The sequence below is a fragment of the Companilactobacillus versmoldensis DSM 14857 = KCTC 3814 genome (assembly GCF_001434295.1).
Classification (GTDB): Bacteria; Bacillota; Bacilli; order Lactobacillales; family Lactobacillaceae; genus Companilactobacillus; species Companilactobacillus versmoldensis.
Genome location: NZ_AZFA01000008.1, coordinates 57,672 through 106,879, shown reverse-complemented (window position 1 = coordinate 106,879; position 49,208 = coordinate 57,672). Strand labels below are relative to the sequence as shown.

Sequence of the window (49,208 nt, the reverse complement as noted above, 5' to 3'; positions counted from 1 at the left end):
CGATTTGACTTAGAGCCTAAATTTTTAGTGTAAACGTCTGTGGCCAGTTGTTATTATTTTGCCGGATCGACTTTTTCTGATTCTTCTAATTCTTGTTCACGGATGTTCGAAGGTTCGAATGAGTCCGGTTCGTGATTATCGACGATTTCAGCGTAATGGTTAACTTTGAAAGTAATAGTGCTGAGATGACGCTTTAATTCAGCAATTTCATCGATAGTTTTTTGTTGTTGCTGACGCATAATCTGATATCTTTCAGGGATGGTCTGTTCGCCACTTCTGACCAGGTCAAAATAGTGCTTGATCTCATCAAGCGACATGCCCGTGCCACGCAAGCAAAGAATCAATTCCAACCATTCAATATCGACGTCGTCAAAGACCCGATTATTATTTTTATCGCGTTTAACATAAGGAAGAAGACCATGGTCATGATAGTAGCGCACAGTGTAGCTAGTCATACCCATCTTCTTTGCAACCTGTTGAACAGAATATTTCGCCATGCCAAATCCTTCTTTCTTGTTAGCTTAAAGTAGCTCGAATGTGGAGACAATTATACTACAAATTTATAAGAAAACACGATTATTATAATTATATTCAATTGATGTCAAAATTTTTTTGCTCAATACTATCAAAATGGTTATTATGCCATGTCTGTAATTTCCAGCTGAAGGCAAAAGTACCAGCAATTCTGTTTGAGAATTACTGGTACTTTTTTAATGAGTATTATCAGTGTAATAAGTTGTATCTAAGTCCTTGGTATCATAATCGGTGTTATCAGGATCAGAGAAGAACTTTTTATTTTGTTTATTCAATTCAGTTTCAGTATTGTCGACTTTAGATGTTTTTCGATCCATTGATTTGTTGAGAGTATCGGAAACTTTTTGCAGCTCCTTGGTCGAGGCGACTTGATAAGAACTACCGTTGATCCAAGCAGTTTGTTCCTTCAATTGTTTAGAAGCGAACTTGTTATCGATTGAGTAATACTTTACCGGTAGGGCATTGATCTGAGAATCAGTCAGGTCAGTAATGACGTTGCCACCGGTCTTTTTGATCAGTTTTGGTAATTGGACGATATATTTTGGTTTTTTCAACTTATGGACCACTTGCTCCAAGACTTGTTGTTGACGCAATTGACGACCATAGTCGCCGCGAGGATCTTGATAACGCATCCGAGCATAAGTCAAAGCTTGCTTGCCGTTTAAATGATGGTGTCCTTTAGGGATGGTGATGCCGTTGTAACTGACTTTTAAGTTTGAATCAACATCAATACCACCAACAAAATCGACCGTTTGCTCAAGGGCCTTTATGTTGATGGTGACTGTATAGTCGATGGGAACATTCAATAATTTACTGACAGATTTTTTGGCTGTTTTATTAGCGCCAATAGCATATGCCGAATTGATCTTTTGAACGTTCTTTGGTTTTTGACCGACCATTTCAGCCAAGGTGTCGCGTGGACTGAGTACATCAAAACTTTATTGGTTTTAGGATTAACGGTGATCATCATGATCGTATCCGAATTTCCTCGATCGACTCGGCCGTCAGTCCCAGTATCAGCCCCTAACAGTAAAATCGAGAATGGCTTTCCTTGTTCGATTCGCTTTGAAACAGTGGTTTTACTAGAGTGAACTGACTTGAGAGCATTTTGATTGGCTTTATAGAAAGAAAAGCCTAAGCCGGCTATGATCACGAGCAGAACCACTATGGTTATTACAATACGTTTAAAAATTTTCATAACTAATTTCTCCGCAACTACTATAATTTTATCTATTATAGAGAGTTACTTAATCTAATACAAATTAAAGATATTTTCATAAATTGCTTGAAAGCAGTTAATTTAAATGAAAATATTTTCACATCTAATCAAAAAATGACCGACGGCTAATTTTCTCACTCGTCGGCCATTTTACTATTCTGTTTTATAAAACTGATTTAAGTTAGCAATTCCCAGCAAGAATTGTTGCTTTCTAGTTAATTATGGGCGTTTTATTCCAAGTTTTACTTGGCACTCTGGGCATAATCCGTAAACTTCCATGTGGTTTCCGGAAATCATATAGCCAGATAATTCCGCTGTCCTTTTTTCGAATTCTTTTTCGTCCTTGCCAAATCCCTCATATGAGACATCAACGATTTTCCCACAATTAGTACAAATTGCGTGGTAGTGCGGAGTGCCAAAATAATCATAATGGGTACTGCCGTCGCCATTTTGGAGCTCGATCACGAGTCCGCGTTCGACAAAAGTATTTAATGTGTTGTAAATAGTTGATGCACCTAAATTGGGAAGTTCCTTACTTAAAGCAGCATGAATCGTGTCGACTGATGGGTGGTTATGATGACTTGCCAAGTAAGACAAGATAACGTGACGTTGAGGTGTTACACGTAGCTTGTTATCTTTCAAGACTCGCAATGTTTGATCTGCAACATTCTTCGTAGCCATAAGCGTCCTTCCTTTCAAATGATCTGTATCATCACCTATCTTCATGATAATGATTACAAGGTAATTATACGTCTTAATTAGTAATGAGTACAATTAAATGTTTATAAATTAAAATAACTCGGCACAAATGCGGTCTTTTGGGTTTACTTTTCAGAAAGTAAAGGTTAATATAGAGTCGTTCACAGATGAGAACCATTTCAATCTAGCAAAAAAGTGACATGTTGTAGTCCCAATCAAAGGAGCGAAGATTATGCAAGTAGCTAAGAAGAAAAGAAGCTTGGCTGAAAAGATCAACATTATGCGTGCCAGTGTCATGGGTGCTAATGATGGGATTGTTTCAGTTGCTGGTATCGTTATTGGTGTTGCCGGAGCCACTAATAATAATTATGCCATCTTTCTTTCTGGTATCGCCGGTATGTTAGCCGGAACTATTTCCATGGCCATGGGTGAGTGGGTATCAGTCAGCACCCAAAGAGATTCTGAAAGAAGGGCCATCGAAAAAGTATCGACATCCCTCGACGAAAATTATGATGATGAGATTGACTTCATTAAAAATAAGTATTCGAAGACCGGGATTTCTGATGCGTTGGCGGAAAAAGCCACCCATGAAATGATGTCAGGAGATCCAATCGATACTGCCGTCAGAGAAAGATACGGGTTCAATCCGAAAGAAAAAACGAGTGCGATTGCTGCGGCATTGTCATCAATGCTTTCCTTTCCAACAGGATCATTGTTGCCATTACTATCGATCACCTTGTTCCCCGAAAATATTAAAATGATTTCCACAATTATCGCGGTTGTGATTGCCTTAGTTATTACAGGGTACACCGCTGCTGCTTTAGGTAACGCCAATAGATTCAAAGCTGTTGTCAGAAATGTTGTTTCCGGTCTTTTAACAATGGCCGTAACTTATGGCATTGGTCTGTTGTTCGCACACTAGTGCAGAAAGGATAAATTTTGATGAAAACAATGAGTATTCAAAAGCCCAAGAAGCAAAAGCAAACGATGGCTGAACGGTCAAATACTCTCCGGGCAGGAGTTTTAGGTTCCAATGATGGTATCTTGACTGTTGTAGGTGTTTTGTTCTCAGTCGCCGTTGCTACTACTAATCAATTCACGATTTTCATTGCGGGACTTTCTGATTTGATTGCTTGTGCCTTTTCAATGGCATCAGGTGAATATGCATCAGTTAGTTCTCAAAAAGATACCGAAAAAGCGGTCGTCGAAAAAGAACGCCAATTGATCAAAACAGATTTTCAAGGCGAATTAGACGCCGTAGCACAATTTTATGTCGATCGTGGTGTAACTAAAGAAACATCATATGACATCGCCAAAGAATTAATGGCCAAAGATGATTTAAAGACAGTAGTAAGAGTTAAATACGATTTGGACCTAGGACACTATATGAGTCCTTGGAACGCAGCCTTTTCTTCACTAGTATCAGCAGCATCAGGTGGTATCTTCCCACTAGCAGCCATGACATTTTTGCCGATCTCAATGCAATGGCCAGGAACAATCCTAGCCGTAATCGCTTCAGTAGCCTTAACAGGTTACTTAAGTGCCAAACTAGGAGACGGCCTAGTAAAAACAGCCATCGTCAGAAATATCATCGTCGGAATCATAACCATGATCATCCACTATTCAGTCGGAATTTTATTGAAGTAGAGTGGTACCAAAGGCGCCAGTTCGCGAGCATTAACAGGAAACCGGAACTTATTCCCGTTTTTGGAATAAGAGCCGGTTTCCTGTTAAGCGGAACAAACTGCCTGTTATTGCACGTTTCCACTATAAACATAGACCGCGCGAACTAATGCAAATTTGCAAACGAGCACAAATTCCAGGTTAAGCGGAACAAACTGCCTGTTATTGCACGTTTCCACTATAAACATAGACCGCGCGAACTAATGCAAATTTGCAAACGAGCACAAATTCCAGGTTAAGCGGAACAAACTGCCTGTTATTGCACGTTTCCACTATAAACATAGACCGCGCGAACTAATGCAAATTTGCAAACGAGCACAAATTCCAGGTTAAGCGGAACAAACTGCCTGTTATTGCACGTTTCCACTATAAACATAGACCGCGCGAACTAATGCAAATTTGCAAACGAGCACAAATTTCAGGTTAAGCGGAACAAACTGCCTGTTATTGCGCGTTTCCGCTATAAGAGTAGAACGCGTAACTTCAAAAAATCCAATCCAAGTTCCAAATAAATACAATAAATTCCCCAAAAAAACAACAGGTATTCCAGCCCTAGGAATACCTGTTTTATTTTCCACAAATTCATCTTATAGCCATTTACAAATATACTTATAGAATCTATACTTAAAGTTCATACTTAGGATTTGGAAGTGGATAAATGTGATTTTTGAGCAAAATAATAATCGGGGAGTCGTCAGCTTTAGTTGCTTTTTAGCTTTTATATTGTTATTGACGGCAGTCAAGTTACAAGCGGGTTGGCTTTTTAATCTCGATCGATTGATTCAAAGTGTTGCTAAGATCACTCCGGGTTCACATGCTGCTGATATTTTTCAAGTACTGACTTTCTTTGGCAGTCCAGAGGTCGTCTTGATAGTCAGTTTGATCCTTGTTATTACCTTTATTGTAATCAAGGAAAAAGTTACGGCTTTGTGGATAACCTTCACGGTTTTAGGCGGCTATGCCTTGGCCTATGGCATTAAATTGTTTGTTCAACGTCCACGTCCAGCTGCGGATTTTGTTAAATCGACTGGTTTTAGTTTTCCGAGTGGTCACACATTTGGAACTGCAATTTTGACAATGATTTTAATTGTGATTATCGCTCCACGTTTAAAACAAGCTGGGAATAGATTTTTGATGAAGTCATTACTGATCATTTGGCTGATCCTGGTGGTGATCTCGAGAGTCTTTTTACGTTCGCATTATCCAACCGATGTCTTGGGGAGCTTGCTATTGGCAGCTGGCTGGTGGAATTTTGCTGAAATGTTATATTTCCGTTTTTATGGACGAGCTAATAAAGTTTTAAAGGAACAACCAGAAGAATCAAATTAAGATAATATCTATCGACTATCACTTTTGAAAGTCGATGGATATTTTTTTTGACAAAAATATTTATTATTTTATGGATAGAATATAAATTTTACCGGGGTACACTTGAAGTGTTGGATAGCGCTTTCAGGGAACGCTTAGGGATTAATGATTTCCCAAGCTTATTTGGCGTGAAATTCTTAATTTACACCTGGAGATAGGAGGAGAAACAATGAAGTTCAAACGAATTTTAGCTTTAATAGCAATGTTTGTCGCCTTTATTTGTGGTTACCAAATCTCAAACAGTGCAACAAACGTTCAAGCCGACATGGTCAATAGCAATTATCAAATGATTGCTCATGGCTACGACTGGGGGCCGGCAATCGATAAGGTCGTCATCAATACTTCGATGCCGATCAAGAAGACTGACCTGAATCAACAAACATTTAAGGTCAGCAGCAGCGATACTTATATCCCAAGTACTGCGCGACAAGTCAATAAAGCATACTTGTCAAACGTAAATGGAAAGGCAGTCGATTCTAATAGCAGTCGCTACATTGCTTTAGATTTAGCAGTCGATCCTGATTTAACTGTGGCGGATCCATTCTCATTTAATCAAGCAACGCAACTGAATACGCAGGTGGCGGTCCAATTCCAGATCAGCCAGCAAAACCCGCTATATTCAGTGCGCAACAAGGAAATAACTGGCATAACTCCAACTCAAAGGAGCAGCCAAGTTTCTTATCCAGAACTAAAAAGCTTTTCTAAAAATTATTCATTCACCTATCAAGACAAGCACTTTGGTACGCAGTCGATGCAATACACTTCTTATCAAGCTCCAGCTAATGGCAAGCGAGCTTTGATCATCTGGTTGCACGGTGCGGGTGAAGGCTATAAGGATCCTAATCCGGTCTCTCTTTTAGGTAGTCGGGCCGTAGGTTTAGCTCAAAAGAAGATTCAGAGTCATTTTGCTGGTGGTGCTGATGTTTTGGTACCGCAAGCTAAGACTTATTGGCTCGATACGCGGACGACTGATGCTTCTAACCGAAACGACTATGGTGCATTAGGTAGTGGCGGAACTACTTTGGTTTATCCGAATACGCCTGATGGTCTGGAACAACGTTCTCGTTATGAAGACGGTTTGACTTCGATGATCCAAATGTATCTTACATCTCATCCAAAAGTTGACCGTAATAGAGTTTACATTGGCGGTTGCTCGAACGGTGGTTACATGGCCTTGAGAATGATGGTCAAAGAACCGGGTAAATTCTCGGCAGCTTTCCCAATCAGTGAAGCTTATCTCGATAAAAATATTTCTGATGCTCAGATCGACAATATCAAGTCATCAAATATTTGGTTCACGCAATCCCAAAATGATCCAATCGTTAATCCCCAAACAAGTACTGTCCCAACTTATCAACGCCTGATCAAAGCTGGCGCTCAAAATGTCCACTTTACCTTCATGAAAGACGTTCATGACGAAACTGGACAATTCAAAGGTACCGATGGCCAACCTTATCAATATCTCGGCCACTTCTCATGGATCAACGTGCTCGACGATTATCCCGCACCTGATTATGACGGCGTTCAAGCCAAAAACTCTGACGGTTCCGATGTAACTGTCATGAGTTGGCTCAGTCGGCAAAACAAAGCTACCGATTGGCGTTAAAAAAACGCATTCCAAATGATTTGTTCATTTAGGATGCGTTTTTCTGTTTAACAACAATTCATAAGCCAGAATGGTGTAAAATAAAATTATATTTCCTATATAATTTTGTATATATTGGGGGCTTATCATGAATTTTAAACTTTGGTGGACGTTGAATGCCTTTTGGGCAATCGTTTTCGTCACAGTATTTATTTATATCATGGTTAGAAAAATGACCATCACCGGGCCAGTGCAAGTATATCAAATGCGCATGGTAGCACTAGCCATCGAAGGTTATTTCTTGGGGATCATTGGTGTTGCACAGGTTCTGCTGTATCATTACATCAAAAGCAAAAGTAAGCATGATAAAAAGAACGACTAATTTTAGAAAAAAGGGGACATCTCAAATTTGGGATGTCCTCTTTGAATTATTTAGATAGTAGTAAATCAATTAATGGTTGGGCGTCGATGTCACCTAAATTAGCTTTTAAGTCGACTTTTTCAAAAGCTTTTTTCAGTCCAGCTTGGTCAAATTCAACATTGATCAAGGCTTTTTCGATCAGATGAATATCACCACCAGTGATAAAGTCACCATAAATTTTAACATCAGAGATCTTGTTTTCCTTGAGTGAGAAATTGAAAGCGACAGTTCCGATATCAAAGTGCTTGGAAACATAATTAGTGAAGCCAGGATTTTCGCCGTAATTCCATGCGTCTGTATCATATTTGTCTTTCAAACGTGAGTCGATAACTTCCCAGTCATGATCATTAAGGTGGTAAGTTTCGATATCTTCTAACGAATCAGCATGGAAGATCTTTTTCAATAATTCTTCCTTGAATTCATCAGCAGACATGCTCTTATATGGCTCATCCAAATAATCTTTGATATTAGTGATCCGTTTGTTGACGGATTTGACACCTTTCGATTCCAATTTATCTTTTTCAGGTGTCAAAACAGAACTAGCGGTATCCATGCTCAAGTCAAACATTAATGTACCGCCGGCAGCATAAGAATGACCGACTTTAAACATTGTCATACCAGAAAACTTTTTATCATCGACAACGATATCATTCCGTCCACGCATCTCGACCCCAGTAGCTCCCATTTCGTGTAGAGCATCCACGATTGGTTTAGCAAAATATTCGTAATCGCCGAAATGGTCATCGTTATCAATGACGATATTTTCGAAAATCAAGTTGCCGAAATCGTGATAGACAGCACCGCCACCAGAAGTTCTCCGAACTAATTGGATCTTATGATCCTTTAAGTATGGGAAGTTGACCTCAGCATAGGCGTTTTGATGGACACCAACAATCGCCGAAGGATTGTTGATATACATGATCAATCCGTGACCAGGCAACTTTAGATCGTTGACTAAATAATTATCTAGCGATTGGTTAACGATTGCATTGTAAACCGGCTTACCGTTTCTTGAAGTATCAATAAGGAACATTTACACACACCCCTTTGTTTTTACATCATATATTGTAAGCCTTTACAGAAAGAAATAAAAAAATTATTCGGTGGGGGACAATCCTTTAACGATAAAGTCGATCAAATGCTGGAGTTCTATATCTTCATCGTAACGAAGCTCATCGAACAATAAGTAGTGCTCAGCTATGTAGCCAAAGAAACTGGTAAAAATAAAACGAAAAATCTCGGTATTGTCCCAATCGACCATCAGTTTTTTAGCTTTTAAGTCATTAGAAACATCGTTAAAACTTTTCATGTAACCATAAGGAATGGTTTGAATCATCTTGTCACGAATCTTCAAGTCGTAAATAAATTCGTTAGCAAAGATCTTGATCACATCGACGTTTTCTTTAAAGAAGTCATTACGATTTTTGATGATAGTTGCAACAAAATCATAGAGACTATCGTAGTGAGTTTGCAAAGTTGCCTCAGAAAATTCGTTGACGACCTTAGGTAAAATATTTCTTAACAAAGGATTGAGGATCGAAAAAAGTAGGTCCTCTTTATTTTTAAATTTTTTAAAAATGCTGCCTTCAGATACGCCGGCGTTTTCAGCAATTTCTTTAGTGCTAGTATTGGCGTAGCCCTTTTTTGAAAAGAGCTCGATTGCCGAACGGAAGATCTTGTTTTGTTTGTCAGTCAAGCCTGAGGTTTCGGGAGAGTCAGTATAAATATTGATGATTTTGGTCATTTTTATACACCTCATTTCAGATATTAATAATAGTTTAGCCTAAATTGGTCCCTAAGAACGTATCAAATGAAAAAGACCGACAATTTTATCAATTGTCGGTCTTGTCGTGAATAATCGAAAGATGACTGATTGTCATACTTTCTAAAACGTGGTTGATTGCCTTCAACCACACACATGGGAGAAGTTTTTACACTTCATTGACGTTTGGGAGTAGTAAACGTCGATTGCAGGAAAAATAGAAAAGGTAAATTATGCTTGATGAGTAGTGTGACTTGAGTGATTTACACCATGATAGCCAATGTAAAATTGTACGATGGCAAGCACGATGTTGACATAGTTGAGTGCATTGAACCATGCATCAATTCCGCCGACTTTGGCAGCACCAAAGTATACCCAGAAGCCAATAACGATGGCAACCACGTTGATCCAAGCAAAAGTTTTCTCTGTATTTGGCTTGTCCATAACGAACCACATCCAAATAACGTTCACAATGAACCAAACTGCGAGAATCCAAAACATTGTAGTAAACATAATAACCAACCTCGATCCCTATAATAATTTCTTAATTACCGCGGGTGAGTACTCACTATCTCATCTGCAACTTCAGTATAGTTCAATCGAAACTAAAGTCAACCATTAATATAAAATTGTTTATATTTATTATTTGAAAATAAATCATAATACTAAAACCCTTTAGTATCAGTTATCCATTGATAAATAATTTTTAAATCAGTTCAAAAAATAGCTAATTATCATTGACGACGGTGGCAAATAATTGAGGATACTGAACCAATATGTTTCAATTGCCGTGTAAAAATATAACCCTCACGAAGGAGTGATTTATCATGGCAAAAAAAGTAGCATTCATCACTGGAGCTGCTCAAGGGATCGGCAAAGCTATCGCCGAAAGATTGACTAAAGATGGTTTTGCTATTGCAGTCGCTGACTTCAATATCGAAGGAGCTCAAAAGACTGCAGACGAATTGAACAAGACTGGGCAAGCTATTGCCGTTCAACTCGATGTTTCAAAACGTGATGAAGTCTTTGCCGCTGTTGAAAAAACGGTCGCTGAATTGGGAGATTTGAATGTCGTCGTCAATAATGCAGGACTTGGTCCAACAACGCCAATCGAAACTATCACCGAAGAACAATTTGAAAAAGTTTACGCCGTCAATGTCGGCAGCATTTACTGGGGCATCCAAGCCGCAATCAAAGCTTTCCGTGACAAAGGTCATGGTGGAAAGATCATCAATGCGTCTTCACAAGCTGGTCAAGTTGGAAATCCTAACTTGGCACTGTATAGTGGAACAAAATTTGCCATTCGAGGAATTACTCAAACAGCTGCTCGCGACCTCGCCAAAGATGGCATTACCGTCAATGCATACTGTCCTGGGATCGTTAAAACACCAATGATGATGGATATTGCTCATCAAGTCGGTCAAGAAAATGGCAAGGATGATGAATGGGGTATGAAACAATTCTCCAAGGATATCGCTCTTGGTCGTCTATCAGAACCATCAGACGTGGCAGCTTGTGTTTCCTATCTAGCTGGGCCTGATTCAGATTATATGACAGGCCAAGCACTTTTGATCGATGGTGGTATGGTCTTCAATTAGAATAATTTTTCCCTATAATCCGATTTTGGATTGTAGGGATTTTTTTTGGTCTGATACAATATGGACAAGAAGGTGAAGAGATGGCAAAAATGGCACAAGTTTTGGTCGTCATGGATATGCAAAAAGGGTTCTCTGATGCGTATCAATTTGATGACTTAATAGAAAGAATCAATCAACGGATCACAGAGTATAAAGAAGCAGGTCTTCCGGTGATCTTTATTCAACACAATGAGAAAGGGATGCTTCAGGGTAGTAAGGAATGGCAGTTTGCTGATGATTTAGCGGTCAAAGATGACGATTTAGTGGTTCAAAAGACACATTTGAATGCTTTTTATAAGACAGAATTAAATGACTTATTGACCGAGAATGATTTGGACCAAATAGAGATCTGTGGTCTGCAAACGGAATATTGTTGTAACGCTACTATCACGATGGCGCATGGCTTAGGATATCAGATACTTATGCAATCTGGAATGACCACGACTTACGATAATCAATTTATGACGGCACAAGAGACGATTGAATTCTGCGAAGATATTTGGGACAGCAATTTTTTGACATTCATATAACTATATTTTTGTAAATATATATCATATGAGCATATTTTGGCCCATTACCCTAGGAACCGACTATAATAGAATATGTGGGAGTCTGGTTTGGTGTCTTTCAATTTTTATGAAAGGTAGCGAAAATATGCAGGGATATAAAAATTCAGCAGATTTAATCGAACATTTGAAAACGAGTTATCATCAATTTATCGACGAGTATCAAGGGATTTCTGACAACATCGCCGACGATAAGATTTCACAAGTGGATAAAACACCACGAGAAATGCTGTCATACCAAGTTGGTTGGATTCATATGATTTTATCATGGGAACAAACCGAGGAAAGCGGCAAAGAAATTACGACACCAACTCCCGGATACAAGTGGGATCAAATGAGACAATTGTATGATGACTTTAATGTCAAATATGGTTCGGAAGGTCTTCAAGCGGAGGAACAAGAATTAGGTAAGGTAGTTAAAGAACTTATGGAATGGGTCGACAAGATGCCAGAGGATGAGTTGTTTAAGCCTGGTCAGAGAAAGTGGGCTACAACTAAAGCTATGTGGCCAGTTTCTAAGTGGATCAGGATCAATGCTATTTCTCCGTTCACCAATTACAGTCGCCAAGTTAGAAAGTGGAAGAACTTCACTGTTCGAAAAAGCGAAAGACAAAATGCACAATAAATAGGTGTTGTGTAAATGAGCCCAATAAAAAAGCACTTCTAAGATGAATACACTGATTCGAGTGTATTTTTGTTGTCTTAGGAGTGCTTTTTGTTTGTCTGATTATTTATTGATGCGGTGGTAGTTCTCGTCGAAGTACTTGCCGTTTCTGATGTCATCAGGTAATTCTGGGTAAGGTGCTTCAGAGATAACGTCTTCGTTATTTTGACCTGCATCGCCGATGTATGTGATATGGGCGAATTCAGGCACAACCATCTTTGGATATGTTTCGTATTTTTCACGTGATTCTTCCATTAATGGGATGAAGTCGTTTTGATACTTAACAGTGATTTCTGGATGATCTTGGACCCACTTAGGGAAGAAGATAGTACCATTCAATTTCTTTTCGTTAGGGACGAAGTCTAATGCTACGTCAGTACCAGTTGGTTCTGTCCAAGCTACTTTGTAGATTCCTTCAGTTAGCAAGTTGATGTTAGCTTCTTGGTCTTTGACCCAACGTCCAGCAACCATGCCTCCGTGGATCCGGTAGTCAACAGTGTGATCGTTTTTAGCATACCATTCGTATTCCCAACCATTATCGTAAGTGTAGATAAAGTGTGTTCCTAAAAAGTCGTCTAATGTTTTAAAAGTTTTTTCAGTCATTATATGTCTCCTCTGACGTAATTTGTTACATGTAATTAATTACATGTTTTTGAGTACATAGATAATGTATACTCATTGTGACATTAAGTCAAGGGAGAAATTTTTATAATGGCGCAAAAAAATCGGCTCCAGTATATTATTTTGGGGTTATTGAATATTGGATCAAAGACTGGCTATGACTTAGCTAAGGCCTTCGATTCTGACATTGGGGAGTTTTGGTCGGCTAATCATAGCCAGATCTATCCCTTGTTAAAAAAGATGGAACAAGATGAGATGATCACTCACCATGAAATTCAGGTCGGCCAAAAATTGGTCAAGAAAAGTTATGATATCACTGATCAAGGCAAGAAGAACTTTCATGAATGGTTAGAAGAGCCTTCTGAAGCCGACAACAGTCATGATGAATTTATATTGAAACTGTATTTCATTAAAGATGCTAACTCGGAATTACTAGAAGAGATGGTCGTCAGTCAATTGGAACTGCGGACTGACAAGTTGTCTCATCTTCAAGATCAACTAGCGGACAAATTCCCCGACCAGGCAAGCCAACAGGCAAACTACGGTCACTATTGCGTATTAAAACATGCTATTCAACGAGAAAGTGGCTATGTTGATTGGTTAAAAGGTATCTAAAAAGAGCTCAACGAATCCCAGAAGGGAATTCATTGAGCTCTATTTTTTACGTTGGAATGATATCGATCAATAAGAAGCCGATGATACCGATAATTATTAATAGTGAAAAGTTGATGACTGAAAAAGCAGCTAAGTATTTACCGGGACTGCCCTTAAAGTAATAGCGGTATTGCTTGAAAGCCAATAAGTTAGCTAGTGAAGCGACCACAGTACCCATACCACCAATATTTGTCCCTAAGAAAATTGCATGGACATAAGTCGAGAACTTCGAGATCAGGATAGTCGTGGGAACATTACTGATGAATTGACTAGTAATGATCGAAGCTAAGTAAGTCCCTGTCTTATTCTGGATCAAGCCCGTCAAATGGCTGACGATAGCAGGATCTCGATTGATGTTACCAACTGCGATGAAGAAACACATAAAAATCAACACGATCGAATAATCGACCGACTGTAAAATTTTCGGATTGATGAAAACGACAAGTAACAATGCTGCCACTAGTGAAGACCACATTGGGATGACTGAAAAAATACCTAAGAAGATGATAACTGTGACCATGGCGGTAAGAGTCAAATGTGGAATATTTAGCGTAACAGCTGGAAGTTTTCGCAACTCAATCTTGTTTTTCTTGAAGAATCGCGTCACCGTGAAGACCATGATGAAGTCGATAATGGTGATTGGTGTCGACATAACAAAGAATTGACCAATGTTCAAATTGAAATGAGTCAACATAAACAAGTTATGGGTATTACCAAACGGTGTGAAGATACTTCCTAAGTTAGCTGCTAAAGTGATCAGGATAACTGGATAAATCGGATTTATCTTCAGATTGCGGGTGATTTTATAGAACAGTGGAACTAGTGTCAAAATCGTGACATCGTTCGTTAAAAACATGGCACCGAAAAATGCAAGACTGGCCAGCATAAAAACTAATTGTTGCGTCGTTTTAGCCCGTCGAGTCAAATAAGCAGCGTAATACTTCAACACATCAAGGTAATCGTAGATCTGAATGATGATCATCATTGAAATCAACGAGGTAATGGTCTTCCAGTTGATGTCTGAAAGCTGCGGCGGACTAATAAATGATGTGATGATCGCGGCCGCACCCGCTATCCACAGCACCTTGTCCGAGAAAACTCGTTTTAAGACGTTCATAAATGTTCTTCCCCTAGGAAATTAACCTTAAAAAAATATTTGTTCTTTTAAAAAATAACCAACATACATTATACATAAGAATAGTCGTATTTGATTATAAAAATTTGTCGAATTCAGTTACTAATATATTGTGAACTTCACATGTATTAGGGTCAACCACTGATAAAAAATAATCAAAAATAGTCATTTGCTGGTAGTTTAATGATGAAAATATGCTTTAAGTCGCCCCTAAACAAAAAGCCACCAAAATTGGTGACTTTGAGATCAATTATTTTTCGTCTTTGGTGATCAATTCTTGACCACGTAAATTCCAAGTGAGTGCAAATAGGGCGGTCGCAATCAAGCAGGAAATAAAAATCGTGATGAATCCAGCTGACCAACCTAGGTGATCAACGATTACCCCCATAATGGCGTTAGCAGCAACGGAACCGAAGAGATAACCGAATAGTCCGGTCAATCCGGCGGCTGTACCTGCGGCTTTCTTAGGCACGGAATCGAGCGCTTGCAAGCCAATCAACATAACTGGTCCATAAATTAGGAAGCCAATCATAAACAGAGCGATATTGATCATGGCCAAATCAGTAGCTTTCCAGTACATGATGATGAAGATACTTACGACTAACATCAGGCAAACTCCGGCAGGGCCACGGCGACCTTTGAATAATTTATCTGAGACCCAACCGGCAAAAATGGTTCCGGGGATGCCGGCTAATTCATAGATCATATACGAAGTTGAGGAACTACCTAAAGAGATATTCCGCATTTCCGTCAAATAAGCTGGTGCCCAATTTTCGATTCCATAGCGGACGAAGTAAACGAAAATATTGGCGAAGGCGATGATCCAGACCCATTTGTTGTTCAATACGTGTTGGAACAAGATCTCACGCGGTGTCAATTCAGTTTCGTACATGGTGTGTTCTTCGTTAGGAAAGTCATCTTTATAGGTTTCGATTGGTGGCAATCCTTGAGATTCAGGTGTATCGCGAATCAAAAGATAAGCGATGACGGCAACGATGATACCGACGATAGCGGGAATGATGAAGGCACCAGTGTATGATTTCATGCCGGTGACGTGGGCAGCAAAGAAGGCGATACCTCCAGCAGCCAATGGTGCCATCAATCCGGCACCGACGTTATGGGCAACATTCCAAACGGAAGTCCAGCCACCACGTTCAGAAACTGAATACCAGTGTGTCAAGACACGTCCAGAAGGTGGCCAGCCCATTCCTTCAAACCAACCGATCAAGAACAGCAAAATGAACATGGCAGTGATCGATTGTGTTAAAACAGGAATAAAACCAAACATCAAATTAATAATAGCGGTTAGGATCAAACCTAAAGGTAAGAAGATACGTGCATTACTACGGTCAGAAATTATCCCACTAAAGAATTTACTGAAACCGTAAGCGATAGAAACGGCTGAAAAAGCTAGACCTAATTGGGTCTTAGAAAAGCCCTCGTCAACTAGTTTCGGTATAACTAATGAAAAATTATTGCGCAATAAATAATACCCAGCATATCCGATGAAGATCCCCAAGAAGACCTGCCAGCGCAAACGCTTATACGTCTCGTCGACTTTGCCTTTGGGAACAACTTTATCGGTAGTTGGTGGTGTTAAAAAGCTCATATTTTGGACCCCCTAAAATATTGGTGTTGCTAGAATAAGTAACCGTTTTCATAATGAGTAAGTTTCAAGCAGTTGTCAATAAAATTTATAATATTTTGGTATAAATTTTACATAAACTCAATAACTTCATGATAAACGATTTATATATGATATTTTTACCATAAAAATACAGTTGCAAGCTTGTGATTGATTAATTTTAATTCTTCTGGCAAAATTGGTACAATGTAGGCGTCAACTAAGGAGGATATGAAGATGAATGACAAGAAAATAACCTTGTTTGTCTTAGTTTCGATGTTTCTCTCTGTCGTTGAGTTGACTGTTGATCCGACATTTTATTTAGGTAGGATTTTCTTAGGACTTTCAGTCTGTTCATTGATAGTTTATTCAGTGAGCTTTGTGATGCAAAATTGGCGTTACAAATCACCGAAGTAGTTGTTAATTGAATTTTTAGAGAAAGTATTAGCTTTAATTTAATTTTGAAATTATTTTGCGACTAGTTTCTTTTTCTAACGCAAAGGACGTAAACTCACATTAGTGAATTTACGTCCTTTGCGTTTTTCATTAGTAATTATTACTGATATACTCGTACAACAAGCGGGGGATATGTTAATGAATGATACGAAAAAATTATCGGTCGACATCAAAAAAATCTGGCGTTTAAAAGCTTTGTTGGAGTTTATCTTTTTCATGATTGCAACTGCTGGCTTATTGTGGTGGCATCGTTTAGCACCAGAAAAACTGCAGTCTTGGATTTTATCAGTAGCTTTGATAGTTTTGTTCCTAGGCTTAGCTGGGCTGATCTTCGAACTAGTCTTGGTCGAATATCGCTGGAATTTTTGGACTTACTTTAATGATGATCGCCAAGTTGAACTACACCGAGGCTTCTTTTTTAGAAAACAAGTCGTCATTCCCATTGCCCGAGTACAAAATGTTACCTTGAAGCAAGGACCCATCTTGCGTTGGAAGAATTTACAAAAGGTTGTCATCGAGACTGCTGCTGGTTCTAGTGAGATCAGCGGCCTGAAAAAGCCTGAAGCTGACCAATTGAAAGAACTAATCATGGAATTAGCTCGGGAGGCGAAGAATGACATCTAAGCCAAAGCACTTAAATATTGCTGCCTTGATTTTTTTCCTATATGACACAGCCAAACAGTTGGTCTTTCCCGGAGTGATCTTTCTGATTGGCTTCAATGGTATCGTCAGTCGCTTACTGATCGATACGTTTATTGCCGTATTTGTGGTTTTTATGATTATTTTTACTGTTTGGCCATACACCAAATTTACTTATCAATTGTTGGACGATGAAATAGTCATCCATTCAGGTATTTTCGTTAAAAAGGTCAATCATGTCCCATATGACCGGATACAAAATGTAATCGCTAATCAATGGTTCTTTTTGAAGCCATTTCACTTGGAAGAACTTCAGATCGAAACGGCTGGCCATTCTAATGGTGCCGAAGTCAGCCTGAAAGCAGTACCGACTTCTTTGAGAGATCAATTGAATCACTTGCGGGAAGCAAATCCCATCCATAAACAGCCCGTTGATGAATCGGAAACGGAAGTAACCGATGATCAGACACCTATCTTGAATAAGTATGTTATCAGTTGGCGAGATCTTTGGAAATTTGCGACGACATCACCGGCTTTTTTGTCAGGATTTTTGGTAGTTTTGTCGCTTTATGGAAAAGTTCAAGGGTCGATCAGTCAAAAATTTTATCAAAGCTTGTCAAAGCAAATGATTCATCTGGGGATACTGATTGCCGTAGGAGTGGCAATTTTGATCATCTTACTTTTCTACCTCGCCTCAGTCATGTTTTTGATAGCTCAGTATTACCATTTCACTTTGCAAGAATCGTCCGGGAAATTTTATACGCAACGGGGATTCTTCAAGAATCGCAAATCTAGCATCAACTTTGACCGCATCCAGGCAGTGATGATCAAGCAGCCGCTATTGAGAAGTTTCCTGAAAATCTCAACTGTTCAACTGATTGTAGTGTCTAATTATGCCAAAGGGGATACTGAAAATGACAATATTGTGATGCCAGTGATTACTGACGCCAAATTAGCAGCTTTCTTGGGAAAATTTTTCCCAGATATTCCCACTGAATTGGTTCCACATTTCCAACCTTTGCGAAGGACTTTTTTTTACTATTTGCGCAATGCCTTGATATATGCGGTGATAACGATTGGCTTATTGTCGTTTATGACTTTTTTCTCGTGGAAAATTTGGATTGGTATGGCAATCGTGGTCTTGATTTTTTGGCTGATACCAGCTTATTTATCAGCTAAACGCACCAATGTCAGTCTTTTGAATGATGAATTTTTAGTGATTAGACGCAATCATTTTATGACTAGGCAAAGTTTTTTCGTTCCTAAAAGTAGTATTCAACTTTTGGAGAAGCGACAAAGTCTTTGGTTGGAAAAACGGCATATGGCTAGTCTGACGGTCAATATTCGTGCAGGCAACGATAAGCGAGCAATAAAGATCAATTATCAGGCTGAAGCACCGATCGACGAGATCGTTGCCTGGTACAAATCTAATGAGAAATAAAAAAGCTGACAAAAATGTCAGCTTTTTTGGTATCTATATTTTTAAAGTTCGCCTTCAGCAATCTGATCAAGCACTGTCTTTGAAGGGATGTAGAACATTCCACCAGTTACTGGTGTTGAGAAGTCGAGCAAAAGGTCACTCTTGGTGAACATGTTTTTCAACATCGTATTGGTGATGTGGAAGCTCTTCGAATAGCCAATGAAGTAAGTACCGGTTTTATCTTTTGATGGATTTGAAAATGGTACATTCATCCGCACAATCTTGTGTTCAACTCCGCCTTCTTCATCTTTGGAAACGATGTTGTGAGCATTTGGTGATTTTTCGTCATCGTCTAGTTCACGATCAGAGAATTTGCGACGGCCGATAGTCTTTTCTTGCTCGTTTGTTGGAAGTGATTTCCAAGCATCCATGTTGTGCATGTATTTTTGAGCAAAGGCGTATGAACCGTTAGCAAATTCTGGATCATCATCGCTGTCGATCAAAGTGTAATCCATTGATTCTACGCCAGCTGGGTTTTCTGTACCGTCAATAAAACCAACGATTGAACGTCCTTCGAGATATCTGAAACCATGTGTTTCATCTTCGACAGTTGTGATTGGACGTAAGATATCCATGAATTGATCCATGATTTCGTAGCAAACAGCTTCAACTTTGGCACGTACGTGGAAGAACAAATCTCCGGGTGTTGATGGAGCAGTGTACTTAGGTCCTTTGACCTCTTTGAATGGTGCTAATTCTTTGGGCTTGTCAGCATTTGGGAATAAATAGTCCCAAGCATCAGAACTGAACCCCCATGCTACAGCCAATTCGTCGTCTTTGTTTCTAATTCTCATACTATTAATAATTGAATTGGACATATCAGCGAATTCTGCGATGACATCGCGATCCTTATCAAGATCATCTTTCTTCAGATTGAGAGTTGCGAAAATTACGCTCTCACCTGCATCTTTATAAACATCTTGAGCATCTTTGATATTAATTGCCATAAATTGACCTCCGCATACTTTATTTCTACTACTAATAGTACTATACAACTTATATGCTATAAATTAAATTTCACAAATTAATTTATTGATTTTGAAATTAATTTGTAGAATAATTAATGTTTAGGTAAAACAGAAAGTTTTTACATCGAAAGGGAGAAAGAATATGTGTACGAGTCTCAGTTACCAAGCTTTAGACGGTTCGAAATTTTTAGCTAGAACCATGGATTTTGCCTTTGAATTAAATGGTCGTCCAACCTTTTTACCAAGGGAGTATCAATGGGTCTCGTCCTTCGATGAGAAAACTTACGCCACTGATTACGCCATCATAGGTACTGGTGCCAAATTTGGCAAGAATTATATGATCGCCGATGGTTTCAATGAGTACGGCCTATCTGGTGCAGAATTGTATTTCTCACATGCTGCTGAATATGATGCAGAGCCAACTGATGGTGCCATCAATTTAGTTGCTGAAGAATTCTTGCTTTGGGCAATCGGCAACAATAAATCAATTGAAGATCTTAAAAATAATTTTAAAAATGTCCACTTGATCGATTCTGATCGTGGTGTCATGGGCGTCAATCAACCATTGCACTTCATTTTCAGTGATTCGACAGGTGCAACTTATATCCTCGAACCAGAAGGAAACGACTTGATCTTGCAAGAAGACAAAGTCGGAGTAATGACTAACACACCAGATTACAACTGGCATAAAACAACTTAGCCAACTATTTAGGTATTCAACCAAAGAATTTTGGTAAGAAGAATTTCGGCAAGGAAGAGGTTATTCCATTAGGTCAAAATGGAACCTTCGGAATGCCAGGAGGTTACACAGCCGTAGATCGTTTCATCAGAACAGCCTTCATGCGTCAAAACTCAGTACAACCTAAAGATAGCAAAGAAGCAGTCAATACGATCTTGCACACGTTAGATAGTGTAACAATCCCCAAGGGAGCAAACCTAAAGGACAACGACGATTCAAGCTATACTCAATATCAAACAGTCCTAGATCTAACCAACAAAATAATGTACTTCGTACCATACAGCAACAGAACCATCTATAAAACACCAATGACAAAAGAATTGATCGAAAACCAAAAAGAACCAAAACAGTTTGAGGTTAAAATGGAACAGGAGTTTAAAGAAATCTAGAGCGTTAGGCGGGGCGGTCAGCTGCTGAGCATAGCCTAGGCTGGCAGAACAGACGGCGGTTTTGGCCGTCCTGCCAGCCGTAGCTAAGCGGAGAAAATCAGAGCGCTCTTTCCCACGCCTTGACTCCGGAGCATAAGACCGGGAAATACGGAGCCGGCCCGCCCGGCCGCGGAGTGTTTCACGGTCTTATGTTGTAGGAGTCAGTGGGAAAGTGCGCGTTTCCGCTATAAGGCAGTAGAACGTTTCCGCTATAAGGCAGTAGAACGTTTCCGCTATAAGGCAGTAGAGCGTCGTTCCCCACGGGTGACTGAGGGGCATAAGGCAGAAAGACGGTAAGGGCCCGTCTGGCCCGGAGCCTTTTTGACTTGTGCACCGCAGTCAGTGGGAATAAGGCGCGTTTCCACTATAAATCAGTGAGGAGCATTCCAAACCAACTGAACAGTAACCACCACTTCCCAAAATCTCCAAAAGCACTTTCCTTAATATCCAACCAATTTCCTGTTAAAATAAAAAAATAAAGTAAAGCGCACGACTGAACCAATCAAACTTTGATCCCTGGTCATTTCGTACCTTCACAACTTAGCTCATGACCTTTGTTATGGGCTTTTTTGCTGTCCAAAATTTTTGTCAGTCAATATTGGGTTGGAATTTAGTTCAAAAATAAGATATACTACAAGCAATTAACACGACCAAAATGTTTATTGGTACGACCCAATATTTAAAAGGAGGATCTAGTGGCTGATTTAATTTATAAAACAATCATCGATTCCTTAAAAAAAGAGATCAATCAAAACCAATTTCCTAATATGAAATTGCCGGATGAAAGATCTTTAGCTGAACAATATGATGTGAGTCGAAGTTCGATCAAACGTGCTTTGGGAACTATGGCTGAACAAGGAATCATTTTTAAGAAACGTGGTTCTGGTACTTTTATTAATCCACTTTATTTGAAACAAGATTCCTATTTTAGTTATAGTGGTAAAAATTTAGGTATTACGGATAGTTATCAAATCAACGGCCAAAAGCCCGGTATCAAAGTTTTGAATTTTGATGTTGTCCGGCCTGATGCTGAATTACAGGACAACTTATTTTTGAAACCTAGCGAGTTTGTTTACTCCTTCAAGCGTTTGCGCTTGATCGATAATGTGCCATTTATGATTGAAACTGGTTATATTCCTATCAAACTTGCTCCCGAATTATCAGAGGATATTGCCTCAGAATCGATCTTTAACTACGTCGAATCTGAACTTTCTCAGGAAGTTAATAAGACTTATTTGACGATTTCGGCAGCTCCATCTGACGATGAGGGACAGCAATTATTGGATCTCGCTCCGACGGAACCTGTCGGTATGATGGAAGGTATTTTCTTCCTCAATGACGGTACTCCGTTTGAGTTTTCAACTATGAAATTACACTATAAATATTTCAAATACGGATCATTTGTTGATTTGAGTAATCGCTAACTATTATTGGGACGGTCCAATTAATTAAGTGGTTGACTTTTATTGACAACCCGTATATTATACTAGATAAATACGTAAGGAGAGTGTACTAATGACAGACTATTCATCAAAAGAATATTTGAACCTTGTCGATAAATATTGGCGTGCTGCCAACTACATTTCAGTGGGACAACTTTATTTTAAAGATAATCCATTGTTAAAACGTGATGTTAAAGCAGAAGACATCAAAGTTCACCCAATCGGACATTGGGGTACTATTGCTGGACAAAACTTTATTTACGCTCACTTGAACAGAATCATCAACAAGTACAATGTAAATATGTTCTATATTGAAGGACCAGGTCATGGTGGCCAAGTTATGGTTTCTAACTCATACTTGGATGGAAGCTATACAGAAGCTTATCCACAAATCACTCAAGACGAAAAGGGTATGCAAAAATTGTTTAAACAATTTTCATTCCCAGGTGGTGTTGCATCTCACGCTGCTCCTGAAACTCCCGGTTCAATGCATGAAGGTGGAGAATTAGGTTACTCACTATCACACGGTGTCGGTGCTATTCTTGATAACCCTGACCAAATTGCCGCTGTTGTAGTTGGTGATGGTGAATCAGAAACTGGTCCATTGGCCGCTTCATGGTTCTCAAACACATTCATTAACCCAGTTAATGACGGTGCTGTATTGCCAATCCTTAACTTAAATGGTTTCAAGATCTCAAACCCTACAATTTTGTCACGTAAGAGTGACGAACAATTGACTGAATACTTCAAGGGTATGGGTTGGGACCCAATCTTTGTTGAAGGCGACGATCCTGAAAAGATGCATCCTGAAATGGCTAAAGCTCTTGACGAAGCCATCGAAAAGATCCAATCAATTCAAACAGAAGCTAGAAAACATTCAGCTGAAGATGCTAAGATGCCTAACTGGCCTGTAGTTATCTTCCGTGCACCTAAGGGTTGGACTGGTCCTAAAGAATGGGATGGTGTTCCTATTGAAAACTCATTTAGAGCTCACCAAATTCCAATTCCTGTTGACCAAAACCACATGGAACATATCGATGCTCTATTAGACTGGATGAAGTCATACAAGCCAGAAGAATTGTTCAACGATGATGGTTCATTGAAAGATGACATCAAAGAAACAATCCCTGCTGACGATAAGAGAATGGCATCAAACCCTGTTGTTAATGGTGGCCTTGATCCAAAACCTCTTACATTGCCTGATTATAAGAACTATGCTCTTAAGATCGACAAGCCAGGTCAAAAGACTGCTCAAGATATGATCGAATTAGGTAAATATCTTGGCGATGTTATCAAAGATAACGAAAAGACATTCAGAATGTTCGGACCTGATGAAACAATGTCAAACCGTCTATATGGCGCATTTGATGCTTCACCTCGTCAATGGATGGAACCAGTTCACGAACCTAATGATCAATTCGAAGCACCTGCTGGCCGTATCATCGATTCACAACTTTCAGAACACCAAGCTGAAGGATTCCTCGAAGGTTATACATTAACTGGACGTCATGGTATCTTTACTTCATACGAAGCCTTCTTGAGAGTTGTCGACTCAATGCTCACACAACACTTCAAGTGGTTAAGAAAAGCTGATGAATTATCATGGAGAAACAAGTATCCTTCATTGACAGTTCTTGCTACATCAACTGCTTTCCAACAAGATCACAATGGTTATACTCACCAAGATCCAGGTATCATCACTCACTTAGCTGAAAAGAAACCTGAATTCATCCGTGAATATTTCCCAGCTGACACAAACTCATTGTTAGCCGTTATGCCACAAATCTTGAACGACCAAGAAAAGATCAACTTATTGGTTACTTCAAAACAACCACGTCTTCAATTCTTCACAATGGATGAAGCTGAAGAAATGGCTGATAAAGGTTACAAGGTTATCGACTGGGCTTCAAATGACAATGGCGACCCTGATATCGTTATTGCCTCAGCTGGTACAGAACCAACGATCGAATCACTTGCTGCTATCAGCATTTTGCGTAAGCAAAAACCTGACATCAAGATCAGATTCGTTAACGTTGTTGACTTGCTCAAGTTGCGTTCACCAGAAGTTGACCCTCGTGGCTTAACTGATGAAGAATTCAACGACATCTTCACAGTCGACAAACCAGTATTATTTGCTTTCCATGGTTTCGAAGATATCATTAAAGAAATCTTCTTTGACCGTGACAACCATAACTTGTTTGTTCATGGCTACCGTGAAAATGGTGATATTACTACACCATTCGATATGCGTGTCGTAAATGAACTTGACCGTTTCCACTTGGCAGAAGAAGTTGCTGTTGCTGTTGAAGGCGATGCTGCTAATGACTTTGCTGACGAAATGGAAGCTAAGGTTGACAAGCATAACAAGTACATCCGTGAACACGGTGATGACCTTCCAGAAGTAAACGACTGGAAATGGGACATTTAATTTACATAAATAAATTCTAAAACAACCACATATCCAAATTTATTTTGACTTAGAATACACTTAGTCAAAGAAAAATCCTGATCATATACCAGATCAGGATTTTTTTGTGGAATTTTTTTTAAATTAGGAGAAATTAAATTATATTAGATTTTCAGTGACTGAAAATGAAAGTCATTTATCGTTTCTCTTACAGCGAGTATGTATATTTCACAAACAAATTCTAATAAAACTCACTTATTCATAAATACCGAGACTAAGGGAATCTGGGGACTTTTTTAAACCTGAAAAACTTCAGTCAAAGGTGTTGAAAGTGAAGAAATTCCGTGTTAGTTTAAGCATGTAGGAAAAATATGAATAAGGCGGGTGGATTTTATGACAATTCAAATTATTGCATCACTTATCAAACTAGCAGGAGCAGCAATCATTGTTGCGTTTGCTCTACTTCTATTCGTATTGGGAAGCCGATACACACTACCCGTAGCAAGTGTAGGAGCACTCATCTTTGCAGTTTACGCATCTGGCAGATTTGCTAAAGAGGGTAAACTCAGATTAAGCTAAGTTGATCGATATTTTATTAAATTTGAATGGAGAAATTTTTAGTGACGATGTTCAATAAGACGCTAGGTTTACGGTTTTCCATTCACATAAAGATTCAAAGCTGTGGCTTTGAATCTTTTTTTGTATCCAGAATTATTGATATAATTGAAATATCGTTTTTAAAGGAGTTTTTACATGGAACAGACTGAACAATTACAAAAGGTCCGTCAATTTTCATATCAAAAAATGTCCCGTGACGAAACTGGACATAATTTTGATCATATCGAACGAGTCGTCAAAATGGCCAAACGAATCTTGAAAGAGGAGCAGACTGACCAATTGATCACTTTGTCTGCCGCTTATTTGCATGATGTTGCCGACGATAAATTAGTTGACGACCCCAAAGCTTTGGAACAAGAGATCCGAAAGTTCTTGGGTGGCATCGACTTTACTAATGATCAAATCGACGAGGTCTTGTACATCACGCATAACCTCGGCTTCAGCAAGTCCTTGAGCAAAAACCCACCCAAATTGTCGCTGGCTGGACAAGTCGTGCAAGATTCAGACCGACTAGATGCCATTGGAGCAATTGGGATTACCAGAGCAATTTATTACGGTGGGGTCAATCATGAAACGATTTATGATCCGAACATCAAGCCACGCCAAAATATGACTAAGCAGGAATATCGAAATTTAGATAACGAGACCATCATCAATCATTTTCATGAAAAGCTTTTGAAATTGACGGCGATGATGAATACCAAGACAGCCAAGAAAATCGCCGATGGTCGTCAGCAGTACATGCGTGACTTCTTGCAACAATTTTCTGATGAATGGAATTGTCGACAATAAAAAAGACCTGAAAGAAATCACGCTTTCAGGTCTGTTTTTTATGAGTAATCAAAACTTGAGGGGGAATTGATTACTATTTGTATAATATATTATGAGAATTATATATCATTTGAATTATGAGAATTATTATGAAGAGGTATAAGCAAGGGAGGCTGTCGCCTTCCCTTAACTTATGTACACATAATAACGAGAAAATATGAAGAATTTATGACGGTTTTGCAATTTAAGTTGGAAAATGCTGTTACAAAATTATTTCGTCAAATAGATCTTCTTCAAATCGTTGATTTGCTGGGCGTCAACTTGCAGAGTAGTTTTGATATAATTATCTAGACTACCAGCTGTTTCTTTGATTGCCTTTAAGGCAACGTTAATATAATCTTCATTAACAGTCAGCAAAGCCTTGATCGATTGGACCAAACTAGGGTCTTTGGCTTCGACTTGCTTTAAAACGTTAGCAACATAGACGTGGCTAGCTTGGTTAGTCAACAAGTAATCTTCCTTAATAGTAGGAAGTGGGACGCCTAAAGTGTAAAGGAAGAAGACTGCGCCCATGCCAGTCCGATCCTTACCCGCTGTACAATGGAATAATAGTACATCTTTTTCGCCATCGTTACCTAGTAATTCATCGAAGAAATTACGATAGGCTTGACGGGCTGTGTCTTCTGTTACCATGTTGCGATAAACATCAAGCATGTGATTGTAGCCATCGCGGGGGTCGAAGTCAATCTCAGGAACGACCCGATCTTCGATCTTGGAAGCCTCAGTTTGATCTTCAGTGAATACTGGTAGGGAAATATATTTTGCTCCATCAGGGATATGATCGGGCTTTTTAGCAATTTCATCAGATGAACGGAAATCAATATCTTTTTTAACACCGTAGTTTCCTAAATAGGCAGTATCGTTCTTGGTTAGATCACCTAAACCGGCTGAACGAATGATCTTGTGGTATTTAACGGATTCACCAGCTGCAGTTGTATAACCGCCGAGTTCACGGAAATTAAAACCGGCTTCAAGGTCGAGAATACGACGTGCGCTTTCGGTTGCTCTGTCCATAAATAGAACCCCTCTTCTCAATTATGTCTTAAAATAGAATTATGTATATTATAGCAAAAGGAAGATTAAGCCATGAAATTTCTGATCGCTCCAGGAAAGTATCATGATTCATCTATTAGTTCAAAACTAGTAGGTCAAGCGATTTATAGCGGTATTTCACGTGCATTACCTGATGCCAAAATAGTTACTATGCCTGTGACGGATAGTAAATATGGAATGCCTGCATTAGTAGCCCACACGATCGGGGGTCGTTGGGTCGATCTACCTTTTTTCGATGCCTTCTGGCAGAACAAAATGGGCAAATATCTACTAACTAACATTGACAGTCAGGATACCGCAATTATCGACACAGAACAAATAGTAGGTCCTGAACTAGCCATTGCCAAAAATCGGAATGATTTATTTCATGCTACTAGTTATGGAATCGGGGAATTCATCCTTGATGCAGTTACTAGCGGTTATCGAGAGATCGTTGTTTCTTTAGGAACATCAGAAACATTTGATGGTGGCTTAGGAGCTCTTCAGGCACTCGGAGCCAAGATTTATGATGAAGGTGGGGATTTGATCCCAGAAGGGGAGAACCCGCTGATAAACGGCTATGAAGTCGATCTCGATGATGTTTATCGCTTACTGCATAAAACTCGGATCACTTTATTGTTGAGTTATTCATCTAACGTTCAACTTGAAGGTCAAAGAGATTATTTATCAGAAACACAAAAAGATTTTTTGGAAGATAACTTACTTTTTATTACAGAAAAAATTAATCAGAAGTATAATTTAGATATACACCCAATGCCTCATTCAGGATCAATCAAAACATTAGCTGGAGCTTTTGCCATGATCAGAGCCCATATCTCTCGGTCTTCATTTGAATGGGTAGCAAATGTGACTGGTATGGATGAAACGATTCGTTCAGTCGATGTGATGGTCACTGCGACTGATGAAGTGTCAGCTGAGTCGATGCATGATGAGATCTTGTTTCATCTTAGCAAGATCGCCGGGTATTCGAAGATGCCGACTTTTGTTTTGTGTAACAACTTTATTGATGATTTCGAAGATTATGAACAGCTTTTTACGGGGATATTTTCCACGCAAATGTCTAATTATGCTAATGATAATAATGACGAACAAATGCTTTTCGAACATTATGAATCAATCGCCAATCAGTTAGCGCGGACATTGGATGCATTTCATAATGGAAACCATTGAAATTATTAAAATTATGCTTTAATCTTAAGGTAAAGCTTTGGATTAAGGGCGTTGATGGAGGAGTAAATTATGGAACAAGACTATGAAAAGATTTTAGTGCCAGTTGACGGATCAAAAGAAGCCGAGATGGCTTTTCGCAAGGCCGTGAAAGTTGCTCAAATGAATAATGGTCATATCGATGTTTTGACTGTGCTTGATACAAAGCAGTTCATTGGTCTCCACGGTGGTATGTTAAATGGGGATGTAATTTATCAACTTTCAGAAGATGCTCAAAAATATTTGAACGAGCTTAAAGATGAAGCCGTTAAAAACGGTATGTCAGCTGATAACGTTGCGATTCACGTTCGTTTTGGTGAACCAAAGACAGTTATTGCTCAGGAGTTCGTTGAAGAATATAAGAATGATCTGATCATGATCGGATCAACCGGTATGAATGCCGTAACACGTTTACTTGTAGGTTCAGTTTCAGAATATGTTACAGGAAATGCTAGAACAGATGTTATCATCGTCAGAACTGACGTTAATAACAAAACAATCACTAGCAAAAAATAATATTTGAAACTCATTGAATACAAGCTAGAAAATCCAAATTCACAGCTGTGGGTTTGGATTTTTTTATTTGCCAGACTAGGAGGGACTGCCAGATGAGATGTCCATGGGCAGAAGACAGCTTTGAAGCTATGCAAAAATATCATGATACTGAATGGTGTAAACCAAGTCACGACGATAAATATTTCTTTGAAATGTTGACCTTGGAACTTTCCCAAGCGGGTCTATCATGGTCGACGGTCATCAAACGGCGTGACGGCTATCGCCAAGCTTTTGCGGATTTTGATGTTGAACGCGTGTCAAAGTTTGATGATCAGAAGCAAGCTGAATTATTGCAAGACGAGTCGATCATTCGTAACAAGTTGAAGGTCAAGGCGACGATCAATAATGCCCAAAAGATTGTCGAGATGCATCAAGCAGGAGAAAATTTTTCTGATTATATTTGGCATTTCACCGATGGCAAAATTATTGATCATCACTTTACGGATGAATCGCAGATGCCAGCGCAGGATGAGCTGTCCCAAGCGGTTAGCAAGGATCTGAAGAAACGTGGTTTTCGTTTTGTTGGTCCAACGATTATTTATTCGTTTTTGCAAGCGGTTGGGGTATTAAATGATCATTTAGATCAATGTGATTTTAAATAATTCGATTTTTCAGTATAATAAAGGCTAACTGGAGGAAGTAAAATGAATTCTGAAACTATTAGTGAGCTTGGAGAATGGATCGACGACAATGCTTCATCGATTGAAGATAAGTCAGTCCAATTCGATGCTCAACGTGTTTATGGCGTGATCGATCACTTGGAAGTTTTGAGAAAGCCAATTCAAGAATATTTTGACATGACTGAAGAAGACTACTATGAAAATGAGTCTGATCATCGCTTAACTCTACAAAATGCTGACGCTAAACTTAGCGAGCTCAAAGATCGCGTACTCGTGAACCATATCGACGGTTCACTAGCAGGCCACACGGTCAACTTTACTTATAATCACGAAGATCCATTCCCTGATGGTGAGTACAAACCTAAGGTCGATGTTGATTTGATCAATTATTCTTTTATTGTTATTGGTGCTGTTTTCGCAAACACGATCATTGCTGATGTTCGTAACTCAATCTCAAAAGATGCTATCTTATCAATTGGCCTAGCTGCCAAGGCATTATCTGACTGGCAGAAGTAAAATGAATTTATTAACGGTCAATGATTTGTCGTTTCAAAGAGAAGGTTACTTTGCATTTAAGCATGTAACCTTTTCTTTGTCTCAAAAAGAGTCCATCAGCATAACAGGCGACAACGGATCAGGAAAGACCGCCTTGTTAGAGACTCTTGTAGGATTGAATTTTCCTGACAGCGGACAGGCAAGATACGGTGCCGGCGTCAGGATTGCTTTCATGCCACAGATCGAGACCGAAGTCGTCCAAGAACCAGTCCGGGACTATTTAGAAATCAGACGTCAGGCAACAGGCGAATTAGGCGTTTCTAACGCTCAGTTAAAGGATCTGACTTCTTTTATGGGTATGTCACCATATCTTGATCATCCGGTCGATACTTTGTCGCGTGGGTTAAGTCAGCGACTAAGTTTCTTATTAGCAGTATGTCAACGTCCAAACGTGTTGATCTTGGATGATCCCTTTAGTTTTCAAAATAGTTTTTACGCTCATCAAATGGTCGAGATATTTCAAGATCTTAAAGAACATGGTGCAGGCATCATCGTTGCCGGTTCGATCAAAGATACAACTTTATCAGATGAGTTTGATTCCAAATACTTATTGCAACAAAAATCATTGAGTCCAGTTCAAACTGGTCGTGGTCAAAATTATTTATTAGCTTTCAAAGCTACTTCTGATTCAATGGCCATCACTAAAGAACTTGGTCAATACGTAACAGGTACTTTCGACGGGCAGATTCAATTGCGGGTCTCTTATAATCAAAAAGAAACGATCCTCAAAGCAATGCTCGAAATGAATTATTTGTTTGAAGGGATGGTCGATCTTGAAGTTTAAGCTTTTATTTGCCAATTTCTCGCGCATCATGATAGATGATCTTATTTATCCGATCACTTTAGGATTGATGATCATTTTGCAATTAACGATTCATCTATTGATCAGTAACGAAACGGCTATCAAATTCTCAAGTGTTATCCTACTGAACTTTTTTATTGCCATCATTTTAGCTATGTACTTTTTAAAACGGGACAGCAGTGAGAATCGTTACTTGAAACAGCGGGTCAACAGTTATCCTCTTTATGTCAGTACCCAAATATTGTTCATGGTCTTGATCAATGCAGTCACGGCTATCATTTCGGGGATCTTTACTTTCCTCTTTTCTGATACGCCAGCAGCCAATGGAACGATGTTTTTGACTTTGATGACGACTGCTTGGATCGGTTCAGCAATTATCTTTGTATGTCGGTCAATGATGACGAATCATAAGTACATCGCTACAATTTGTTTTCTATTAATAGTATTATTTTCATTAGCGGATAGTAATAACGATATCTTGAGTTATATCAACTGGATCTTGCCACCAGTATCGAATTTGATTACTACCTTTCAAGAACGAACCGAAATGGTTGCGTTATTGCCGCTGGTCTTACGACAATTTGTCTACTCCATACTGCTTTTTGCCATTGGTGGTTTGTTCAATAAAAAAAATTACGCAAACTAAAATAAAAAGCTTGCCAAGGGAGATTCTTTTTGATTAAATATCGAAATGAAGAATTTTAGGTTATGGAGGTCGTAAAATGAGTAACATCTATTTGCGTCAAGCTAGAAGTGAAGATTTACCAAAAGTATTCGACATTATTTCCGGTGCAAAAAAGACACTTAGAGATCGTGGCGTTGACCAATGGCAATCAGGTTATCCTGATGAAGCGATTTTGAAACAAGATTTAGCAGATGGTATCAACTACGTTATGCTATTAGACGGTGACGTTGTTGGGACTGCTGCTTTACAACAAGGTACAGAACAGAGTTATGAAGAATTGAGCAACGGTACCTGGGACAAGGACTCCAACAAAGAATACTCCGTTATTCATCGGATCGCTGTTGAACCAGGTCATCAAGGCCAGCATTTATCAGCTGCTTTGATCCGTCAACTGTTGACCATTTCTTACCAATTAGGATATTCAGATGTCAGAATCGATACACATCCTGATAATTTGGTAATGCAACACGTCATTACGACCAACGGTTTTATTGAAAAAGGTGAAATCAGTATGGAAGAAGACGAAGGCGCTAGAAAAGCGTATCAATTGCTTTTACATTAAAATAAGTGCAACAATTGAATAGTAAATTATAGTTTCTTAATTAAAACCATCATTATTGATGGTTTTTTTGTTATTTTGGGTCAAAAACATGATAATATTTAGTCGACTAGGAGATTATGACCTTGAAAATTAAATTTCTTACTAAAAAAATATTCAAACGTAGACCAACAGAATTTGTCTCTGTTCAAACTGAAAGTTTAATGCGAAAATTAAAACCGAGACCGTTTTTTACTGAATATATTGCCAATGTTTTCATGAAAAATGTCAAACCGAACATCTCAGACAACTGTCTGACTTTGTCAGTAGTGACTGATACTCATGAAAAGGCAATTGCTAGTTCTTCATATTATGGTCTCAACGGCATTCGCCACATAATTGAAGCCAACAAAGCTTGTGACAACCTGCCGGTGGATTACAATATCCACTTAGGTGACATGATCGATGGGAGCGACAAGCCTGAGATCAGTCGCGGGTTACTGCAATTTACGATGGAAAATTATCAGAACAGCCAACATCCTTTCTATATCCTTGAGGGTAATCATGATGAGAACGACAAATACGACGAACATAAATTTGTCAACACTGCTTCATTCTCTCGTGACGACTATTATGACTTGGTCACTAGAAATAATTTTGAACAGTCAGCTATTAAGCACCCCAATGCTGTTTCAAAAATTGCATATGTGGATAAGGGCGATATTCGCGTCATCTTCTTGAATACTAGCGATATTCCTTATATCCTAAATGGTGGCTCTAAAAAATATGACTTCAAAAAGACTCGTGGTATCCGCGAGCAACAAATTGAAGATCTGATTGAAGTTTTGGAGCAGACTGTCGACAAGCATGTTGTTGTTTTTGGTCATGCAAATTTGATCACCCCAAGCGGCAGGTCGGCATTGAATTTTAATGGTGACTTAGTGCAAAGGATTTTTACTGAATTTAATAATAAGTCTACTGGGCAATTGCAAAATGAATTGACCGGTGATTTTGGTGTGAATGTTCATTATGATTTTACGCAGACAGGTATTTCGCAAATATCTAATTATTTATGTGGGCACATGCATTACGAAAAGTACTACAAAGTTGCCGGAATTAATCATATAATATTAAATTGTTCGGCACTTATGGGAAAAAGGCACGGACTAACCACTGATTATAATAAAAAATGGGATCGCCGATACAACGAGGTTTCTGAATTGGCGGGGTATTTCATCAATATCAATCCCGATAAAATGCTGTTGCAGATCTTTGGTTATGGGGCAGCAACACGATTTGTAAGTTTTGAAATTTAAGGAGAATTAATATGTGCGGTATCGTCGGTTTTGTAGACAAGAAAATCGCTGACAAAAAGCCGGTTATTGAGGCAATGATGGATACGATCAAGCATCGTGGTCCTAATAGCTCAGGGGAATTGATCAACGAAGACACGGCACTGGGATTTCGTCGATTAAGTATTATCGATATCAACAGTGGTATGCAACCAATTTATAACGAAGATAAAAGCAAAGCTATCATCTTCAACGGGGAAATTTATAACTATCAAGACATCAGAAAGAATTTGATCGCTGATGGTCATGTTTTCACTACAGAAACAGATACCGAAGTTTTACTTCACGGATTCGAAGAATGGGGCATGGAAGGCCTTTTGAAACAGATCCGTGGAATGTTTGCATTCGTTATTTATGATTTGAAGACAGGAGACATTACTGGTGCCAGAGACTTCTTTGGTATCAAGCCACTCTATTATTACAATAAGAATGGCACATTCATTTTTGGCTCTGAGATCAAATCATTTTTGAAACATCCAAATTTTCAAAAAGAACTTAACAAAGAAGCATTGAAGCCATATTTGACTTTCCAATATTCAGCTCTCAATGAAACTTTCTTTAAAAATGTTTTCCGTATTCCTGAAGGACATTATTTCACCTTCAAGGATGGCAAATTACACATCAAAAAATATTGGGATATTGATTTCAAAGAAAACCATCTCAGTTTTGAAGAAACAGTTGAAAAAATCGATGCTGCTTTACGTGACTCAGTTAAAGCTCATGCTATCAGTGATGTACCTGTGGGTTCATTGCTATCAAGTGGTGTTGACTCAAGTTACGTCACAGCAATCTTGAAACCTCAACATACTTATTCAATCGATTTTGATACGAGTACTTATGAAGAAGGTAGTGCAGCTAAGGAATTAGCTGACAATCTCGGCTTGGAAAATACTCGTGGCATCGTTACAGCAGACGAAGCAATGAAGTCGATCCCGTTGATCCAATATTATATGGATGAACCTGACTCCAATCCATCATGTGTACCACTTTACTTCCTGACTAAGTTAGCTAGTAAAGATGTGACGGTTATTCTATCTGGAGAGGGTGCGGATGAATTGTTTGCTGGCTATGCCAATTATGGCTACCATTCGCATTCTAAGACCGTCAGAGTCTTTGCCGAGGAATTGAAGAAACTTCCTAAGGGTGTTCGTTACAAACTTGCACATGGCCTTAAGAAGCTTCCTAACTTCCCTGGACGTTTGCATTTGTATGAATCAACCGCTAAGGCTGAAGAGTTCTTTATTGGCCAAGCCAAAGTTTTCAGTGAGCAAGAGGCAGCTGAAGTTGTCAAACCTGAATTTGAGAAGTCGCGGTCAGTCAAAGATATCGTTATGCGCAGCTATCGTAAGGTAGCTAACTATCCAGATGAGGTCAAGAAAATGCAATATCTCGATCTTCATCAATTCATGGCTAACGATATTATTTTGAAAGCTGATCGGATGAGCATGGCTAATTCAATGGAATTACGAGTTCCTTTCTTGGACAAAAAAGTTGCTGAATTAGCAGAAACGATTCCTACGAAATACTTATTGAACAGCAAAGATAGTAAGTATGCTTTACGTGTTGCCGCTGAACGAGCTTTACCAGAAGCTTGGGCAAAGCGTGAAAAGTTAGGTTTCCCAGTTCCAATTCGTGACTGGATCCATACTGAAAAGGTTTATCATGAAATGCACGAATTGTTCAGCCAAGATTTTGTCAGTGAATTCTTTGATCAAAATAAGATCTTGAAAATGCTTGATGGATTTTATCATGGACAAAATGATGATCGTCGCAAGATCTGGACAATCTATACCTTCTTGATCTGGTATACGGTATACTTCATCAACGATGGTCAAAAGCCAGATGTTGAGCCTAAAGTTAAAACAGCTAAAGCTGTAACAAGTAAATAAATTAATCGTGTCTCGTCAATCTAAATGATTGAGAGGCACTTTTTTGTTTTAAAAGGGATGTTTTCCCAATCTAACGAAAAAATGCTAAAGTAAAACCATAGATAAGAGGAGGAATTTTATATGGAAACTTATACCTTAAGAGACGGTTTGACCGTACCTAAAATTGGTTTTGGTACCTATAAATTGAACGGATCACATGGAGTCAATGTGATCGATTCAGCAATCGATCGAGGATACAGATTGTTGGATACAGCCTTTAATTATGAAAATGAAGGAGCAGTAGGTGAAGCAGTTCGCCGCTCATCTGTTCCACGTTCAGAACTCTTGATTTCATCGAAATTGCCAGGAAGACAAGTATGTTGAAGCTTGGCAAGCCTTAGTTGACGCGAAGAAATTTGGTCTCATCAGATCAATTGGTGTTTCAAACTTCTTGCCAGAACATTTGGACCGTTTGGAAAAGGAAACCGGCGTAATGCCATCCATCAATCAAATCGAGTTGCATCCATACTTCAACCAAAAGGAACAAAGAAAGTATGACCAAGAACACAATATAATGACACAAGATTGGAGCCCACTAGGCAGAGCTAGTCAAATGCTCCAAGACGAAACGCTCAAACAAATAGCCGAAAAGTACAACAAAAACGTCGGCCAGCTAATCCTAAAATGGGAATTACAACTAGGAACACTACCAATCCCCAAGTCATCAACACCAAAAAGACAAGCAGGCAACATAGACATCTTTGACTTCGAAATAAGCAAAGAAGACATGGAAACCATCAACGGACTAACCAAAGAAGATGGAAGAACACATGATCAAGATCCTGCAGTTTATGAAGAATTTTAAAAAACAGAGCGCTATTTCCCACGGGTGACTACGGGGCATAAGGCAGAAAGGCGGTAAGGGCCCGTCAGGCCCGGAGCCTTTTTGACTTGTGCACCGTAGTCAGTGGGAAAGTGCGCGTTTCCGCTATAAAACAGTAAAAGTTTGGCAACCAAGAGTGAACAAATTCCGATAAAACAGTAAGAGTTTAACAACCAAGAGTGAACAAACTACTAAAAACAGCAGTGATTTTCCACCCGAAATCCCGCCAACCCAAAACACAACAAAATATCAACAACCAAAAGCTCTTATCCCAAGATAAGGGCTTTTTTACTACCCAAAATACCCGGAAAACAGCAAAATATTAAAAAAAAGTTTAAATAAAAAGTCACCTAGTTTGCAATACTAGCTTAAAAGTTTATACTAACCACATGGGGAAATACATTATTAAAGTGAGGGATTCATTGTGAATGAATTGGATGACTGGTTAAACGAAATTTCGACTTATAAGCTGCCACGCTGGGAAGAACTTCCCGAATTAGAACTGTACCGCGATCAGTTACTGACGCTAGTCGATCGCTATTTAAGACCAATTTGGATTGATGATACGCCAGTCGTGACTGCTTCAATGGTCAATAATTACGTTAAAAATGACATGATGCCTGCCCCAGTTAAAAAGCATTATCGTAAGAGTCAATTAGCATACTTGATCGTGATAACTTTTTTGAAACAAGTCGTGTCAATGGACGAGATCAAAGCGGGGATCCAATCAGAAACCATTCAATTACATAGTGTTGAACATGCGTATAACACATTTTGCGAAAAGCAAGAAGCGGCTATCTCAAATCTCAGTAACTCTCAGCCAAGAAAAATTGCCCCAACGGATTCAATGAGTGACCTACTGATTGAGATGGTGACACGTACGTTTGCAACAAAATTGATAACTCGAAAAATTTTATCGATTGAAAATGTTGAAACCACAAAAAGTCAAATTAAGAAAGGTAAGAAATAATGACTGAAAAGATTGCTGTATTTGTTGACTCTTGTTGTGATATTCCTGAAGAGTACTTATCAAAAGAGGGAATATATGAATTACCAATGCAAATTATTTATAAAGATAAAAGCTATTTAGACCGAGTGAATATTACTGCCGGTGAAGTTTATGAACATCTACCTGAAGAAATACCTAAGACCTCATTGCCAACAGGAGACTCGATTCAACGTAGTCTTGACGAGGCTTATGACGCCGGCTACCGTAAAATCATCGCCATTTCGATCTCATCAAACTTAAGTGGAACGTATAATTTTTTGCGAACCTTATTAGATGCGGACGGCCGTTTTGAGTATCATGCCTTTGATACCAAGCAAGTCGCTATTGGTTCAGGCTTAATTGCCGTTGCCGCTAAACACATGATCGACGATGGAAAAAGTTTTCAAGAGGTCATAGATGGGGTTGATCGTGCTTGTCAAAAGGCAATCACTCTTTTCTGCATACCTACGTTGACTTATTTACGTGCTGGTGGGCGAATTGGCTTAGTTTTTTCGATGGTTGGCAGTGTTTTAAAGTTGGCTCCGATCATTACTTGTAACGAAGAAGGTATCTACACACCGATTGCTAAAGCTCGTGGAATGAAACGTGGTCAAAAGATCATGCGTGATAAGATCAAAGAATTCACTAAAGGTCATCACAAGTATTTATTAGCCGTTGCTCACGGTGCTGATGAAGAAGAGGGCGGTAAGATGCTGGCTAAATTAGAAGAAATGGGTATCCATGGTACTCATGAATATTTCGAAGAGGTCGGACCTGCTTTAGGTGTTCATACCGGACCTGGACTAGTCGGTGTTGCCTGCACAATCCTGGACTAAAGCTTTAACAAAACGCAAACAATAATAATTATTATTAATTTGAAAAGTCACAGCCTAAAAAGCTGTGGCTTTAATTATTTGTAATCACTATTTAAAATCAATTAACGTTAAATATAAGAATTTGATTTTTTATTAAAATATTGATATCATGCTGTATTTGATTGTGCCAATTACCTGAAGAGTATAAAGTCAAATATGGTATAATCATTTGTGATTGTAAATAATTAAAATAATCGAATTTGAGTGAGAGGCTGATACCTATCGAAACTGAATCAGGAAAGAAATTCACACCGGTGCTTTTAGGTAGTGATATGAACGTCTACGGAATGGCCCGTGCTTTCCATGACCTATATGGTGAAACTGTTAAGGCCTATGCTGAAACACAGTTAGCTCCGACACGTTATACTAAAATACTTGATTTAACGCTCTTCTCCGGATTCTCAGAGGATCCAGTTTTCATCGAAAAGATGCGCGAGATCGCTAAAATTTATGACAAACATGATGAACCAGTAATATTGATTGGATGTGGGGACGGTTATGCCGAACTCATTAGCAAACATAAAGAAGAATTATCAAAGACCTTTATTTGTCCTTACGTGGATTATGATTTATTGAAGTCGTTGAACAATAAAGAGAGTTTTTACAAAGTAGCCGACGAATACAACTTGCCACATCCATTGACGAAGATCATTACTAAGTCGATGTACGATAATAATAAAGATATGGATGTTCCATATGATTATCCTGTTGCTTTAAAACCGGCTAACAGTGTTGAATGGTTGGATATCCATTTTGAAGGCCGAAAGAAAGCATTCACGATCCATTCGGATGAAGAGTTCAATGATATCGTCGGTAAGATTTATGATAACGGCTATACGTCTGATTTGATCTTACAAGACTTTATCCCTGGTGATGACTCCAACATGCGTGTATTGAATGCTTATGTTGATAAAGATAATCACGTTAAGATGATGTGTCTTGGTCACCCTATCTTAGAGGACCCAACTCCACAATCAATCGGAAACTACGTAGCCATTGTGCCTGATTTCAACCAAGATGTTTACGACTTAGTTCAAAAATTCTTGGAAGATATCAAGTTCACAGGTTACGCTAATTTTGATATGAAGTATGATTCACGTGATCAAACTTTCAAGTTCTTTGAAATCAATCTTCGTATGGGCCGCAGTAGTTTCTTCGTGACCCTCAACGGTTATAACCTTGCCAAATATGTTGTGGAAGATTATATTGAAAATAGCTTAGAAAACGAACCAACTGTTTACGCTAACAAGAACAAAGCACAACATAAGCTTTGGTTAGGTATCCCGGTAAAAGTTTTCCGGAAGTATGCTGCCCACAACGAAGCAAGTGAATATGCTGAAGAATTGATCAAGCAAGACAGAATTGGTACGACCGTTTTCTATGACAAAGATCGTTCATTCAAGCGCTGGTTGCTGATGACATATATGTTCCATAACTATGTCAAACGATTCAATCAGTACTTCGAAGTCAACAAAGGACGAGATTTCGAAAAATAGGGGGCTGTACAGATGGATGAATTAAAGGATTACAATGTTCGAAAAATTGAATATGATCGAATTTTGATTTGTGTTGATTCTGACGACTTTGTTTCTTCAAAGAATGCATTTAATTATGCTTGTTCTTTAGCAAAGCACTATAACGCTAAGCTGGGAATCGTGTCAGTATTGGAAACTGGGGATTTGAACATTTTCCAATCATTGGACAAAGAAACGTTGAAAGAACGCCGTAACCAAATCAAGGAACTTCTTGAGGCATACGGCCAAAAAGCAAAAACATATGGTGTTCAAGATTTACATCTCATGGTTACTGAAGGTAATCCAGGACATGTTATCGTGGAACAAGTAATTCCTAAATTCCAACCAGACTTAGTGATCGTTGGTGTTGAAGAGAAAAACCGCAACCGTAATACAATCGGTTCGCAAGCTGCTCGGATCGTCAATGATTCTAATGTTTCTGTCAGTGTTATCAGATAAAACTTTTTAGTCTATTTCTTGGGAGGCTGGGACAAAGTCCCAACCTCCTTTTTCTATCTGCACAAAGCACATCCTTATTTTTATAAATATATTAGTGTTATAGTGGTATTCAAATAATTTTGGTGGTGAAGAAATGTTTACAAGTAAGGTAGTTGGCGGAGCCGGCGATATGGTCGATGCAAAACCTGCTAGTTATAAAGAAAATCTCTATTTAGCTGTTAACGGAGAATGGCAAGAAAAGGCCGTTATTCCAGCAGATAAGCCTCGGACAGGTGGCTTTATGGACCTCGACGAAGCCGTTGAAAAAACCTTGATGAACGAGTTCCACGAATTTGCTCAAGATGAAAGCAAAGTCAATGATGACTTAATGCTTCAGGCAGTCAAACTCTATCGCCTCGCAAATAACGTCGAACATTTAAACAAGTTTCATCAACAACCAATTTTGAAAGATATCCAACGGATAACTGATTTGAAAGACGTCAATGACTTGAGTCAACAGCTGGCCAAATTATCGGCTGACAACTTCGACTTGCCAATCGACGTCTCAATCGATGCGGATATGAAAGACACGTCAACTAATGTTGTTTACATTGAAGGCGCAAGCTTGATCTTGCCTGATAAATCTTACTATGAAGCTTACAACGAGTCTGGCAAGGCTTTGCTGAAAAAATTTCAAGAAGTATCAGTAAGATTGCTTTCGATGGTCGGCTATGACTTGAAGAAGGCTCAAGCTATCGTCGAAAGGGCTTTGGCCTTTGATAAATTACTCGTGCCGATTGTTAAGAGTCAAGAAGAGTGGGCTGATTATACTAAGATTTACAACCCGATGCAATTTGACGAGTATGTCAAGAAGTCAGATGTCTTGGATCTTAAGTCACAAGTGACTGATTTGATCAACGACACACCTGATAAGGTTATCATCACGGAACCTCGTTATTTAGACGACTTGAATAAGATCGTAAATGCTGACACCTTTGAAGAGATCAAAGCTTGGATGCTGGTTCAATATTTGACTGACTATGCTGCTAATTTGGATGAGGAGTTCCGTCAAACGATTGGTGAATACTCATTAGCTTTGAGTGGCGCCAAAGAATTACAAAACCGAACGAAGTATGCCTATCACAAGGCTGCTCGGATTTTTGATCAAGTTGTCGGTGCATACTATGGTGAAAAGTATTTCGGTGCTGATGCTAAAAAAGATGTTCAACAAATGGTCAAAAAGATGATCAATATTTATGAACAACGTATTTCTGACAATAGCTGGTTGGGTGAAAATACCAAGAAAAAGGCTATCGTTAAATTGGAAAAGATTGCCATCAAGGTTGGTTATCCTGACAAGATCGAAGATATTTATTCACGCTATGAAGTTGAAGAAAATGCTTCATTATATGACAACGTGGTCAAATTTAATCGGATCAAGCGCCAAGATGAGCTCGACAGTTTCCATCGTCCAGTCAACCGTGGCAAATGGTTGATGCCTGGACATATGGTCAATGCTTGTTATGATCCATCAAGAAACGATATCACTTTCCCAGCTGCTATTTTGCAAGCACCATTTTATAGTTTGAAGCAATTCAGCAGTCAAAACTATGGTGGTATTGGTGCCGTTATTGCTCATGAGATTTCTCATGCTTTTGACAATAACGGAGCTCAATTTGATGAATACGGTAATATGAACAACTGGTGGACTGATGAAGATTACGCTAAATTCAAGAAGTTAACTCAGAAGATGATCGACGAATTCGATGGTATCCCATATGCCGGCAGCAAAGTTAACGGTAAATTAGTCGTTAGCGAAAACGTTGCTGACGTTGGTGGTTTACGTTGTGCTTTGGAAGCAGCCAAGACTGAATCTGATGTCAATTTGAACCAATTCTTCGTTAACTGGGCTCGAGTATGGCGCTTGAAAGCTACAAAAGAATTCAATGAACTACTTTTGAAGACTGACGTTCATGCACCAGGCCCACTTAGAGCTAATGTTATGGCTCAAAATATGGATGAATTTTACCCAGAGTTTGATGTAACAAAAGGTGATGGCATGTGGCTCGATCCTGAAAAGCGTGTCAATATTTGGTAATAATTAAATTAACTATAAGTTCCACAAACATTGCTTCCAAGCTAACGTTTGTGGGCTTTTTTTTATTCCAAAATGTAATCAATACGCTCCAAATAGGAATATTACAGTCGAAAGCTTGCCATAAAAATATTCATTTTCTGTGCTAAACTTTTTCTTGAAAAGAGGGAAAGTAAATAAAAAAGACTACCATAGCTTTATTCACGATGTTTTTAGCCGTCTTAGTTTTAACTGGTTGTTCAAGTAATAAGAGTTCGTCATCCAGTAGCAAAACTATTAAAGCTGGCGACTTATCATCGACTAGTTATAAGAAAAACGCTTCTTATTATCGAGGAGGCAATGCTTACAAAGGTAAGAAAGTCAGTTTGAATTTCAAGAATGCCAAGTACACTGTGCGTACTTTGACATCCGGAAATAAAAAGATCAAATATCGGGCTTATGAAAATATTACCTACGTCAGCAAGCCAGTTGATAAGAAGTATCAAACAATGAATATTTATATTCCTGAAGCTTATTTCAAGAACAAGAAAATCAATGGATATACGAAGAATTCTGCACCAGTATTCTTCCCTAATTCCGTTGGTGGCTATATGCCTGGTGAAGCAACGACTATTGGTAAATCTAATTCATCAACAATGACGATGCCAAAATCAACTAAGTCATCATCAAGCACTCCAGCAGCACCCGGTGCTGGTGGAACAGGGACCAATGCTACAGGTGGTGCTCCATCTGGTGCCAACAGTGCTCCTGAAAAAGCCCTTAAAGAAGGCTACATTGTCGCAGCACCTGGTGCTCGTGGCAGAACTACGAAGCAAAAAAGTAATTATACAGGTAAAGCACCCGCAGCTATCGTCGATTTAAAAGCTGCCGTACGTTACTTGAAATTAAACTCTAAAAAGATTCCTGGAAACCAAAATAAAATCATTTCTGATGGGACAAGTGCCGGTGGCGCAATGTCGGCCCTCCTAGGCGCATCAGGAAATAGCAAGGATTATGCACCATATCTGAAAGCCATTGGAGCTGCCGATACCTCAGATAATATTTTTGCATCAATGGATTTTTGTCCTATTATGAACTTGGACAATGCTGATTCTGCATACGAATGGGAATTCAATGGAATCAACAGTTATCAAGGGATGGCAATGCCGGGACAAACTGCTGAAACATCAACTTTGACTTCGGCTCAAAAGAAGATCTCTAATGATTTGAAGAAAGAGTTCCCAAGCTATGTTAATAGCCTAAATCTTAAAGATGACAATGGTAAAACATTGAAGATGAACAAAGACGGCTCAGGCTCGTTCAATAATTTGATCAAGAAAACCGTTGAGAATTCTGCTAACACAGCTATCAAGAATGGTAAGAACATTACCGAGAAGAAATACCCATGGTTAACTATCAAGAACGGCAAGGCAACTGACGTTAACTTGTCGAAGTACTTCAAGGCAGTAGGTAGAATGAAAGCTGCTCCAGCTTTTGACGGAGTAGACTTATCAAATGCTGAAAACCAAGAAATGGGTACCGCAACAGTCAACAAGAAACACTTCACCGATTACAGTCAAAAGAACAATACTGCCAAAAATAAGACAGCTAAAGCAAGTGACAACATCATCAAGATGATGAATCCAATGGACTACATCAGCAACAACAACGCCGATACAGCCGATCACTGGTACATCAGATACGGTGAAAAAGACGCCAACACATCAATCGCAGTACCAACAATTTTCGCTCAAAAACTAAAGAACGAAAATAAAGACGTCAACTATCACCTAGAATGGAATAAAGGCCACGCAGGCGATTACAACTTGAATGAAATGTTTACTTGGATGAATAAGATCGCAAAGAAATAGAGCAAAAAAAGAGCGCTATTTCCCACGGGTGACTGTGGGGCATAAGGCAGAAAGGCGGTAAGGGCCCGTCCGGCCCGGAACCTTTTTGACTTATGAACCACAGTCAGTGGGAAAGTGCGCGTTTCACGCGTTTCCGCTATAAATTAGTAGAGGTTTGGTAACCCAAATCCAAATATCCGTATTCAAAGAACAAAGCATCAGACACAAATAAATATTCACTTGGCTTCCAAGAACATCCTCCCCAGGTAGTTCTCGCAAGCCAAAAGCAAAGGGAAATACCAATCAGGTATTTCCCTTTCTTTATGCCCACATCTAATCAAAAATCAAAAACCTGAGTATTTTAAAATAAATGAACTATAATAAATTTAATCATCATCCTAGAGGGAGGATTATTATGAATTTTAAAAAGATTCTTATTTCCAGCATCGCTGACTTAAGCATCTTTGTGGTAGTTTCGTCAACCGCCGCAGTCACAACTGTTTCTGCAGCTAGCGACCAAGTTGCCAAAGTTCAAGCAACTTCGGAAAATAATAAGATCGACCGAGTTGCCGATCCAGATGATATCACGGTCGGGATTCAACCTGGTGTGTCCCAGCAGGTTAGACAAGATGTCAAGTATGCTATCGAACAGTGGAATTCAACCAAGTTGATTCATTTGAGATTGACCAATACCACTGATTTCAATGATGTCAATATAACTTTCACCAATCGAGATCCTAATAAATCAAGTTGGGGCAGTTCTCTCAACCTGATTCAAGATACAAATGATCCATCAGTCAAAACTTTACTTGAAACCTTGATTTCGTTGGATCCGCAATTACGGACCGGACAATATGGCAACGATGACCTAGAGCATACGATCATGCATGAAATGGGTCATGCACTTGGTTTGAATGATAATTATGCTGATAAAAATGCCATCATGTATTACACCAGCGACTTTTATTCAACCAACAATGCCACAGTCAAAGTCAACGCCAGCGATTATCAAAACCTCAAGTTGTTGTATCCAACTGATTAATCGTCAAGCTTTATTTAAGGTATATCTAATAGTCTAAGAGTGGAAAGAATTCCGCTCTTTTTTTGTAAGGAGAAGACATGACACTAGAAAACAAACGCATCTTAATCGTCGGCGGTACTTCAGGTTTTGGACGAGAAGTTGCCCGCCAAACCGAACATGCCGGAGCAAATGTGACCGTCATCGGACATAATAAAACTCGTACCAAACAATTCCAAAAAGACCACAAAAACATTCAAGCCAAGAGCATAGATGCTCATGGGAAAGCAGCTTTGGAGAAGTATTTTGATTCGACGTCAAACTTCGATCATATCGTTTCGACTCTGGGTGGAGCGATGAGCGGTGGCTTTCTGAATACTGATATTAGCTTGATCAGAAAAACCATTGAAGACAAATTTTTCACTGATTTGCAATTAGCCCAAATAGCTGCTAAACATCTCAATCAACACGGTTCACTGATTTTTACTTCAGGATCTGGTGGAAGTCCATCAAATGCCTCTGGTGCTATTGTTGGCAATCAGGCAATAAACTTGATGGTTCAGGGTTTAGCGGTTGAAATGGCACCGGAATTTAGAGTGAACGCGGTCTCACCAAGTTGGACCCCAACCGGATTGTGGCGGGATGTACCAGAACCAGAAATGATGCAACAGGTTACCGATTTCTCCAAAAACGTTCCTCTTAGAAGAGTTGCCAAGCTTTCTGAAGTCGCTAGCGGATATCTCTATTTAATGGAGAACGAATTTATCACTGGTCAGATAATAAATATTGATGGTGGAATAGATTTATATTAAGATAATTATTGTATTTAAGTTTAAATTAAGGTTTAGGTGCAATAATGAATTCATTCTATCAAGGAGGATTCATACTATGATTATTCTTAATTCTTTAAGAGCCGGCATCAGTACAGGATTACAAACCGCTGGAAATGATCTTGCTGCCTTTGGCCAATTCTTTAATAATGTAACTAGTTTTCGTTAATTATGATATTTAAAGCAGAAGAGAGTAGATGACTTACTCTCTTTTTTTAATATAGATTATAAATATTTACATTTATAATAATAAATGCTAGACTTAAAGCCAACTTAAAAGAAATGATGAAAAGAGATAATTTAATGTCAACAGAAACAATGAACGAGACCGAACGTCACTATCGGATCGGTGATTTTGCAGAAATGACTGGCTTGACCAGTCCCACACTTAGATATTACGAAAAAGAAGGTTTAGTCAAACCTCATCGTTCAGAAAACGGTTTGAGATTTTATACTGATGCGGATGTTAAATGGATCAAGTTTTTATTGCATTTAAAGAGCACTGGTATGTCGATCGAACAACTGAAGAAGTACGTTCAATGGCGTGCTGAAGGGGATTCGACTATCAATAAGCGGTTGGAATTACTCAAAAATGTCCGCAGTGAATTCATGAAGAAAATGGAAGATCTTGATCACAGTTTGACCATTTTGGACGATAAGATCGATTGGTACACTGGTAAGACTACTGGCAAGATCAAAGACAGCGAAGGTTTTGCTACGTACTTGGATAACATGAATCATGAAGAATAATCTGGTTCGTACTTATAATTTTGATTACATTTAGCTTGCTATTCTCGAAAGGGGATAGTGAGCTTTTTTATATATGAAATTATTTATCTTTTTTTATTTATTTTGTTGACTTGCAGTGTACTTTAAGTGGTTTACTATAGTCGTTCGAAAAGATAGGAAATCTAGGAGGAATGAGTTATGGCCAAAAAACAAACAGCTGGTAAAGAACAATTGGGAGATTTTGCCCCTCAATTTGCTGATTTAAATGATGATGTTCTATTCGGTGAAGTTTGGAGCAAGGAAAATGAACTTTCTGCTCATGATCGTTCTTTGATCACTATCGCAAGTATCGTTTCAGCTGGAAATACTGAACAGTTAGAAGCTCACTTACGCATCGGTAAGCAAAATGGAATCACTAAAGAAGAAATCGTTGCTGAGTTAACACATCTAGCATTTTATGCTGGTTGGCCAAAAGCATGGTCAGCATTTAACCGTGCTAAGGAAATCTGGAAATAATTACAATTAAAATCTAACTTAAGGAAGTACAATAATGGCTAAAAATGAAGAATTGAAAAATGGTGGAGTTTTCCCAATCGGAGAAAAAAATGAAGCTTATGCCCAATACTTTATTGGACAAAGTTACCTTGAAAGTCTATTCAGCCCAGAAGACAACATCGACTTTGGTGGTAGTAACGTTACTTTTGAACCAGGATGCCGTAACGATTGGCACATCCACCATGATGGATTCCAAATCTTGCTCGTCACAGGTGCGAAGGTTGGTATCAAGAATGGGGCAAGCCTGCTCAATTATTGAAGCAAGGTGACGTTGTTGTTATCAAAGAAGGAGTTAAACACTGGCATGGTGCAACAAAAGACAGCTGGTTCAGTCACATTGCCATCACAAAGGGAACTTCAGAATGGCTCGAAAAAGTTACCGATGAAGATTACGACAAATTAGGTAAATAATCACGCCTGAAAAGTATGTACGATTTGATTGACATAAACTTCAAAGGTGTATTAAATGGAGTAGCAGTAGTTATGCCAGATTTTGACATATCAGTGCTACTCCTTTTTGCTGTTGGATAGCAATTTTGGAGCTGTTTCAAAATTCGCATAACCTGGCCAAATTCAAAATTTGTGAGGCAGGAAAATGAAGATTTTAAGTTTTATCGATCTTACTGAACAGCAACAGCGTGAAATCCGGGAATTATCGAATGATCTAACACTGGAAGTAGTATCGCCAAAAAAAGCCACCAAAAAAGATTTAACTGAAGTTGATGCTATCTACGGCTGGTCAAGCCGTTTAGAAGATCATGCAGTTGCCAATGGTCACCTGAAATGGATCCAAACGATTCGTGCCGGCGTGGATGCCTTGCCACTGGACGATTTGAAGAAGGAAAACATAGTTGTTACCAGCGGTTCAGGAGCCAATGCCATCAATATCGCCGAACAAACATTGGGATATATGTTGATGTACGTCCGGAAGCTGAATCTGACGATGCGCGATCAAGATCAAAGCCTGTGGAAAGTCGATGAACCGTATGATGAAGTCTACGGCAAAACCGTTCTGATCGTCGGCGCAGGCAATATCGGCAGCATCCTCGGACGTTATTGCAAAGCACTAGGGATGAAGACGATCGGCATCAGAAGAACAGCCAAGCCAACTGAATCAATGGATGAAATGATGTCGATGGATCAACTGGATCAAGCAGTCGGCAAAGTCGATTTTGTCGTCAACATCTTGCCTGATACCAAAGCTACCGAAAAGATTTTTGATCAAAATATTTTTGAGCAAATGACTAAATCATCGGTTTATATCAATATCGGCCGTGGTAAGTCAACAGATACGTCAGCGTTGATTGAAGCTTTGCAAAATAAGGAGATAGCTGGTGCTGCCTTGGATGTGGTGGAGCCTGAGCCATTGCCTGCTGACAATCCATTGTGGAAGATGGACAATGTCATTATTACGCCCCACACTGCGGGAAGAAGCGTCAAATACTCTGAGAGAGCTTTTGTGATCTTCAAGAAGAATCTTAAGTCATTGCTCGAAAATGGCGAAGTAGTGGAAAATGTCGTTGATTTGAACCATGGTTACTAAGCGACTAGATAGTAAATATTACTAATTTGTTGTATACTTTTTAGTAATATGTAAGGAGATTTGTAACATGGTCCAGACTGAAGAAACATACAACCAAGCTATCGAGTTATTAAAAAACGATAACGTTCGAATTACTAAACAGAGAACTAGTATGCTCGACTACCTATTCAATAAGCGCGACTACTATGTTCCGATCACTGAGATCGATCATAAGTTGCGTCAAGAATACAGTCGGATGAGTTATGAAACTGTTTATCGAAACGTTGAAATGCTCGAAGAATTGCACGTCGTTGAAACGCGGATGTTCAATAACGGCTTACGTGCTAAATACCAATGTGATTTCGACAATTTGAATCACAGTCATTTTATTTGCGAAAACTGTGGCCGAGTGGTTGAACTCGCCGCACCAGCAATCAAAGAAGTCGAAAAGAAATTGCCGAATTTCCAAATCGACTCGCAGCATTATGAAGTCATGGGGCTATGCGACAAATGCCTCA

General features: G+C 39.0%; 49 protein-coding genes and 3 pseudogenes (1 of these 52 only partly in view). 40 read left to right on the top strand and 12 right to left on the bottom strand.

The genetic code is table 11. The features are described 5' to 3' along the window. Nucleotides 1–53: 53 nt before the first annotated feature. The 4 genes from FC27_RS05900 to FC27_RS05890 all read right to left on the bottom strand — a co-directional run bounded on the left by FC27_RS05900 (nt 54) and on the right by FC27_RS05890 (nt 2,434). Entirely contained in the window at nt 54–497 is a 444-nt protein-coding gene (locus FC27_RS05900; RefSeq protein WP_010625214.1) for a MerR family transcriptional regulator, read from the bottom strand. Nucleotides 498–710: 213 nt separating this feature from the next. Further along, nucleotides 711–1,433, bottom strand: a complete 723-nt coding sequence (locus tag FC27_RS05895) for an LCP family protein (RefSeq protein ID WP_235699662.1) — start codon at nt 1,431–1,433, stop codon at nt 711–713. Further along, complete coding sequence (locus tag FC27_RS12015) at nt 1,337–1,732, bottom strand: LCP family protein (RefSeq protein WP_235699661.1); 396 nt, start codon at nt 1,730–1,732, stop codon at nt 1,337–1,339. The genes FC27_RS05895 and FC27_RS12015 overlap by 97 nt, the downstream gene beginning before the upstream one ends. A 240-nt stretch (nt 1,733–1,972) precedes the next feature. After that, entirely contained in the window at nt 1,973–2,434 is a 462-nt protein-coding gene (locus tag FC27_RS05890; RefSeq protein WP_010625213.1) for a Fur family transcriptional regulator, read from the bottom strand. Between the two features lie 250 nt (nt 2,435–2,684). Here FC27_RS05890 and FC27_RS05885 point away from each other — a divergent pair, with 250 nt between their 5' ends. From FC27_RS05885 to FC27_RS05865, 5 genes are all read left to right on the top strand, one after another. After that, complete coding sequence (locus tag FC27_RS05885; protein WP_010625212.1) at nt 2,685–3,374, top strand: VIT1/CCC1 transporter family protein; 690 nt, start codon at nt 2,685–2,687, stop codon at nt 3,372–3,374. A gap of 20 nt (nt 3,375–3,394) precedes the next feature. Then, nucleotides 3,395–4,099 (top strand): VIT1/CCC1 transporter family protein, encoded by a 705-nt coding sequence (locus tag FC27_RS05880; protein WP_010625211.1) that lies wholly within the window; start codon nt 3,395–3,397, stop codon nt 4,097–4,099. 696 nt (nt 4,100–4,795) lie between these two features. Continuing rightward, a complete protein-coding gene (locus FC27_RS05875; protein ID WP_010625210.1) occupies nt 4,796–5,464 on the top strand; it encodes a phosphatase PAP2 family protein in 669 nt (222 codons plus the stop codon). Between the two features lie 208 nt (nt 5,465–5,672). Beyond that, a complete protein-coding gene (locus tag FC27_RS05870; protein ID WP_010625209.1) occupies nt 5,673–7,109 on the top strand; it encodes a prolyl oligopeptidase family serine peptidase in 1,437 nt (478 codons plus the stop codon). A 127-nt stretch (nt 7,110–7,236) separates the two neighbouring features. Further along, the gene (locus tag FC27_RS05865; RefSeq protein WP_010625208.1) at nt 7,237–7,470 is read left to right on the top strand and encodes a DUF3923 family protein; all 234 of its coding nucleotides are present in this window, start codon (nt 7,237–7,239) and stop codon (nt 7,468–7,470) included. A 46-nt stretch (nt 7,471–7,516) separates the two neighbouring features. On the opposite strand, the gene FC27_RS05860 is transcribed toward FC27_RS05865, so the two are convergent. The 3 genes from FC27_RS05860 to FC27_RS05850 form a co-directional block, all read right to left on the bottom strand. Beyond that, the gene (locus FC27_RS05860) at nt 7,517–8,542 is read right to left on the bottom strand and encodes a lipoate--protein ligase (protein ID WP_010625207.1); all 1,026 of its coding nucleotides are present in this window, start codon (nt 8,540–8,542) and stop codon (nt 7,517–7,519) included. Between the two features lie 63 nt (nt 8,543–8,605). Continuing rightward, a complete protein-coding gene (locus FC27_RS05855; RefSeq protein ID WP_056938082.1) occupies nt 8,606–9,253 on the bottom strand; it encodes a TetR/AcrR family transcriptional regulator in 648 nt (215 codons plus the stop codon). A 249-nt stretch (nt 9,254–9,502) separates the two neighbouring features. Then, entirely contained in the window at nt 9,503–9,784 is a 282-nt protein-coding gene (locus FC27_RS05850; protein WP_010625204.1) for a hypothetical protein, read from the bottom strand. A gap of 314 nt (nt 9,785–10,098) precedes the next feature. Between FC27_RS05850 and FC27_RS05845 the strand changes: the two genes are divergently transcribed. The 3 genes from FC27_RS05845 to FC27_RS05835 all read left to right on the top strand — a co-directional run bounded on the left by FC27_RS05845 (nt 10,099) and on the right by FC27_RS05835 (nt 12,099). After that, nucleotides 10,099–10,869 carry a (S)-acetoin forming diacetyl reductase gene (locus FC27_RS05845; RefSeq protein WP_010625203.1) on the top strand — a complete coding sequence of 257 codons (771 nt, stop codon included), beginning with the start codon at nt 10,099–10,101 and terminating at the stop codon, nt 10,867–10,869. Nucleotides 10,870–10,949: 80 nt separating this feature from the next. Beyond that, the gene (locus FC27_RS05840; RefSeq protein WP_010625202.1) at nt 10,950–11,438 is read left to right on the top strand and encodes a cysteine hydrolase family protein; all 489 of its coding nucleotides are present in this window, start codon (nt 10,950–10,952) and stop codon (nt 11,436–11,438) included. 124 nt (nt 11,439–11,562) lie between these two features. Beyond that, nucleotides 11,563–12,099: a ClbS/DfsB family four-helix bundle protein gene (locus FC27_RS05835; protein ID WP_040521353.1), complete on the top strand. Its 537-nt coding sequence runs from the start codon at nt 11,563–11,565 to the stop codon at nt 12,097–12,099. 102 nt (nt 12,100–12,201) lie between these two features. Here the strand turns inward: FC27_RS05835 and FC27_RS05830 are convergent, their stop codons facing one another. Next, on the bottom strand, nt 12,202–12,741 hold the full coding sequence (locus FC27_RS05830; protein WP_010625200.1) for a phenolic acid decarboxylase: 540 nt from the start codon (nt 12,739–12,741) through the stop codon (nt 12,202–12,204). Between the two features lie 108 nt (nt 12,742–12,849). Here FC27_RS05830 and FC27_RS05825 point away from each other — a divergent pair, with 108 nt between their 5' ends. Then, nucleotides 12,850–13,374, top strand: a complete 525-nt coding sequence (locus FC27_RS05825) for a PadR family transcriptional regulator (RefSeq protein ID WP_010625199.1) — start codon at nt 12,850–12,852, stop codon at nt 13,372–13,374. 46 nt (nt 13,375–13,420) lie between these two features. On the opposite strand, the gene FC27_RS05820 is transcribed toward FC27_RS05825, so the two are convergent. Then, on the bottom strand, nt 13,421–14,530 hold the full coding sequence (locus FC27_RS05820) for an SLC13 family permease (protein WP_010625198.1): 1,110 nt from the start codon (nt 14,528–14,530) through the stop codon (nt 13,421–13,423). Nucleotides 14,531–14,798: 268 nt separating this feature from the next. Then, entirely contained in the window at nt 14,799–16,157 is a 1,359-nt protein-coding gene (gene pgtP / locus FC27_RS05815) for a phosphoglycerate transporter protein PgtP (RefSeq protein ID WP_010625197.1), read from the bottom strand. Between the two features lie 252 nt (nt 16,158–16,409). Here pgtP and FC27_RS05810 point away from each other — a divergent pair, with 252 nt between their 5' ends. The 3 genes from FC27_RS05810 to FC27_RS05800 all read left to right on the top strand — a co-directional run bounded on the left by FC27_RS05810 (nt 16,410) and on the right by FC27_RS05800 (nt 18,708). Further along, nucleotides 16,410–16,589 carry a hypothetical protein gene (locus FC27_RS05810; protein ID WP_029508230.1) on the top strand — a complete coding sequence of 60 codons (180 nt, stop codon included), beginning with the start codon at nt 16,410–16,412 and terminating at the stop codon, nt 16,587–16,589. 177 nt (nt 16,590–16,766) lie between these two features. Then, nucleotides 16,767–17,252, top strand: coding sequence for a PH domain-containing protein (locus FC27_RS05805; RefSeq protein ID WP_010625196.1), 486 nt, complete (start codon nt 16,767–16,769; stop codon nt 17,250–17,252). After that, on the top strand, nt 17,242–18,708 hold the full coding sequence (locus FC27_RS05800; protein WP_010625195.1) for a PH domain-containing protein: 1,467 nt from the start codon (nt 17,242–17,244) through the stop codon (nt 18,706–18,708). The genes FC27_RS05805 and FC27_RS05800 overlap by 11 nt, the downstream gene beginning before the upstream one ends. A 41-nt stretch (nt 18,709–18,749) precedes the next feature. Here the strand turns inward: FC27_RS05800 and FC27_RS05795 are convergent, their stop codons facing one another. Continuing rightward, on the bottom strand, nt 18,750–19,694 hold the full coding sequence (locus tag FC27_RS05795) for a Dyp-type peroxidase (RefSeq protein WP_010625194.1): 945 nt from the start codon (nt 19,692–19,694) through the stop codon (nt 18,750–18,752). 163 nt (nt 19,695–19,857) lie between these two features. On the opposite strand from FC27_RS05795, the pseudogene FC27_RS11600 reads away from it, so the two are divergent. From FC27_RS11600 to FC27_RS05765, 5 genes and pseudogenes are all read left to right on the top strand, one after another. Then, a pseudogene (locus FC27_RS11600) lies at nt 19,858–20,843 on the top strand (choloylglycine hydrolase family protein). A gap of 734 nt (nt 20,844–21,577) precedes the next feature. Next, the gene (locus tag FC27_RS05780; RefSeq protein WP_010625191.1) at nt 21,578–22,306 is read left to right on the top strand and encodes a GntR family transcriptional regulator; all 729 of its coding nucleotides are present in this window, start codon (nt 21,578–21,580) and stop codon (nt 22,304–22,306) included. A 91-nt stretch (nt 22,307–22,397) separates the two neighbouring features. Beyond that, nucleotides 22,398–24,752: a phosphoketolase family protein gene (locus FC27_RS05775; protein WP_010625190.1), complete on the top strand. Its 2,355-nt coding sequence runs from the start codon at nt 22,398–22,400 to the stop codon at nt 24,750–24,752. A 372-nt stretch (nt 24,753–25,124) separates the two neighbouring features. Then, nucleotides 25,125–25,310, top strand: a complete 186-nt coding sequence (locus FC27_RS05770) for a hypothetical protein (protein WP_010625189.1) — start codon at nt 25,125–25,127, stop codon at nt 25,308–25,310. A gap of 174 nt (nt 25,311–25,484) precedes the next feature. Further along, on the top strand, nt 25,485–26,141 hold the full coding sequence (locus FC27_RS05765) for an HD domain-containing protein (RefSeq protein WP_010625188.1): 657 nt from the start codon (nt 25,485–25,487) through the stop codon (nt 26,139–26,141). A 249-nt stretch (nt 26,142–26,390) separates the two neighbouring features. Here the strand turns inward: FC27_RS05765 and FC27_RS05760 are convergent, their stop codons facing one another. Next, on the bottom strand, nt 26,391–27,194 hold the full coding sequence (locus FC27_RS05760; RefSeq protein ID WP_010625187.1) for a tyrosine-protein phosphatase: 804 nt from the start codon (nt 27,192–27,194) through the stop codon (nt 26,391–26,393). A 72-nt stretch (nt 27,195–27,266) separates the two neighbouring features. On the opposite strand from FC27_RS05760, the gene FC27_RS05755 reads away from it, so the two are divergent. From FC27_RS05755 to FC27_RS05645, 23 genes and pseudogenes are all read left to right on the top strand, one after another. Next, nucleotides 27,267–28,403, top strand: coding sequence for a glycerate kinase (locus FC27_RS05755; RefSeq protein WP_010625186.1), 1,137 nt, complete (start codon nt 27,267–27,269; stop codon nt 28,401–28,403). Between the two features lie 69 nt (nt 28,404–28,472). Then, the gene (locus FC27_RS05750; protein ID WP_010625185.1) at nt 28,473–28,955 is read left to right on the top strand and encodes a universal stress protein; all 483 of its coding nucleotides are present in this window, start codon (nt 28,473–28,475) and stop codon (nt 28,953–28,955) included. A 92-nt stretch (nt 28,956–29,047) separates the two neighbouring features. Next, nucleotides 29,048–29,596, top strand: coding sequence for a DNA-3-methyladenine glycosylase I (locus FC27_RS05745; RefSeq protein WP_010625184.1), 549 nt, complete (start codon nt 29,048–29,050; stop codon nt 29,594–29,596). Between the two features lie 42 nt (nt 29,597–29,638). Then, complete coding sequence (locus FC27_RS05740) at nt 29,639–30,130, top strand: hypothetical protein (RefSeq protein WP_010625183.1); 492 nt, start codon at nt 29,639–29,641, stop codon at nt 30,128–30,130. A gap of 1 nt (nt 30,131) precedes the next feature. Beyond that, entirely contained in the window at nt 30,132–30,953 is an 822-nt protein-coding gene (locus tag FC27_RS05735) for an ATP-binding cassette domain-containing protein (RefSeq protein WP_056938081.1), read from the top strand. After that, the gene (locus FC27_RS05730) at nt 30,943–31,617 is read left to right on the top strand and encodes a hypothetical protein (protein ID WP_010625181.1); all 675 of its coding nucleotides are present in this window, start codon (nt 30,943–30,945) and stop codon (nt 31,615–31,617) included. The genes FC27_RS05735 and FC27_RS05730 overlap by 11 nt, the downstream gene beginning before the upstream one ends. A 76-nt stretch (nt 31,618–31,693) precedes the next feature. After that, nucleotides 31,694–32,218, top strand: coding sequence for a GNAT family N-acetyltransferase (locus tag FC27_RS05725; protein ID WP_010625180.1), 525 nt, complete (start codon nt 31,694–31,696; stop codon nt 32,216–32,218). A 122-nt stretch (nt 32,219–32,340) separates the two neighbouring features. Then, nucleotides 32,341–33,510 (top strand): metallophosphoesterase family protein, encoded by a 1,170-nt coding sequence (locus tag FC27_RS05720; RefSeq protein ID WP_029508229.1) that lies wholly within the window; start codon nt 32,341–32,343, stop codon nt 33,508–33,510. A gap of 11 nt (nt 33,511–33,521) precedes the next feature. Beyond that, the gene (gene asnB, locus FC27_RS05715; protein ID WP_010625178.1) at nt 33,522–35,435 is read left to right on the top strand and encodes an asparagine synthase (glutamine-hydrolyzing); all 1,914 of its coding nucleotides are present in this window, start codon (nt 33,522–33,524) and stop codon (nt 35,433–35,435) included. 120 nt (nt 35,436–35,555) lie between these two features. After that, nucleotides 35,556–36,279, top strand: a pseudogene (locus FC27_RS05710) (aldo/keto reductase). A 442-nt stretch (nt 36,280–36,721) separates the two neighbouring features. After that, nucleotides 36,722–37,267, top strand: coding sequence for a DUF1836 domain-containing protein (locus FC27_RS05705; protein WP_010625177.1), 546 nt, complete (start codon nt 36,722–36,724; stop codon nt 37,265–37,267). Beyond that, on the top strand, nt 37,267–38,121 hold the full coding sequence (locus tag FC27_RS05700) for a DegV family protein (RefSeq protein WP_010625176.1): 855 nt from the start codon (nt 37,267–37,269) through the stop codon (nt 38,119–38,121). Before FC27_RS05705 ends, FC27_RS05700 begins: the two co-directional genes overlap by 1 nt. Nucleotides 38,122–38,432: 311 nt before the next feature. Next, nucleotides 38,433–39,656, top strand: a complete 1,224-nt coding sequence (locus FC27_RS05695) for a carboxylate--amine ligase (protein ID WP_010625175.1) — start codon at nt 38,433–38,435, stop codon at nt 39,654–39,656. A gap of 12 nt (nt 39,657–39,668) precedes the next feature. Next, entirely contained in the window at nt 39,669–40,133 is a 465-nt protein-coding gene (locus FC27_RS05690; RefSeq protein WP_010625174.1) for a universal stress protein, read from the top strand. Between the two features lie 169 nt (nt 40,134–40,302). Continuing rightward, a complete protein-coding gene (locus FC27_RS05685; protein ID WP_029508227.1) occupies nt 40,303–42,210 on the top strand; it encodes a M13 family metallopeptidase in 1,908 nt (635 codons plus the stop codon). Nucleotides 42,211–42,413: 203 nt separating this feature from the next. After that, nucleotides 42,414–44,057 (top strand): subtype B tannase, encoded by a 1,644-nt coding sequence (locus FC27_RS05680; protein WP_010625172.1) that lies wholly within the window; start codon nt 42,414–42,416, stop codon nt 44,055–44,057. A 394-nt stretch (nt 44,058–44,451) separates the two neighbouring features. Next, nucleotides 44,452–45,078, top strand: a complete 627-nt coding sequence (locus tag FC27_RS05675; protein WP_010625171.1) for a matrixin family metalloprotease — start codon at nt 44,452–44,454, stop codon at nt 45,076–45,078. A gap of 77 nt (nt 45,079–45,155) precedes the next feature. Next, entirely contained in the window at nt 45,156–45,866 is a 711-nt protein-coding gene (locus tag FC27_RS05670; RefSeq protein WP_010625170.1) for an SDR family oxidoreductase, read from the top strand. 321 nt (nt 45,867–46,187) lie between these two features. After that, complete coding sequence (locus FC27_RS05665) at nt 46,188–46,634, top strand: MerR family transcriptional regulator (RefSeq protein WP_010625169.1); 447 nt, start codon at nt 46,188–46,190, stop codon at nt 46,632–46,634. A 177-nt stretch (nt 46,635–46,811) separates the two neighbouring features. After that, nucleotides 46,812–47,129, top strand: coding sequence for a carboxymuconolactone decarboxylase family protein (locus tag FC27_RS05660; protein WP_010625168.1), 318 nt, complete (start codon nt 46,812–46,814; stop codon nt 47,127–47,129). 34 nt (nt 47,130–47,163) lie between these two features. Beyond that, nucleotides 47,164–47,579, top strand: a pseudogene (locus tag FC27_RS05655) (cupin domain-containing protein). Between the two features lie 184 nt (nt 47,580–47,763). Further along, on the top strand, nt 47,764–48,711 hold the full coding sequence (locus tag FC27_RS05650; protein ID WP_010625165.1) for a D-2-hydroxyacid dehydrogenase: 948 nt from the start codon (nt 47,764–47,766) through the stop codon (nt 48,709–48,711). 67 nt (nt 48,712–48,778) lie between these two features. Beyond that, nucleotides 48,779–49,208, top strand: the 5' portion of a protein-coding gene (locus FC27_RS05645; protein WP_010625164.1) for a Fur family transcriptional regulator. Its footprint extends 17 nt past the window's final position; 430 of the gene's 447 nt are visible here — the first part of the coding sequence; the start codon lies at nt 48,779–48,781; its stop codon lies beyond the right edge, outside the window.

Excerpts from the sequence above, each read along its gene's own strand:
- FC27_RS05755 (WP_010625186.1), top strand. The coding sequence starts at position 27,267 with ATGAAATTTCTGATCGCTCCAGGAAAGTATCATGATTCATCTATTAGT.
- FC27_RS05830 (WP_010625200.1), bottom strand. The coding sequence starts at position 12,741 with ATGACTGAAAAAACTTTTAAAACATTAGACGACTTTTTAGGAACACAC.
- FC27_RS05735 (WP_056938081.1), top strand. The coding sequence starts at position 30,132 with ATGAATTTATTAACGGTCAATGATTTGTCGTTTCAAAGAGAAGGTTAC.
- FC27_RS05695 (WP_010625175.1), top strand. The coding sequence starts at position 38,433 with ATGAACGTCTACGGAATGGCCCGTGCTTTCCATGACCTATATGGTGAA.
- FC27_RS05685 (WP_029508227.1), top strand. The coding sequence starts at position 40,303 with ATGGTCGATGCAAAACCTGCTAGTTATAAAGAAAATCTCTATTTAGCT.
- FC27_RS05895 (WP_235699662.1), bottom strand. The coding sequence starts at position 1,433 with ATGGTCGGTCAAAAACCAAAGAACGTTCAAAAGATCAATTCGGCATAT.
- FC27_RS05775 (WP_010625190.1), top strand. The coding sequence starts at position 22,398 with ATGACAGACTATTCATCAAAAGAATATTTGAACCTTGTCGATAAATAT.
- FC27_RS05850 (WP_010625204.1), bottom strand. The coding sequence starts at position 9,784 with ATGTTTACTACAATGTTTTGGATTCTCGCAGTTTGGTTCATTGTGAAC.
- FC27_RS05835 (WP_040521353.1), top strand. The coding sequence starts at position 11,563 with ATGCAGGGATATAAAAATTCAGCAGATTTAATCGAACATTTGAAAACG.
- FC27_RS05770 (WP_010625189.1), top strand. The coding sequence starts at position 25,125 with ATGACAATTCAAATTATTGCATCACTTATCAAACTAGCAGGAGCAGCA.
- FC27_RS05890 (WP_010625213.1), bottom strand. The coding sequence starts at position 2,434 with ATGGCTACGAAGAATGTTGCAGATCAAACATTGCGAGTCTTGAAAGAT.
- FC27_RS05700 (WP_010625176.1), top strand. The coding sequence starts at position 37,267 with ATGACTGAAAAGATTGCTGTATTTGTTGACTCTTGTTGTGATATTCCT.
- FC27_RS05740 (WP_010625183.1), top strand. The coding sequence starts at position 29,639 with ATGAATTCTGAAACTATTAGTGAGCTTGGAGAATGGATCGACGACAAT.
- FC27_RS05760 (WP_010625187.1), bottom strand. The coding sequence starts at position 27,194 with ATGGACAGAGCAACCGAAAGCGCACGTCGTATTCTCGACCTTGAAGCC.
- asnB (WP_010625178.1), top strand. The coding sequence starts at position 33,522 with ATGTGCGGTATCGTCGGTTTTGTAGACAAGAAAATCGCTGACAAAAAG.
- FC27_RS05825 (WP_010625199.1), top strand. The coding sequence starts at position 12,850 with ATGGCGCAAAAAAATCGGCTCCAGTATATTATTTTGGGGTTATTGAAT.
- FC27_RS05725 (WP_010625180.1), top strand. The coding sequence starts at position 31,694 with ATGAGTAACATCTATTTGCGTCAAGCTAGAAGTGAAGATTTACCAAAA.
- FC27_RS05800 (WP_010625195.1), top strand. The coding sequence starts at position 17,242 with ATGACATCTAAGCCAAAGCACTTAAATATTGCTGCCTTGATTTTTTTC.
- FC27_RS12015 (WP_235699661.1), bottom strand. The coding sequence starts at position 1,732 with ATGAAAATTTTTAAACGTATTGTAATAACCATAGTGGTTCTGCTCGTG.
- FC27_RS05650 (WP_010625165.1), top strand. The coding sequence starts at position 47,764 with ATGAAGATTTTAAGTTTTATCGATCTTACTGAACAGCAACAGCGTGAA.
- FC27_RS05870 (WP_010625209.1), top strand. The coding sequence starts at position 5,673 with ATGAAGTTCAAACGAATTTTAGCTTTAATAGCAATGTTTGTCGCCTTT.
- FC27_RS05765 (WP_010625188.1), top strand. The coding sequence starts at position 25,485 with ATGGAACAGACTGAACAATTACAAAAGGTCCGTCAATTTTCATATCAA.
- FC27_RS05865 (WP_010625208.1), top strand. The coding sequence starts at position 7,237 with ATGAATTTTAAACTTTGGTGGACGTTGAATGCCTTTTGGGCAATCGTT.
- FC27_RS05680 (WP_010625172.1), top strand. The coding sequence starts at position 42,414 with ATGTTTTTAGCCGTCTTAGTTTTAACTGGTTGTTCAAGTAATAAGAGT.
- FC27_RS05805 (WP_010625196.1), top strand. The coding sequence starts at position 16,767 with ATGAATGATACGAAAAAATTATCGGTCGACATCAAAAAAATCTGGCGT.
- FC27_RS05690 (WP_010625174.1), top strand. The coding sequence starts at position 39,669 with ATGGATGAATTAAAGGATTACAATGTTCGAAAAATTGAATATGATCGA.
- FC27_RS05880 (WP_010625211.1), top strand. The coding sequence starts at position 3,395 with ATGAAAACAATGAGTATTCAAAAGCCCAAGAAGCAAAAGCAAACGATG.
- FC27_RS05820 (WP_010625198.1), bottom strand. The coding sequence starts at position 14,530 with ATGAACGTCTTAAAACGAGTTTTCTCGGACAAGGTGCTGTGGATAGCG.
- FC27_RS05860 (WP_010625207.1), bottom strand. The coding sequence starts at position 8,542 with ATGTTCCTTATTGATACTTCAAGAAACGGTAAGCCGGTTTACAATGCA.
- FC27_RS05795 (WP_010625194.1), bottom strand. The coding sequence starts at position 19,694 with ATGGCAATTAATATCAAAGATGCTCAAGATGTTTATAAAGATGCAGGT.
- FC27_RS05660 (WP_010625168.1), top strand. The coding sequence starts at position 46,812 with ATGGCCAAAAAACAAACAGCTGGTAAAGAACAATTGGGAGATTTTGCC.
- FC27_RS05885 (WP_010625212.1), top strand. The coding sequence starts at position 2,685 with ATGCAAGTAGCTAAGAAGAAAAGAAGCTTGGCTGAAAAGATCAACATT.
- FC27_RS05900 (WP_010625214.1), bottom strand. The coding sequence starts at position 497 with ATGGCGAAATATTCTGTTCAACAGGTTGCAAAGAAGATGGGTATGACT.
- pgtP (WP_010625197.1), bottom strand. The coding sequence starts at position 16,157 with ATGAGCTTTTTAACACCACCAACTACCGATAAAGTTGTTCCCAAAGGC.
- FC27_RS05670 (WP_010625170.1), top strand. The coding sequence starts at position 45,156 with ATGACACTAGAAAACAAACGCATCTTAATCGTCGGCGGTACTTCAGGT.
- FC27_RS05810 (WP_029508230.1), top strand. The coding sequence starts at position 16,410 with ATGAATGACAAGAAAATAACCTTGTTTGTCTTAGTTTCGATGTTTCTC.
- FC27_RS05665 (WP_010625169.1), top strand. The coding sequence starts at position 46,188 with ATGTCAACAGAAACAATGAACGAGACCGAACGTCACTATCGGATCGGT.
- FC27_RS05675 (WP_010625171.1), top strand. The coding sequence starts at position 44,452 with ATGAATTTTAAAAAGATTCTTATTTCCAGCATCGCTGACTTAAGCATC.
- FC27_RS05745 (WP_010625184.1), top strand. The coding sequence starts at position 29,048 with ATGAGATGTCCATGGGCAGAAGACAGCTTTGAAGCTATGCAAAAATAT.
- FC27_RS05840 (WP_010625202.1), top strand. The coding sequence starts at position 10,950 with ATGGCAAAAATGGCACAAGTTTTGGTCGTCATGGATATGCAAAAAGGG.
- FC27_RS05750 (WP_010625185.1), top strand. The coding sequence starts at position 28,473 with ATGGAACAAGACTATGAAAAGATTTTAGTGCCAGTTGACGGATCAAAA.
- FC27_RS05845 (WP_010625203.1), top strand. The coding sequence starts at position 10,099 with ATGGCAAAAAAAGTAGCATTCATCACTGGAGCTGCTCAAGGGATCGGC.
- FC27_RS05855 (WP_056938082.1), bottom strand. The coding sequence starts at position 9,253 with ATGACCAAAATCATCAATATTTATACTGACTCTCCCGAAACCTCAGGC.